This is a genomic window from Clostridiales bacterium, from assembly GCA_025757645.1.
Lineage (GTDB): Bacteria > Bacillota > Clostridia > Oscillospirales > Oscillospiraceae > CAG-103.
Map to the genome: position 1 here is coordinate 403,450 of CP107216.1, position 56,915 is coordinate 460,364.

55 protein-coding genes and 1 pseudogene (2 of these 56 only partly in view) are annotated in these 56,915 nt (G+C 61.7%); 19 read left to right on the top strand and 37 right to left on the bottom strand.

Translation table 11 applies throughout. The features are described from left to right. From nrdD to OGM61_01955, 7 genes are all read right to left on the bottom strand, one after another. Positions 1–582, bottom strand: partial view of an anaerobic ribonucleoside-triphosphate reductase gene (nrdD, locus tag OGM61_01925; protein ID UYI84849.1) — the 5' portion only. 1,593 nt of this gene lie to the left of the window's left edge; only the first 582 of its 2,175 coding nucleotides appear in the window; its start codon is at positions 580–582; the stop codon falls past the left edge of the window. A 235-nt stretch (positions 583–817) separates the two neighbouring features. Continuing rightward, positions 818–1,837 (bottom strand): UDP-glucose 4-epimerase GalE, encoded by a 1,020-nt coding sequence (galE, locus tag OGM61_01930; GenBank protein UYI84850.1) that lies wholly within the window; start codon positions 1,835–1,837, stop codon positions 818–820. A 46-nt stretch (positions 1,838–1,883) separates the two neighbouring features. Next, complete coding sequence (locus OGM61_01935; GenBank protein UYI84851.1) at positions 1,884–2,099, bottom strand: hypothetical protein; 216 nt, start codon at positions 2,097–2,099, stop codon at positions 1,884–1,886. Between the two features lie 242 nt (positions 2,100–2,341). Continuing rightward, positions 2,342–2,878 (bottom strand): AbrB/MazE/SpoVT family DNA-binding domain-containing protein, encoded by a 537-nt coding sequence (locus tag OGM61_01940; GenBank protein UYI84852.1) that lies wholly within the window; start codon positions 2,876–2,878, stop codon positions 2,342–2,344. 190 nt (positions 2,879–3,068) lie between these two features. Beyond that, positions 3,069–4,499 carry a cytosine permease gene (locus tag OGM61_01945; protein UYI84853.1) on the bottom strand — a complete coding sequence of 477 codons (1,431 nt, stop codon included), beginning with the start codon at positions 4,497–4,499 and terminating at the stop codon, positions 3,069–3,071. Between the two features lie 3 nt (positions 4,500–4,502). Next, positions 4,503–4,697, bottom strand: coding sequence for a hypothetical protein (locus OGM61_01950; protein ID UYI84854.1), 195 nt, complete (start codon positions 4,695–4,697; stop codon positions 4,503–4,505). Beyond that, a complete protein-coding gene (locus OGM61_01955) occupies positions 4,694–6,484 on the bottom strand; it encodes a phosphotransferase (protein UYI84855.1) in 1,791 nt (596 codons plus the stop codon). Before OGM61_01955 ends, OGM61_01950 begins: the two co-directional genes overlap by 4 nt. Positions 6,485–6,660: 176 nt before the next feature. On the opposite strand from OGM61_01955, the gene OGM61_01960 reads away from it, so the two are divergent. From OGM61_01960 to OGM61_01970, 3 genes are read left to right on the top strand one after another with little or no spacing between them, the layout of a single operon-like run. After that, the gene (locus OGM61_01960; GenBank protein UYI84856.1) at positions 6,661–7,341 is read left to right on the top strand and encodes a CPBP family intramembrane metalloprotease; all 681 of its coding nucleotides are present in this window, start codon (positions 6,661–6,663) and stop codon (positions 7,339–7,341) included. Then, a complete protein-coding gene (locus OGM61_01965; GenBank protein ID UYI84857.1) occupies positions 7,325–8,569 on the top strand; it encodes a CDP-glycerol glycerophosphotransferase family protein in 1,245 nt (414 codons plus the stop codon). Before OGM61_01960 ends, OGM61_01965 begins: the two co-directional genes overlap by 17 nt. Continuing rightward, on the top strand, positions 8,566–11,337 hold the full coding sequence (locus OGM61_01970) for a YidC/Oxa1 family membrane protein insertase (protein ID UYI84858.1): 2,772 nt from the start codon (positions 8,566–8,568) through the stop codon (positions 11,335–11,337). Before OGM61_01965 ends, OGM61_01970 begins: the two co-directional genes overlap by 4 nt. 406 nt (positions 11,338–11,743) lie before the next feature. Here OGM61_01970 and OGM61_01975 read toward each other — a convergent pair whose 3' ends face one another. From OGM61_01975 to OGM61_01985, 3 genes are all read right to left on the bottom strand, one after another. Continuing rightward, positions 11,744–12,313 carry a TetR/AcrR family transcriptional regulator C-terminal domain-containing protein gene (locus OGM61_01975; GenBank protein ID UYI84859.1) on the bottom strand — a complete coding sequence of 190 codons (570 nt, stop codon included), beginning with the start codon at positions 12,311–12,313 and terminating at the stop codon, positions 11,744–11,746. Positions 12,314–12,439: 126 nt separating this feature from the next. Further along, a complete protein-coding gene (locus OGM61_01980; protein UYI84860.1) occupies positions 12,440–13,729 on the bottom strand; it encodes an aminotransferase class V-fold PLP-dependent enzyme in 1,290 nt (429 codons plus the stop codon). 63 nt (positions 13,730–13,792) lie between these two features. Continuing rightward, a complete protein-coding gene (locus tag OGM61_01985) occupies positions 13,793–15,187 on the bottom strand; it encodes a hypothetical protein (GenBank protein UYI84861.1) in 1,395 nt (464 codons plus the stop codon). Positions 15,188–15,391: 204 nt separating this feature from the next. Between OGM61_01985 and OGM61_01990 the strand changes: the two genes are divergently transcribed. Next, positions 15,392–16,246 (top strand): MurR/RpiR family transcriptional regulator, encoded by an 855-nt coding sequence (locus tag OGM61_01990; GenBank protein UYI84862.1) that lies wholly within the window; start codon positions 15,392–15,394, stop codon positions 16,244–16,246. A gap of 76 nt (positions 16,247–16,322) precedes the next feature. Beyond that, positions 16,323–17,084: a 4Fe-4S binding protein gene (locus OGM61_01995; protein ID UYI84863.1), complete on the top strand. Its 762-nt coding sequence runs from the start codon at positions 16,323–16,325 to the stop codon at positions 17,082–17,084. Positions 17,085–17,131: 47 nt separating this feature from the next. Here the strand turns inward: OGM61_01995 and OGM61_02000 are convergent, their stop codons facing one another. From OGM61_02000 to OGM61_02025, 6 genes and pseudogenes are all read right to left on the bottom strand, one after another. Further along, a complete protein-coding gene (locus OGM61_02000) occupies positions 17,132–17,395 on the bottom strand; it encodes a helix-turn-helix domain-containing protein (GenBank protein ID UYI84864.1) in 264 nt (87 codons plus the stop codon). 117 nt (positions 17,396–17,512) lie between these two features. Further along, positions 17,513–17,797, bottom strand: a complete 285-nt coding sequence (locus OGM61_02005; protein UYI84865.1) for a heavy-metal-associated domain-containing protein — start codon at positions 17,795–17,797, stop codon at positions 17,513–17,515. Next, positions 17,779–20,127: a heavy metal translocating P-type ATPase gene (locus OGM61_02010; protein UYI84866.1), complete on the bottom strand. Its 2,349-nt coding sequence runs from the start codon at positions 20,125–20,127 to the stop codon at positions 17,779–17,781. Before OGM61_02010 ends, OGM61_02005 begins: the two co-directional genes overlap by 19 nt. A 58-nt stretch (positions 20,128–20,185) precedes the next feature. Further along, positions 20,186–20,698: a hypothetical protein gene (locus tag OGM61_02015; protein UYI84867.1), complete on the bottom strand. Its 513-nt coding sequence runs from the start codon at positions 20,696–20,698 to the stop codon at positions 20,186–20,188. A gap of 198 nt (positions 20,699–20,896) precedes the next feature. After that, positions 20,897–21,298 (bottom strand): annotated as a pseudogene (locus OGM61_02020) (DNA-binding protein). A gap of 152 nt (positions 21,299–21,450) precedes the next feature. Beyond that, on the bottom strand, positions 21,451–21,846 hold the full coding sequence (locus OGM61_02025) for a pyridoxamine 5'-phosphate oxidase family protein (GenBank protein ID UYI84868.1): 396 nt from the start codon (positions 21,844–21,846) through the stop codon (positions 21,451–21,453). 195 nt (positions 21,847–22,041) lie between these two features. Between OGM61_02025 and OGM61_02030 the strand changes: the two genes are divergently transcribed. The 5 genes from OGM61_02030 (at position 22,042) to OGM61_02050 (ending at position 26,324) form a co-directional block, all read left to right on the top strand. Continuing rightward, complete coding sequence (locus OGM61_02030) at positions 22,042–22,761, top strand: 5'-methylthioadenosine/adenosylhomocysteine nucleosidase (protein UYI84869.1); 720 nt, start codon at positions 22,042–22,044, stop codon at positions 22,759–22,761. 367 nt (positions 22,762–23,128) lie between these two features. After that, complete coding sequence (locus OGM61_02035; GenBank protein ID UYI84870.1) at positions 23,129–23,398, top strand: hypothetical protein; 270 nt, start codon at positions 23,129–23,131, stop codon at positions 23,396–23,398. Positions 23,399–23,780: 382 nt separating this feature from the next. After that, positions 23,781–24,083 (top strand): hypothetical protein, encoded by a 303-nt coding sequence (locus tag OGM61_02040; GenBank protein UYI84871.1) that lies wholly within the window; start codon positions 23,781–23,783, stop codon positions 24,081–24,083. Between the two features lie 119 nt (positions 24,084–24,202). Beyond that, a complete protein-coding gene (locus tag OGM61_02045) occupies positions 24,203–24,439 on the top strand; it encodes a hydrogenase maturation nickel metallochaperone HypA (GenBank protein UYI85555.1) in 237 nt (78 codons plus the stop codon). 307 nt (positions 24,440–24,746) lie between these two features. After that, positions 24,747–26,324, top strand: coding sequence for an amidohydrolase (locus OGM61_02050; GenBank protein UYI84872.1), 1,578 nt, complete (start codon positions 24,747–24,749; stop codon positions 26,322–26,324). Positions 26,325–26,372: 48 nt separating this feature from the next. Here the strand turns inward: OGM61_02050 and OGM61_02055 are convergent, their stop codons facing one another. From OGM61_02055 to OGM61_02095, 9 genes are all read right to left on the bottom strand, one after another. Beyond that, positions 26,373–27,476, bottom strand: coding sequence for a DUF362 domain-containing protein (locus tag OGM61_02055; protein ID UYI84873.1), 1,104 nt, complete (start codon positions 27,474–27,476; stop codon positions 26,373–26,375). A 315-nt stretch (positions 27,477–27,791) separates the two neighbouring features. Next, positions 27,792–28,781: a C-terminal binding protein gene (locus OGM61_02060; protein UYI84874.1), complete on the bottom strand. Its 990-nt coding sequence runs from the start codon at positions 28,779–28,781 to the stop codon at positions 27,792–27,794. A gap of 25 nt (positions 28,782–28,806) precedes the next feature. Beyond that, the gene (locus OGM61_02065; protein ID UYI84875.1) at positions 28,807–30,033 is read right to left on the bottom strand and encodes a CoA transferase; all 1,227 of its coding nucleotides are present in this window, start codon (positions 30,031–30,033) and stop codon (positions 28,807–28,809) included. Between the two features lie 39 nt (positions 30,034–30,072). Beyond that, positions 30,073–31,515 (bottom strand): sodium:solute symporter family protein, encoded by a 1,443-nt coding sequence (locus tag OGM61_02070; protein ID UYI84876.1) that lies wholly within the window; start codon positions 31,513–31,515, stop codon positions 30,073–30,075. A gap of 96 nt (positions 31,516–31,611) precedes the next feature. Next, on the bottom strand, positions 31,612–32,142 hold the full coding sequence (locus tag OGM61_02075) for a 2-oxoacid:acceptor oxidoreductase family protein (protein UYI84877.1): 531 nt from the start codon (positions 32,140–32,142) through the stop codon (positions 31,612–31,614). Then, entirely contained in the window at positions 32,139–32,876 is a 738-nt protein-coding gene (locus OGM61_02080; protein UYI84878.1) for a thiamine pyrophosphate-dependent enzyme, read from the bottom strand. The genes OGM61_02075 and OGM61_02080 overlap by 4 nt, the downstream gene beginning before the upstream one ends. Continuing rightward, the gene (gene vorB, locus OGM61_02085) at positions 32,877–33,929 is read right to left on the bottom strand and encodes a 3-methyl-2-oxobutanoate dehydrogenase subunit VorB (GenBank protein UYI84879.1); all 1,053 of its coding nucleotides are present in this window, start codon (positions 33,927–33,929) and stop codon (positions 32,877–32,879) included. It abuts the gene before it with no gap. Between the two features lie 11 nt (positions 33,930–33,940). Next, positions 33,941–34,141, bottom strand: coding sequence for a 4Fe-4S binding protein (locus tag OGM61_02090; GenBank protein UYI84880.1), 201 nt, complete (start codon positions 34,139–34,141; stop codon positions 33,941–33,943). Between the two features lie 31 nt (positions 34,142–34,172). Beyond that, positions 34,173–35,471 carry an MFS transporter gene (locus OGM61_02095; GenBank protein ID UYI84881.1) on the bottom strand — a complete coding sequence of 433 codons (1,299 nt, stop codon included), beginning with the start codon at positions 35,469–35,471 and terminating at the stop codon, positions 34,173–34,175. 383 nt (positions 35,472–35,854) lie between these two features. Between OGM61_02095 and OGM61_02100 the strand changes: the two genes are divergently transcribed. The 4 genes from OGM61_02100 to OGM61_02115 all read left to right on the top strand — a co-directional run bounded on the left by OGM61_02100 (position 35,855) and on the right by OGM61_02115 (position 38,851). Further along, positions 35,855–36,595: a GntR family transcriptional regulator gene (locus tag OGM61_02100; GenBank protein UYI84882.1), complete on the top strand. Its 741-nt coding sequence runs from the start codon at positions 35,855–35,857 to the stop codon at positions 36,593–36,595. After that, positions 36,592–37,842: a lactate racemase domain-containing protein gene (locus OGM61_02105; GenBank protein UYI84883.1), complete on the top strand. Its 1,251-nt coding sequence runs from the start codon at positions 36,592–36,594 to the stop codon at positions 37,840–37,842. The genes OGM61_02100 and OGM61_02105 overlap by 4 nt, the downstream gene beginning before the upstream one ends. Positions 37,843–37,933: 91 nt before the next feature. Next, on the top strand, positions 37,934–38,197 hold the full coding sequence (locus OGM61_02110; protein UYI84884.1) for an iron-only hydrogenase system regulator: 264 nt from the start codon (positions 37,934–37,936) through the stop codon (positions 38,195–38,197). 24 nt (positions 38,198–38,221) lie between these two features. Continuing rightward, complete coding sequence (locus OGM61_02115; protein UYI84885.1) at positions 38,222–38,851, top strand: DUF1643 domain-containing protein; 630 nt, start codon at positions 38,222–38,224, stop codon at positions 38,849–38,851. A gap of 94 nt (positions 38,852–38,945) precedes the next feature. Here OGM61_02115 and OGM61_02120 read toward each other — a convergent pair whose 3' ends face one another. From OGM61_02120 to OGM61_02140, 5 genes are all read right to left on the bottom strand, one after another. Continuing rightward, complete coding sequence (locus OGM61_02120; GenBank protein UYI84886.1) at positions 38,946–39,323, bottom strand: SdpI family protein; 378 nt, start codon at positions 39,321–39,323, stop codon at positions 38,946–38,948. A gap of 82 nt (positions 39,324–39,405) precedes the next feature. Continuing rightward, positions 39,406–40,107, bottom strand: coding sequence for a DUF5714 domain-containing protein (locus OGM61_02125; GenBank protein ID UYI84887.1), 702 nt, complete (start codon positions 40,105–40,107; stop codon positions 39,406–39,408). Then, a complete protein-coding gene (gene truA / locus OGM61_02130; protein ID UYI84888.1) occupies positions 40,104–40,880 on the bottom strand; it encodes a tRNA pseudouridine(38-40) synthase TruA in 777 nt (258 codons plus the stop codon). Before truA ends, OGM61_02125 begins: the two co-directional genes overlap by 4 nt. Positions 40,881–40,960: 80 nt before the next feature. Continuing rightward, positions 40,961–41,704, bottom strand: a complete 744-nt coding sequence (locus tag OGM61_02135) for a carbon monoxide dehydrogenase (protein UYI84889.1) — start codon at positions 41,702–41,704, stop codon at positions 40,961–40,963. Positions 41,705–41,716: 12 nt separating this feature from the next. Then, positions 41,717–42,490, bottom strand: coding sequence for an AAA family ATPase (locus OGM61_02140; GenBank protein UYI84890.1), 774 nt, complete (start codon positions 42,488–42,490; stop codon positions 41,717–41,719). Positions 42,491–42,809: 319 nt separating this feature from the next. Between OGM61_02140 and OGM61_02145 the strand changes: the two genes are divergently transcribed. The 4 genes from OGM61_02145 to OGM61_02160 all read left to right on the top strand — a co-directional run bounded on the left by OGM61_02145 (position 42,810) and on the right by OGM61_02160 (position 48,264). Beyond that, on the top strand, positions 42,810–44,348 hold the full coding sequence (locus OGM61_02145; protein UYI84891.1) for a 4Fe-4S dicluster domain-containing protein: 1,539 nt from the start codon (positions 42,810–42,812) through the stop codon (positions 44,346–44,348). Between the two features lie 192 nt (positions 44,349–44,540). Further along, positions 44,541–46,043 (top strand): IMP dehydrogenase, encoded by a 1,503-nt coding sequence (locus tag OGM61_02150; protein ID UYI84892.1) that lies wholly within the window; start codon positions 44,541–44,543, stop codon positions 46,041–46,043. 84 nt (positions 46,044–46,127) lie between these two features. Then, the gene (locus OGM61_02155; protein UYI84893.1) at positions 46,128–46,736 is read left to right on the top strand and encodes a sigma-70 family RNA polymerase sigma factor; all 609 of its coding nucleotides are present in this window, start codon (positions 46,128–46,130) and stop codon (positions 46,734–46,736) included. Beyond that, positions 46,729–48,264, top strand: a complete 1,536-nt coding sequence (locus OGM61_02160) for a hypothetical protein (protein ID UYI84894.1) — start codon at positions 46,729–46,731, stop codon at positions 48,262–48,264. Before OGM61_02155 ends, OGM61_02160 begins: the two co-directional genes overlap by 8 nt. Positions 48,265–48,319: 55 nt before the next feature. On the opposite strand, the gene OGM61_02165 is transcribed toward OGM61_02160, so the two are convergent. Both OGM61_02165 and OGM61_02170 read right to left on the bottom strand, forming a co-directional pair. Next, positions 48,320–49,021, bottom strand: a complete 702-nt coding sequence (locus OGM61_02165; protein ID UYI84895.1) for a hydrolase — start codon at positions 49,019–49,021, stop codon at positions 48,320–48,322. Beyond that, positions 49,003–50,172, bottom strand: a complete 1,170-nt coding sequence (locus tag OGM61_02170; GenBank protein ID UYI84896.1) for a M20 family metallopeptidase — start codon at positions 50,170–50,172, stop codon at positions 49,003–49,005. Before OGM61_02170 ends, OGM61_02165 begins: the two co-directional genes overlap by 19 nt. 218 nt (positions 50,173–50,390) lie before the next feature. Here OGM61_02170 and OGM61_02175 point away from each other — a divergent pair, with 218 nt between their 5' ends. Continuing rightward, positions 50,391–51,200 carry an SDR family oxidoreductase gene (locus OGM61_02175; GenBank protein ID UYI84897.1) on the top strand — a complete coding sequence of 270 codons (810 nt, stop codon included), beginning with the start codon at positions 50,391–50,393 and terminating at the stop codon, positions 51,198–51,200. An 870-nt stretch (positions 51,201–52,070) separates the two neighbouring features. On the opposite strand, the gene OGM61_02180 is transcribed toward OGM61_02175, so the two are convergent. From OGM61_02180 to gyrB, 5 genes are all read right to left on the bottom strand, one after another. Further along, positions 52,071–52,577: a GNAT family N-acetyltransferase gene (locus tag OGM61_02180; GenBank protein ID UYI84898.1), complete on the bottom strand. Its 507-nt coding sequence runs from the start codon at positions 52,575–52,577 to the stop codon at positions 52,071–52,073. A gap of 13 nt (positions 52,578–52,590) precedes the next feature. After that, positions 52,591–53,283, bottom strand: a complete 693-nt coding sequence (locus OGM61_02185) for a hypothetical protein (protein UYI84899.1) — start codon at positions 53,281–53,283, stop codon at positions 52,591–52,593. Beyond that, on the bottom strand, positions 53,280–53,714 hold the full coding sequence (gene rnhA / locus OGM61_02190) for a ribonuclease HI (protein ID UYI84900.1): 435 nt from the start codon (positions 53,712–53,714) through the stop codon (positions 53,280–53,282). The genes OGM61_02185 and rnhA overlap by 4 nt, the downstream gene beginning before the upstream one ends. After that, positions 53,711–56,140 (bottom strand): DNA gyrase subunit A, encoded by a 2,430-nt coding sequence (gene gyrA, locus OGM61_02195; protein ID UYI85556.1) that lies wholly within the window; start codon positions 56,138–56,140, stop codon positions 53,711–53,713. The genes rnhA and gyrA overlap by 4 nt, the downstream gene beginning before the upstream one ends. An 89-nt stretch (positions 56,141–56,229) precedes the next feature. After that, positions 56,230–56,915, bottom strand: partial view of a DNA topoisomerase (ATP-hydrolyzing) subunit B gene (gyrB, locus tag OGM61_02200; protein ID UYI84901.1) — the final stretch only. It continues 1,246 nt past the right edge of the window; the window shows 686 of its 1,932 coding nt (coding positions 1,247–1,932); the start codon falls outside the window, past its right edge; its stop codon occupies positions 56,230–56,232.

A 56,915-nucleotide genomic window follows, 5' to 3' on the forward strand; every position in this document is an offset into this window, starting at 1 on the left:
GAGCGTGCCGGTGATGACCGTGCCGTTTTCGAGCATATCTTCCAGGTTCACGAGGTCGCAGTTGTGCATGTGCTGCGCGTAATAGTCCGCGTCGTGGAAGTGGATGATACCCTCCTCGTGCGCCTCGACAATGTCCTTCGGCAGCAGGAGGCGGCTCGTGATGTCACGGCTGACCTCGCCGGCCATGTAGTCGCGCTGCGTGCTGTTGACGATCGGATTCTTGTTGGAGTTTTCCTGCTTGGCCTCTTCGTTGTTGCACTCGATGAGGCTCAGGATGCGGTCGTCGGTCGTGTTGGCGCGGCGCACCAGGCTGCGGGTGTAGCGGTAAGTAATGTAGGCCTTGGCGACCTCGAACGCACCGTGGGCCATGATCTGCTTTTCGACCATGTCCTGAATTTCCTCCACGGCGGCGCTGCGGCCCAGCTCCTGGCAGGCGAGCTCCACGCTCTCGGCGATGCGCTGGATCTGCCGCGGCGTCATGCGGTCGCACTCTTCGACGGCGGCATTGGCCTTCGTGACGGCCATGATGATCTTGGAGATGTCAAAGTTCTCCTCTGCGCCGTTTCGCTTGATGATCTTCATCTTTCTGTTCCTCCCCCTCGTAATCGAAAACACAATATCTTGTGCGGAAAACCGCTTTATTTTGTATTGAGAGCGGGTATATCGTACAACATCTAGTACAGGCTGTCAATAAGCAATTCGATTTTTGTTGCACATTATGTGAACAGCGCGGCCTCTTCAGGCCGCAAAAAAGCACCGCCCGCAGGCGGCGCAGCGCTGCCCGGGCCGGAAGCTCCGGCCCGGGAACGGTGGTCCGTCAGGCAGTTTCGTAGCCGTTGGGGTTTTGCGTCTGCCAATGCCAGCTGTCGCGGCACATGTCCTCGAGCGAATACTCGGCGTGCCAGCCGAGGATGCGCGCACTCTTGTCCGGGCAGGCGTACACGGTCGGCAGGTCGCCCGCGCGGCGCGGCGCGATCCGGTACGGCACATGCACGTGGTTGGCCGTCTCGAAGGCGTGCACCATCTCGAGCACGCTGTAGCCCTTGCCGGTGCCGAGGTTGAAGATACTCTCGCCCGTGTGCTCCGCCATGTAGGCGATCGCCGCGACGTGACCGCGCGCGAGATCCATGACGTGGATATAGTCGCGCACGCCCGTGCCGTCCGGCGTGTCATAGTCGTCGCCAAAGACGCTCAGGCACTTCAGCCGGCCAATGGCCGTCTGCGAGATATAGGGCATGAGATTGTTCGGCACGCCGCGCGGGTCCTCGCCGATGAGGCCGCTCGGGTGCGCGCCGATGGGGTTGAAGTAGCGCAGCAGCACGACCGACCAGCTCGGGTCGGCCACAACATAGTCGCGCAGGATCTGCTCGCAGACGTACTTCGTCCAGCCATAGGGATTCGTGCAGTTGCCGGTGCGGGACGTCTCGTAGAGCGGCATCTCGTTGTCGCCGGAGTACACCGTCGCCGACGAGGAGAAAATGATCTGCCGGACGCCGTGGTCACGCATCGCCTCGCAGAGCGTGATCGTCGAGCCGAGGTTGTTGTCGTAGTATTCCAGCGGCATCTGCACCGACTCGCCCACGGCCTTGAGGCCCGCGAAATGAATGACGCAGTCGATCTTCTGCTCGGTAAAAATGCGGTCGAGTCCGGCGCGGTCGCGCACGTCCATCTGATAAAATTTCAGCGGCCGGCCCGTGATCTGTTCGACCCGTCTTCCCGCCTCCGCGCTGCTGTTGACGAGATTGTCCACCACGACGACATCCATGCCCTGCTCAAGCAGCTCCACGCACGTGTGGCTGCCGATGTAGCCCATGCCGCCGGTCACCAATACGGTCATGCACCGTACCCCCTTTTGCCTGCTGATGTTCTGCTTTTATTGTACATCACATTCCGACGGAGTTCAACGGTTTTTCCCCTTGCCAGAAATTTACCGGGCGCGTGAATTTCCTGACAATCCCTGAATTTTCAAAAATTCGGTGATTTTGCTTGACTTTCGGGTACTGCTGGGCTAAACTGTTTGTATCATTGGTGATGTCGGGATGTCTGCGTACGCACGGTTTTTTATCCATTTCGCACCCCACCCCATCTCTTTTATCCATTCTTTTCTCTTTTTATCTGATCTCTCTTTACGGATTATCTACCCTTTTTGTTCTCCGCCGCATGGCATATCTCATCCCGTCACAGTGATCGCGACGCGGGCCTGCAGCGTACGGGGCACGTGTCCATATCGGCTGCGCGTGCAGCGAAAGGCCTCCGGGGGCGCCCGGGGGCCTTTTTCATTCCATATCAAAAAAGCGTCAGGGCGCGCATACGCTCTGACGCTTTTTTCTGCTCCGCGCGCTCAGCTCTCCATCTGCTTGCCGAGGAAGCCCGACACAGCCTGCGCGAGCTTGCGCTCCGTCTCGCCGGCGGGGCCGTCGCCGTGCGCGGCCACGAACAGCACGCAGCCGAGCACGTCGCCCTCGGAGAGGATGGGCGCGGCGACGGCGACGGCGTAGCGCTCGTCGGTGTCGACGACCGGCAGCGTGCAGCTGTCGGCCGCATACTGCCCGCGCGTGCTCATGAGCTCTTCAAGCTCGCGGCTGATGCGCCGGTCGAGCAGCTCGCGCTTGCCGCCGCCGGCCACGGCGATGACCGCGTCGCGGTCGCACACGACGGCGATGCTGCCGGTGGTCTTGTGCAGCGCGTCGCAGATCTGCGCGGCGAACTCGGACAGCTCGCCCATGGGGGAATACTTTTTGAAAATGACCTGCCCGTCGGTGTCGGTGTAGATCTCCAACGGGTCGCCCTCGCGGATACGCATGGTGCGGCGGATCTCCTTGGGGATGACCACGCGGCCGAGGTCGTCGATCCGGCGCACGATTCCGGTTGCCTTCATATTCGGAAAACTCCTTTGCTCTGTTTTGCGTTTCGGCAACCCTATTTTCTGCAAAATCCGGTAGTCTATGCAGTCCGTGCCGCTCACGGGCGTTCCAGTTTTTTCTTCAAAAAATGTCTGCCGCGGCGCAAAACGTCCCCGGAGCAGAGCGCATCTGCACCGGGGACGTTTTCGGATCGCTCGGGCCGCCTCAGACGATCTCGAGATCGTCGCGGTCGCGGAGCATGTACTTTTTCAGCGGGGTCAGGCTGGCGAGCCAGTAGAGCAGGCCGCCGCATATGGCATCGAAGCCGCTGCCCGTGAAGATGAGAAACAGCGGGCTCTGGATGCTGCCGGTCAGCGGATTGTACACGAACAGGATCGTGATCAGGCACGAGAGGATGACGCAGCCGATGCCGACCAGGTTGAACCCGCCGGTGAACCGGTACGCATCGTGCCCCTCGATGAAGTAGGCCGCCTTGAGCGACAGCTTCCGCTTTTTCACGACGAGATAGTCCACGACGATCATGCCGATGATCGGCGCCTGAATGAACGCGGCAATGGAGATGAACGCGCCGAAGTGCTCTTCCACGCCGCCCCAGACGGTCAGCGCGCTGACATACACCATGGCGATGAGCACCAGCACCTTATAGCTGACCTTGGGCATGCCGCTCTTGACGATCATGCAGTTGACATAGGAGCCGGTACCCTGCGTGCCGACATTCGCAAACGCGACCAGCAGCAGGCTCAGCAGCGCGAAGCCGGAGCCGCAGAGGTAGGAGAGCATATTCGTAGGATCGCTCTCGTACACGCCGGTGCGCACGAACATCGCCAGCGCCATCACGCCGCCGGCGGCGACGAAAAACGGCGCGACCACGCCGTAGGCCAGCGTTGTGCCCCAGTAGCCGCCGCGCTCGGTCTTGGCCAGACGCGGCAGGACCAGCGCCTGCGTTGACCACGAGAACGCGAACGCCACGTTGCCCTCGGCCGAGATCATGAACGCCTGCAGCGGCGTCATGTCCGCGTCCAGCACCGGCTTGACCGCCACGATCTCACGCAGCGGCACGGCCGTGAAGCACAGCACGACGACGACCACGCCGACCGCCAGCAGCGCCGTGACCAGAAAGCGGTTGGTCCACTTGATGACATTCGGCCCGCCGAGCGCGATGAGCGTGCCGAGCACGACGCACAGGCAGCCCAGTACCGGACTCCAGACGGCCGCGTTGAGCACGAGGCCGAACTTCGCCGCAAGGTTGATCATCGACGAGGAAAACAGGCTCGCCGCGACCGCGTACCAGCCGAAGTTTGCCACGCTGATGATCGTGGACAGCACAGCCACGCCGCGCCGCCCCAGCACCGAGCGCAGCCAGATCCACAGATCAATGCCGTAGCGCGTGGCAAAGATGACGGGCAGGCACTCGATGAACACCCAGACGATGTTGAAGCAGAAAATGTTGATGAGCATTCTGCTGAAGGAGAGGTACTGCGCGACATAGGCGCCCTGCGTATAGCACCACGTAGCGATGGCAAAGCCGCTCGTGGACAAAAACAGATCCAGGAAGGAATACTGCCGGTCGCCCTTGAGCATGGGCACAACGCCCGTAACGGTCTCCTGCCGGATATAGCTTTCTCTGTCTGTCATGGTTCAGCCTCCCAGCATGCAGGTCACGATCAGCACCAGGCTGGCCGCCACGCTGGCGATGATGATGCCGTAATCGACCCGGGTCATTTTCTTGGGGAACTCGTAGGTGTCGGACTGCATGATCTCCAGCCGCCGCTCGGTCTCCTCGTAGATGAGCTGTTCAATCGAGCCCTGCTGGGCCTCTGTCTTCTGTTTCAAGCAAACTCCTCCTCATGGTCATATCGCTCCAGCGTCAGCCGGGCGTATTGCTTTGTGTATTTATACCAGATGTAGAGATACTCGCCGACGTGCTTGGCGCACGCCTCCTGATACAGCCCCCACAAAAACCAGAAGTAGGACGCCATGGCCACATAGCCGATGTAGTGGCGCAGCTCCGCCCCCGTGGGCGCGTGGCCGAGATAGCGTGCGATCACCTGCTCCGCCTCCTCGGGCGTGTAGTCCGAGCAGGCGATAAATGTGCCGATGTCGCAGCCAGGGTCGGCCATGCCGGCATATTCCCAGTCGATCAGGTACATCTTCCCCTGCTTGTCGATCAGGAAGTTTGGGTTATAGCTGTCGCAGTGGCAGGCGCACAGGGGGACCGCGTCGCCCTTCAGGCGCTCGTGCAGCGCGCACATCGTCTCGTGCAGCTCCTGCATGCCGGTAAAGTCGGAGACGTCCGTCCCCTGCAGCCGGTCGAGAAAGCCGTTGATCTTCTCCCAGATGTCAAACCGGCCGTCGAGCTGTATGCCGCTCGTGTGCAGGCGGCGCAGCATACGCAGCGCCGTGTCGACCTGCTCGGTGTTGTGATAGTCCAGAATGGCCGCGTCCTCGATATAGTGCGAGATCTTCCAGCCCTTGGCCGCGTCGATGTAGAGAAACGTGTCGTCGAGCCCCAGCGCCTTGGCCACCTCCAGCGCCCGCGCCTCGGCCGGGCGGTCGATGTAAGCCTCCGTGCCCGCACCGGGGTGGCGGTACACGTAGTCCCGGCCGTTGCACGTGAACTTGAACGACAGGTTCGTCAGCCCCGTCTTGATCGGGATGATGCCGTGGATGCTGTCCGGTGTGCAGTGGAGCACGGCGCAGATGTTGTCGAAAATGTACGAGTCGGTATTGGTGACATAGGCGCTGTCAAACGCCCGCAGCTCATCGAGCGAGTCGAACTCATGGATGCCGCCGGGATATTTGCGGATGTACATCTCCAGCTCGCGGATGTGCCGGGCGTACAGATCCTCCCAGAGCCCCGCCCGGGTGACCGGGCTGTCATACTCCCGCTCGAGGATCTGCGTAAATTTCTCGCTGAAGCTGCGGTCGAAATAGGCGTGTCCGATCATGTACCACGCGTCGCTCCCGCCGACCTGCACGCCTGTGATGCGGCCCTTGCGGTTCGTGACCATGCAGTACTCGTCCGTTTTGCCTGCGCTGTAGAGCGACGCGTAATACGCCTGATACACATAGGGCTCAAACGGGTTTTGCTCAAAGTAGTTGTCCGAGGAGCAGATGAAGGTGTTTTTCAGCCGGTCGCGGACGAGCATGAGCGTGGAGGGGTTGTTGTAGCGGTGGTAATCCTCGTTGATGACGATCTTCACATGGAAGCGGTCCTCGAGGTAAAACAGCTTTTCCTTCATATAGCCGACCACGACCGTGATGTCGTCGATGCCCGCCGCCTGCAGCTGGCGGATCTCGCGCTCGATGAGCACCTCGCCCTTCACCTTCAGCAGGGCCTTCGGCTTTTCATACGACAGGGGGGCAAAGCGCGAGCTCATGCCCGCCGCCATGATAACGGCGTTGTCCACCCGGTACGGCGCAAGCGCTGCACGGCCCGCATCCGTGATGCGGTTCGTCCCGTCGAGATAGCCCATGGCGTCCAGCTGCTTGACCAGCCCGTTCACGGTGCCGAGTGCTTTGCCGGTGCCCTGCGCGATGGCGCGCTGCGAAAGCGCCGGCTCGTCCGCGGGACGGACCGCAATGTAGCTGAGCAGCGCAAACTGATTTTTTGTCAACAAGATCGTCAGGCTCCCTTGCGTTCATTTTTTTGATATGCGATGCATATTGTGAACTTATTTTGTCGTTTTGTCAAGTGCACGTAAAAACAATGTCGGAAACATATGCAGATTCCCTTGTGTTTCCGATTTCGACATTATATAATGAAAAAATGCTGTAAAGGATGCGTTTGCTTTTTATGGTCTATCTGGTGCTGATATATGCCCTGGTCTATGCACTGGGCGAGTTTGTTTCCGGCAGGATCGGCCTGCCGCACAGCGTCACCTTCGCGGGGCTGGCGGTCTTTCTCGCGGCGGCGCTGATCCTTTACCGACGCAGATACGGTCTCGGCGCCTGCCGCCGGGGGCGGAAGCGGTGGCCGGGGCTGCTGTTGCTGCTGCTCTGGCCGGCCGGCGATCTGGTGCTGGCCGCCTGCGGCCGCAGCGCCGCCGCGGACGGGTTTTTCGCCTGCGGGATGTACGTCGTGTGCGGCATGGCGGAGGAGCTGGCTTTCCGCGGGTATCTGTGGGAACATACGCAGCGGCTGCGGCCGCTGACGGCGGCCGTGCTCAACGCGGCCGTGTTCGGCGTGTTCCACGCCGTCAATCTCATCGGAGGCGCACCGGGCGCCGTCGGCATACAGGCGGTGTGCGCCGCCTGCACGGGCTTCGCCCTGTGCGGGACGGTCGCCTATTACCGCTCCATCGTGCCGGCGCTGGGCATCCATGCGCTCATCAATCTCTTCGGCGGACTTTTCCCCGCCGATGACCTTCGCGGCGCCGGGCTGCTCGTGTCCGGGTTCTGTGCCGCCTGCAGCGTGCTCGCCGGGCTGTGGATGCTACGGGCAGAGGAGAACGGAAAACATGAAACTGTACATTGATCCCGGCACGGGCAGCATGCTCTTTGCCATTCTGATCGGCATCATCGGCGCACTGAACTTTGCGCTGCGGGGCTGGATCATCAAGCTGCGCTTTCTCCTGAGCGGCGGGGAAAAGACCGCCGTCGACCAGGAAAAGCACCCGCTGGCCGTCTTCGTGGACGACAAGCGCTACTGGAACGTGATGGAGCCCGTGTGCCGCGAGCTGGACCGGCGCGGGCTGGACGTCGCGTATCTGACGGCCTCGCCCGACGATCCGGCGCTGCAAAACCCCTACGCGCACGTGCACGCGGAGTTTCTCGGCGAGGGCAACAAGGCCTTTGCCAAGCTCAACTTCCTGCGCGCGAACGTGCTGCTGTCCACCACGCCGGGGCTGGACGTCTACCAGTGGAAGCGCTCGCCGGGCGTGGACTACTATGTGCACATCCTGCACGCGGCCAACGAGGTCGCCGGCTACCGGATGTTCGGCATCGACTATTACGATACGGTCTTCGTCTCCGGCGACTATCAGATCCGCGACCTGCGCGCGCTCGAGGCGCTGCGCGGCCTGCCCGCCAAGGAGGTCGTGAAGATCGGCATCCCCTACATGGACGAGATGAAGCGGCGGCTGGACGCCGCCGGCCCCATCGCACCGCACAGGACGACGGTGCTCATCGCGCCGTCCTGGGGGCCGAGCGCGATCTTCAGCAAATACGGCGGCAAGATCATCGACAAGCTGCTCGCCGGCGGCTACCATGTCATCATCCGCCCGCACCCCCAGTCGTACAAGTCGGAAAAGGACATGATCGACAAGCTCATGGCCGCCTACCCGGACTCGGAGGATCTGGAGTGGAACCGCGACAACGATAACTTCGACGTGCTCCGGCGCGCCGATCTGCTCGTCTCCGATTTCTCCGGCGTCATCTTCGATTTCACGCTGGTCTTTGACAAGCCCGTCATCTACGCGGACACGAAGTTTGACAAGAGCCCCTACGACTGCTGGTGGCTCGACACGCCGTACTGGACGTTCGAGATCCTGCCGCAGATCGGCCAGCAGCTCACCGAGGACAACTTCGACACGCTCGGCGACATGGTGCAGCAGTGCCTGACCGACCCGAAATACGCCCAGGGCCGCGACACGGCAAGAGCGCAGACCTGGGTCTATCCGGGCAAGGGCGCCGTGCGCGCTGCGGACTATCTCGAGCAGAAGATGAAGGAACTTACCGCAACGCATGAGGAGAAAGAACCGTGACATTTTTTCAGATACTGGATTCCCTGCTGCTGCAGCCGCTGCAGCTTTTGTTTGAGGTCGTCTATGTCAACGCCAACCGCGTGATCGGCAACCCCGGCCTGTCCATCATCGTGCTGAGCCTGGTCATGAACTTTCTGGTGCTGCCGCTCTACATGCGGGCCGACGCGCTGCAGGAAGAGGAGCGCGACATGGAGGCCCGCCTGCACCGCGGCGTGACGCACATCAAAAAGACGTTCCGCGGCGACGAGAAGATGATGATCCTGCAGACCTACTACCGCCAGAACCACTATAAGCCCACGTATGTTCTGCGCAGTGCGGTGTCGCTGTTTCTGGAGATCCCGTTTTTCATCGCCGCCTACCGCTTCCTGTCCGGGCTGGAGCTCATCAAGGGCGTGTCCTTCGGGCCGATCGCCGACCTCGGCGCCGCCGACGGGCTGATCGCCATCGCCGGCGTGCACATCAACCTCCTGCCCATCATCATGACGGCGGTCAACCTCGTCTCGTGCATCATCTTCACGAAGGGCGCAACGCCCAAGACGAAGATCCAGCTGTACGTGATGGCGGTGTTCTTCCTGTTTTTCCTGTACACCTCCCCCGCCGGTCTGGTGTTTTACTGGACGCTCAACAACATCTTCTCCCTCATCAAGACCATCTTCTACAAGCTCAAGCATCCGGGGCGGGTGCTCAAGATCCTGGCCGCCGTCTCCGGTGCGGCGCTGCTGGCGCTCGGTCTCGTGCGCTATTCCTTCTCCGAGCGGCCGGTCGTCAAGGCCGCGCTGCTGCTTCTGGGCGCGGCGCTGATGCTGCCCCTGATCGTGGGGCTGATCCGCACGAAGAAGCCCGCCGCCGGCAAGCCCGCCGCCAAGCCGAACGCAAAGATCTTCTTTGGCTGCGCCGCGTTCCTGGCGCTGTTCATCGGCGGATACATTCCGGCGTCCGTCATCTCGTCGTCCGCGCAGGAATTCGTGAACGTGCAGATGTACTACAGCCCGATCTGGTTTGTCATCAACAGCCTGTGCCTCGCCATCGGCACCTTTGTCATCTGGTTCGGCATCTTCTACTGGCTGGCCAGCCCGAAGGGCAAGGTCGCCTTTGAGAAGGTTTTGTGGATGCTCGTCGGCGTCGCCATCGTGGATTTCATGTTCTTCGGCAAGTACCTCGGTGTGCTCTCGTCCACGCTCAGCTTTGAGGGCGGCATGCAGTTTGCGCCGGCCGAGCTCTGGGGCAACCTGCTCGCAATCGCGGCCACCGCCGGTGTCATGTATCTGGTCTATCGACGGTGGAGCAAGCATGTATTCAAGGCAGCGCTCGCGTTCGTTCTGGCCATTGCCATCATGCTGCCGATCAATATCGGCAGCATCCACTCGCAGATCAAGAGCATCCGCCAGACGATGGAAGAGAGCGGCGGTGTGCCGGAATACACCATGAGCAAGACCGGCAAAAACGTCATCGTGCTCATGCTCGACCGCGCCGTGGGCGCATTCCTGCCGTATATTTTCAACGAAAAACCGGAGCTCCAGGCACAGTTCGACGGCTTCACCGCTTATACGAACGTCGTCTCCACCGGCGCTTTCACGAACATGGGCACGCCCGCGCTCATGGGTGGATACGAATACACGGTCGACCAGATCAACCTGCGCAAAGATGAAAAGCTGGTCGACAAGCACAACGAGGCGCTCAAGATGATGCCGGTCCTGTTTGACCAGAACGACTTTGACGTCACGGTCTTCGACCCCATCTACGCCAACTACCAGTGGGTGCCCGACCTGTCCGTCTTCTCCGATTACCCGGACATTCACCGCTATATCACCTTCGGCGCCTTTGAATCGGACATGAGCCCGAAAAACTGGGTCAGCGCGAATATGCGCAATTTCTTCGGTTACAGTCTCATGAAGGTGTGCCCCGTCGCTGCGCAGTCCATCCTCTATGACAACGGCAACTATAACCGCAGCAGCGTGCAGACGGAGGAGGAGGAAAATTTCGTCGAGCAGACGATCACCAGCCCCCACACCGCCACCGGTATGGACGCCACGTTCCTCAAGGGCTACCATGCACTGACCCATCTCCCGACGATCACGCAGACCACCAAGAGCGGGGACAACACGTTCCTGTTCATGACCAACGACACCACGCACTCCCCCGTGCTGCTGCAGGAGCCGGATTATTCCGTTGCCGGCACCATTGATAACACGGAGTATGACAAAACGCACGCGGACCGTTTCACCGTTGACGGCAAGTCGATCACCATGGAGGAGGATGTCCAGTTTGCGCACTATGACCCCAACGTGGCCTCGCTGATGCAGCTCGGCAAATGGTTTGACTATATGCGCGAAAACGGCGTGTACGATAACACGCGCATCATCCTCGTCGCAGATCACGGACGCGGCCTGTACCTCAATTGGGATCGCGTTATCGACAACGGCCCCGATACGGACTTTTTCTTCCCCCTGCTGATGGTCAAGGACTTCAATGCCAAGGGCTTCTCGTTCTCGGACACGTTCATGACCACGGCCGACGTGCCGACACTGGCGACAAGCGGGCTGATCGACAACCCGACGAACCCCTTCACCGGCAACGCCATCAATGCAAACGCCAAATATGACCGGCCGTTTTATGCATTCATGTCCTACGATTGGGACACTTCCAAAAACAACGGCAACCAGTTCTTCCCCGGCACATGGTACCGGGTTGACAATCAGAATGCGCGCGACAAGCGCAACTGGGTCATGGTCGGTGAGAACACCGTCCTGCCGGACGCCCTGCGCTGACCCCGCCGCGCCCATGCGGCGCGTGGATTGGAATTCGGACATAAAGCCTTTCTTGGTCGCTGCGGCCTGGTCGCACCCCGCACGGGGTGCGCGGATTGAAATTCGATCATCGTGCAGGGCTTCTCTTTCCAAATCATCGCGCCCCGCGCAGAACGCCCCCAACGGCAGACGCCCCGGACTGCAAATGCAGTCCGGGGCGTTCATATAAAAGGAAGGCATGCTCTGCCGAAAGAACGAGATCGGAAGCGCGCGGACACCGTCGCGCAACGGGAGAAGAGGTACCGTGAAAGATCGAAAAGAGACCTCTGGGCCTGCACGCTTCCAAATGAGGGGGTATGTTCAGCATAGAACAAATTACGCCACAAGGAAAGCCACGGAACCGCAGTTTCGTGGCTTTTTGCCTCACTTATGCGTTTTTGTGGTCTAATGTGTGCTCCCACGCATCGCCGAGCTCCTTCCACCGGCCCATGATATCCTTCCACAGGTGCAGCGCCCAGGGCGCAAACACCTCCGGCGGCGGGCAATCCGGCCGGCTGAGCCAGTTTTGAATAATATCCATGACCACATCCGACATCTTCCCGGACATGAACGCCTCGTTCTGCGGATCGGAAAAGAGGTCGGAAAAGTCCGCCTGCAGGTACGGCCGCAGCCGGGCGCAGAGAAAGTCGTGGAACGAATTCTGCCCCGTGAACGTGAGCGCGCGGGCATAAAACGCGCGGTCGGCATACAGATACGTGCACACGCGCCCGAAGAGGTCGAACAGGCCCGGCTCATCGTCGCCGATGGCCTTCTGAAAGCCCTTGTCGTAGATCCACGTCACGAGCTGGTACTTGTCCGTAAAGTGCCGGTAGAACGTGCGGCGGTTGATCTCCGCGGCCGCGCACAGATCGGTCACGGTGATGTCCGCGAAGTCGCGCCGGAGCATGAGCTCCTTGAGACTCTCGGCGAGCACTTTTTTCGTTGCGGATTCGCGCATGGCGGCCGCCCCCTTCCGATATTGCTGCCGCCAGTATAGCGCACACATGGCAAAACTGCAACAGACCCTGCCGCGGATGCGGCAGGGTCTGTGCATAAGGGAAAAAGAAGGGAGGGGAAAGAATGATCACTTTGCAAATGCCTGCGCGAGCTCCTGAGTGACGCGCAGATACGTCTCGATGTCCGCGACGGTGTGGCAGTGCAGCGGCGAGACGCGGATCGCACCCGTGAGGCCGACAGCCTCGACGATGCGCTTGGAATACACGCTGGTGTTGACGCGCTCAAAGGTCGTGACGCCGCGCTTCTGGTACTCCTCGACGCAGCGGGTCATGTCCAGCCCGTCGATGCCCATGGCAACGATCAGGTCGCGGTGCGTGAGATCCTCGGTGTCAACATACACGTGTACGCCGGGGATGTGGCGCAGACCGGGCACGTTCTGCGTGCCCTCGAGCATGGTGTGCAGCAGCGCGCGCTCCTGCAGGTGGATGTGCTCCATGCCGGTCACGAACAGCGTGCGACGGTCGTCCGACTGGATGAAGTGGCCGCCGAGCCAGCAGACATAGTCCACCACGGCGCTCATGGCCGCGAAGTTGCCGGGCGTGGGCGAGCCGAGCTCCCAGACGTCGGCCGGGCGCTGCAAGACCTTGCGGTGCGGCAGCTTGGCCACGCGATCGGACACGTAGCCGTAGCCCATACCGCGGGTGCCGAAGAATTTATAGGGTGCAAACGTCGCGCCGTCGACGCCGAGGGCGTCCACGTCGAGCACGGCGTGCGGCGCGTGCTGCACGGCGTCGGTGACGATGTAGATATCGGGGTTGATCTCGCGCGCAGCCTTGACGATACCGGCCATGTCCATAATGCTGCCGGTGATGTTCGAGGCATACATGATGCTCAGCAGGCAGGTATCCGGCGAGACGACGCGGCGGATTTCCTCGACGTCGATGCCGCCGGTCTTCGGGTTCGCCTGCGCGACGCGAAATTCCTTGCCGGTCTTGTCGCAGTAGTATTTCACCGCGTCATATGCCGACGGGTGCTCGAGCACGGACGTGACCGCGCTCTTGCCGGGGCAGTTTTCCAGGATGGCGCCGACGATCTGGAACATCGCCTGCGAGGCAGTCATCTCCGAGATGAGCGCGCCGCCCGATGCGCCGAAAACGATGTGCATAATGTCGTCGATGCCGTGCAGCTGCACTTTTTTGAGCGCGCGGGAACGATCGTGCAGCCGCTCCGGGCAGTCCGGGAACGCCTGGTACTTTGCCTGCGCCTCGACGGACGCCTTCAGGCGCAGCGAACCGCCGGAATTTTCAAAGAACAGGCGCTGGCCGAATTCCGGATCCGCATCCACATAGTAAAAGCGATCCTTGATCTCCGCCGACAGTGCAGGATCAAACAGCAGACCTTCGTTGAGATTTTGCATGGTTTTCTCCTTCCAAATGTAACAATCTGAGCGGGGGCGGCGCGGCGGCCGCACCCGAAATCGTCATTTCTCTTCCGCAGCCGGGGTCTCGGGCGCGGCGGCGGTGCCCTTTTCAAAGTGGCGGCCGATGCCGGTGATCGCACTGAGCAGGAACAGCAGGATCAGCAGCCAGCTGTGGAAGTTATATGGCACGCAATCCAAAAACGAGAACGACTCCGAGACGACACCGCTCGCGATCGCGAGGCTGACGGCGTTGAGGCCGACGGGGTTGTACGGCACGATGCCGGCAAGGCCGGTCGCAATGCCGTCCATGAGGTTCGAGCCGCGGGTGCGCTCGATGTTGTGCGTCTGCAGGAGCTTGCGCACGACCGGGCCGACGAACAGGATCGAGATGGACGCAGCGCCGATGGCCACGCTGCCGATGACGCTCAGCAGGATGGTGACGAGCTCGGCCTGACGCGGGGTCTTGCTGGCGTTGTTGAGCTTTTCGAGCAGCATGTCAAACACGCCGCTGCGCTTGAGCATCTCGAGCAGCGCGAACATGAAGAAGCTGAAGCAGATGACATTGAGCATGCCGGTCAGGCCGGCGCCGATGGGGCCGGTGGCCGAAAACAGCGTCGGCACGTCGAGGAAACCGAACACCAGGCACAGCACAAAGCCGACCAGATCGCAGACGATGAGCGTGCTGATGAGGTTCCAGCCACGGAGCATCAGGATGATCATGATGACCGGGATGACGAGCATGACGAGCGTCTTGGCATAGGCGGGGTCGATGACGTCCGGCAGCGTGACGGACGTGGACGTCTTGATACCGACGATGATGAACAGCACGGCGGAAATGACGCCGGCGATCAGCGAATACGGCAGACGGGTGCGCACGACGTCGCGCACTTCCGCGTCCTGCGTGAGCGCGGAGGCGATGGTCGTGTCGGAAATGGGGGCGAGGTTATCGCCGAAGATCGCGCCGCTGACGATGGCGCCGACCACGACGGAGGGATTCGCACCGACGGTCGCCGCGACGGGCAGCAGCACCGGCAGCACGGCGACGATGGCACCGTTGGACGTGCCGCAGGCCGTCGAGATCAGCAGGCAGACGAGAAACGCCACCAGCGGCAGGAAGCCCGCGCTCAGGCCGAGCTTCATCACAAGCCAGGTCAGGCCCTGAATGAGGCCGCTCTGGCGCAGCTCCTGCGACAGGATGCCGGCCAGCAGGAACGCGAAGATAATGACACACAGCGTGTCGTTTTTCAGGCCGTCCACGACCGCCTGTTCAAATTCCTTTTTGTTTTTTGCCAGCAGGAATGCCACACACAGTCCGGCGAAACCTGCCATGCAGAACAACACCAGGGACACTTTCTTCATCGCGGCGATCACGATCATGAGGCACATGAAGACCAGCAGCGGCGCACACGCGCCGAGCGTGCCCCCGTAAAATTGCATACGTTTGTTTTTCTCCATTGTGAGGTCCTCCTCTCAAATAATCCAACACCGGTATTGTTGTATGCGGTATTTTTAGCTCTTTTATGCGTAAAAGTCAATTGAATTTTCAATGTTTTTCATGCACTATTGCATTTTCTACAATTTATACAGTATAATGTTGTTGCTACTGCAACATTCGTTGCGGCACTGCTCACAATCCCCAGAAAAAAGGATGGTGTTCCCATGAGCGGTAAACTGGAACAGCGCATTCAAAGCGCGCATTTGACGCGGACGGAAAAAGTCATCGCGGATTATTTTCTCGAGCACAGCGGCTCGCTATATTTTTTAACGGCCAAGGACATCGCGCTTGCGCTCAGCGTGAGCGACACCTCGGTCATCCGCCTGTGCCGCACGCTGGGCTACCGCGGCTTCCGTGAGCTGCAGGAGAGCCTGCGCAGCGAGCTCTCACAGGTCATCGAGCGTGAAAAATACGTCATCCCGCAGCATCAGGTGCCGGACAAATTGCAAAAGTATCAGGACCTGAGCTCGTTTCAGTGCCTGCAGTTCGCCGTAGACTGTCTGCAGGAGACTTACCGCAAGAACGACCCGGAAAAATACGGGCAGATCGTACGCATCCTGCTCGAGAGTGAGCACATCTTTGTCTCCGGCTTCCGCGGTCTGGCAGGGCCGGCGCGGCACCTGGGGACGCTGCTGTCGCAGTATACCCGGCACGTGGAGTATTTCTGCGACGCAGACACCCGCTGCGTAGAAAAGCTGCTCGACTACGGCCCGCACGACTGTGTGATCCTGCTCGGTGCCGAGCGCTACTCGCGCATGACGTGCGTACTGGCCGAGATGGCGCACGACGCCGGCTGCCGACTGATCGTCATCACCGACAAGCTCACCGCGCCCTTCGCCGGCGATGCGGACATCGTGCTTCTCGCCGATCTGTCCAGCCCCTCGCCCACAAACTCCTATATCGGCGTGAACTTTCTCATCGAGGCCATCGCCTTCGAGTTCAGCCGCACGCTCGGCGTATATCCGCAGCAGCGGCTGTCCCGGCTGGACGCTTACCTGTCCGAGCTGCAGCTGTACTGACCGGTGGCCAAAAAGCATTGCAATCGCAGGCATTTTTCGTTACAATAAAGGCAATCTGAAATTGGGAGGCCATGCCATGCATCCGCGCAACCTGCACCTGTATTTCTTCAGCCCCACGGGCGGCACGCAGCGCGTCGCCGGGCTCTTCGCGGAAAATCTGAACGCGGCCGACGCCTGCACCGACATCACCGTGCACGCCGAGGCGAAGACGTTTTCTGCCGACGACTGCCTGCTCGTGTTCTTCCCGGTCTATGGCGGGCGCGTGCCCGGGCCGTGTCTCGCGCGCATGCGCGCCCTGCGCGGGACGGACACTCCGGCCGTGCTCGTGGCCGTGTTCGGCAACCGCGCCGTGGACGACGCTCTGCTCGAAATGCGCGATACGCTCACCCCGCTGGGCTTTCGCGTGATCGCGGCGGCGGAGGTCATCGCGCCGCACTCGGTCAACACGGACATCGCCGCCGGCCGGCCGGACACGTCCGACCGCAGCAAGATCAAAGATTTTTGCACCCGGCTCGCGGCCCGCATCGCCGCCGACGCCCCGGCCGAGATCGCCGTGCCCGGCGATCCGGACTACCGCGCCTACAACGGCCTGCCGCTCAAGCCAACCGGCGGCCTGCGCTGCATCCGCTGCGGCCTGTGCGCGGACAACTGCCCCGCCGGCGCGATCCCGAAGGCCGCGCCGCAGAAGGTGGACAAGCATAAGTGCATCTCCTGTCTGCGCTGCATCCAGATCTGCCCGCAGTCGGCCCGCGGCGTGCCGCTGCCGCTGCGGCTGGCCGCGGCCGCCACGGTGAAAAAATACTGCACCGGGCGCAAGGAGCCGAAATTCTACCTGTAACGGAAAACACCGCCCCGGAAGCGATCTGCTTCCGGGGCGGCGCTTTGTTATCGGGCTTCGGCATCGTCCGCCGTATCCAGCCCCGCGAAGAAGGCGTCATACGGACAGCCGTAGAGCCATTTGAGCGCGAGCAGCACGCGCACGCGCACATTGAGCTCACCCGCCTCGTATTTGGCGTAGGTCGTGCGGCCGATGTCGCAGCCGCGGCGCTGCAGCTCGGCGCACAGCTTCCCCTGCGAGAGGCCGCTGGCGTTGCGCAGGCGGCGCAAATTGTCGCCAAGATCGCGATCCCGCCGTAATTTCTGCTCCATCTTCTCACCACCGCACAGCATTTTCTGACCAATATTGGTTGCAAGCGCTTTTATTTTATGCGGAAGCAGCCGCAAAAGCTGTCCGCAATACTGGTCAAGCGCAAAAAGGTGTGCCCCTCACCCCTCCGGCCTGCGGCCGAGGGCACTTTTGAGCGCGTTGCGCAGCGGGTTCGACCCCGGCGCGCCTTTTTCGCAGGCGGGGTAGCCGCAGTCAGAGAGCACGCGGCGCAGCTCCGCCTCGGTGACGATCTGCGGGTCATAGCGCACGGTCAGCTCCGCGCGCCAGAACGACACCGCCGCGTCGAGCACGCCGCGCGTGTGCAGCAGGTCATCCACAATCCACTCCGGGCACTGGCGGCAGTAGATGCCGCGCACATACGTCGTCAGGACTTTTTCTTCCATGGGAAACGTCTCTCCTTTTTGTCGCTGTCCTTGAGCCGCAGCGAGTGCATGAGCACGCCGATCGAGCTGGCCGACATGGCCGTGGCGCAGATGGACGGATGCAGCACGCCGAGCGCCGCGACCGGGATGCTGACGAGGTTATAAAACAGCGCCCACGTCAGGTTCTGGCGGATGGTGCGGATGGTCGCGCGGGAAATGTCAAACAGCTCCGGCAGCTTTTCCAGATTGCCGGACGGCAGCAGGATGCCCGCCGACTCGATGGCGATGTCCGACCCGCCGCCCATGGCGACCGCGCAGTCCGCCACGGCGAGCGCCGGCGTGTCGTTGATGCCGTCGCCGACCATGCAGACCGTTTTCCCCTGCGCGCGCAGGCGCTCGATGGCGGCGGCCTTCTCGTCGGGCCGCACCTCGGAAAGCACGTGGCCGATGCCGACTTCGGCCGCGATGGCCTCGGCCGTGCGGGCATGATCGCCCGTCATCATCCAGACCTCCTTGCCCGCCGCGCGCAGCTGCGCGACGACGGCGGCCGCCTCGCTCTTGCGCGTGTCGGCGATGCCGAGCGCGCCGAGCACGACGCCGCAGCGCGTGACGCACAGCTCCGTCTTGGCCTGCGCGTGCAGATCCGGCAGCGCGGCAAGCGCAGCCGTGTCGATGCCCAGCTCATGGAGCCACGTCCGGCTGCCGCAGACGACGGCCGCACCTGCGACCGTGCCGCGCACGCCGCGGCCGAGCGCGTAGGAAAAGTCCTCCACCGGCGGCAGCGGCGCGTCGGACTGCTGCTGCGCATACGCCGTGACGGCACGCGCCAGCGGGTGATCCGAGCACTGCTCGAGCGCGGCGGCGAGCCGCACGCCGCTGCACGGGCAGACGTCCGTGAGCGCGGGCGCGCCGTTCGTGAGCGTGCCGGTCTTGTCAAAGACGACACAGTCGGCCTTGTAAGCGTTTTCAAGCTCCGCGCCGCTCTTGAAGAGGATGCCGTGCTCCGCCGCGCGGCCCGAGCCGACCATGAGCCCCGTCGGCGTGGCGAGGCCGAGCGCGCACGGGCACGCGACCGACAGCACGTCGCAGCAGGTGAGCAGCGCGCGCTCAAGGTTGCGCGGCGCAATGCGCCGGTACCAGATGAGGAACGTCAGCGCCGCCGCGCCGATGACGCCCGGCACGAACCAGTGCGCGACCTTGTCGGCAAAGCGCTGCACGGGTGCTTTTTCGCACTGGGCCTGGCGCACGATCTGGATGATCTGCTCGAGCACGGACGCCTTGCCCAGCGCCTCGGCCGAGACGATGGCCGAGCCGGAGCGGTTGAGGCTGCCGCCGATGACCTTGTCGCCGGGCGCTTTGTCCACCGGCATGCTCTCGCCGGTGAGCATGGACTCGTCGACCGCGCACTGACCGCTGACGACCGTGCCGTCGACCGGTACGCGCTCGCCGGGACGGATGCGCACCAGGTCGTGTTCCGCGATCTGGTCGACCGGCAGCTCGACAAACGTGTCCCCGCGCTGCACCATGGCCGTGCGCGGCTGCAGGTGCATGAGCTTGCGGATGGCGGAGTTGGCCTCCCCGGCCGCGACCTGCTCCATATATTTGCCGAAGAGGATGAGCGAGAGCAGCACCCCGTCGGACGCAAAGTAGAGCTTGTAGCTGCGGCGCGGCGTGAACGTCACGTAAGCGCTGTAGAGATAGATGAGCGTGGACGAGAGCGAGACGAGAAAGTCCATGCCGAACGTGCGATTGCGCAGCCCGCGCCACGCGCTCTTGTAAAAATACCGCCCGGGGCCGAACTGCAGCGCCGTCCCGGCCAGAAACTGCAGCTTCGGGTGCATCTCGAGCATGAGCGGCGCCGTGCAGCAGGCCGAGGTCACGAGCGTCTTGAGCAGATCCATGCGCTTTTCCAGCTCCTGATCCGCGTCGCCGCCGCGCAGCTCGCCGGGCGTGACGGCGCAGCCCGCGACCGCGCAGGCCGCGGCGAGATCGCGCCCGTCCACGCCGATGGGCCACAGGTACGCCGTGAGCGTGCCGTCCGCCTGCACGGCCACGCCCTTGACGCCGAACACCGCGCGCAGCGCGGCCGCGGCGGCGGCTGCCGTTTCCGCGTCCGCTTCCGCCGGGAGCAGATCCTGCTCCGCGACCGGCACGCGAAAGCCCGCGCGTTTGACCCGCGCCGCGATCGCGGCGAGATCGGTCACGCGCTCGTCATAGGTGATGAGCGCCGACGCGGCGGTGTAGTTCACCGCCGCGCGCTGCACGCCCGGCAGCTTTTCCAGCGCGCGGTCCAGCCGCGCCACGCACGCGGCGCACTCCATGTCCAGAATCCTCAGCGAGATGTCTTTCATTTGCTTCGCCCCCAAGCCAAAAGGGGAACGCGCAGCCGGCGCTCCCCCTCAAAAATCATCAGGCCTCTTCGCCCGCTTCCAGCAGGTTCTGCTTGAATTCCCTGCGCTTTTTGATCGCCGTCATGCACGCCGGGATGGCCACGGCGGGCAGGTCGAGCAGCAGCGCCCAGTCGATCCAGTCGATGCCCTTGATGAACTGGCCCTCGTGCCACACGCCCCTGGCGAGCTTGAAGTAGTTGTAGTTCCAGGCGCCCCAGATGTCCGTCGTGGGCTTGAACAGGTGCACCTTCAAAAACGCCGCGCTCGTGACGATGCCGTTGGCGGCAACGGTCAGGAACGAGGACGTGCGCTTGTTTTTCAGCAGAAACTCCGCCACGGTAGGCAGAACGTACACGGCCAGGTTGATGATCCAGAGCTGCATCGGGATCTTATAGCGCCAGCGGATGGCCTGACGGATGTGGTCGGCATCGTGCAGCAGGGCTGCGCCGAGGATGACCAGGTTCCACTTTTCCAGTACGGCGGCGGTCTCGTCGTCGAGGCGGGTATCCAGGAATTTTGCTTCGTCTTTCACAGACTGTGTCATGGTATTTCCTCCCCCTGATCGAATCAATATGTACCCAGATTTTTATTTACCATCTGGTCAACAAAAAGTAGCATATTCCGCCCGGAATGTCAAGGCGCTGACAGGGGAAATTGGAAATTTTCTTTGTGCCGCCAAAAACGACAAAGGCTCCGGTTTCCCGGAGCCCTTGCTTTTTTGCCGTTGTCGTCAGCTGTGGCAGCTGTGTTCGCCGCAGCCGTGCTCGCCGCAGGTGTGGCCTGCGCCGTGCGCGTGGTCGTGATGGTCGCAGCGCGCCTCGGGGTCATAGCCGAGCGAGCCGTCGAGCAGCGCCTGCACCGCCGCGTCCGCGCTGCCGCTCACGCCGCCGTAAAACCGGATGCCGGCCTCGGTGAGCGCCGACTGCGCGCCGCCGCCAATGCCGCCGCAGATGACCACATCGGCGTGATTCGCCACGAGAAAGCCCGCCAGCGCGCCGTGGCCGCTGCCGTTCGTGGACACGACGGCCGCCGCCGTGACGGCACCGTCGGCCACGTCGTAGAACTTGAATGCCTCCGAGCGGCCAAAGTGCTGAAAAATGTTTCCGTTTTCATAAGGAACTGCAATGCGCATAAAAATGGCTCCTTTCCGCCGTTTGTTGCCTACAGCATACCGCAGTTTCGCCCCGAATGCAAGTGTGCAGAAACGGGCGCGAAACGCGCACCGCGTCCCGCGTCCCGCCCCGGGCAAAAAGAGAAGAATCAAAAAGCGATGGAAAATTGCCGTTACAAGACCTTTTTGTTCTCCGCGCCCGGCATCGTGACAACGACGGTCTCCGGTGTGATGATGAGCGCGCCCTTCGCCGTAGCCGCACCCTGGAACATCTGCTCGACCATGGCCTTGAACGTGGCCACGACCGGCCCGTCCGCAACGTGCTCGGCCGTGCCGCGGATCTGATAGCCTTCGAGCGTCTTGGCGTCGTAGACGAAGATGGCGATGCGGCCGTCATTCGCGGCGAGGTTGCGCAGCGTCGTGTCCAGGAACACGTCACCGACGACGAGCTTGCCGTCGTCCGTCACGTCCTTGAACGCGACCGGCACCGCATTCGGCACACCGGCGCTGCAGGTGGCCAGGTCCCACATGTTTTCCTTGAGCAGTTTTTTGACGTTTTCGTTGAGCATGATGCATTCCTCCTGCTGTGATTTTTGAAGCTTCCTTCATGATAGCAGGTCACACGGCAGAAACAAGATATCCGCAAATTTATGAGCAACTCATAAATTTCATAGCGGCGGCTTGACACTGGCGGGCAGAAGGATTAAGGTAGACGAAAAAACCGCAGTGCGGCGCGGCCGCGCTGCCGAAAAGGAGCGTTTCTCTTGGCTTATGGCCGGATCGGCGTCATCGGCGCCATGGATTCGGAGCTCGCCGCGCTCATCGCGGCGCTCACGCAGCCCGCGCAGGAGACCGTACAGGGGCTGGTCTTTCGCACGGGCCGCCTGGGCGCGCGGGAGGTCGTGCTCGTCCGGTGCGGCATCGGCAAAGTCAGCGCGGCGCGCTGCACGCAGGTGCTCATCGACCGGTTCGCGCCCGGCGCGGTCATCAACACCGGCATCGCAGGCGGGCTGGCAAGCGGCCTCGCCGTCGGCGACATCGTGGTGGCTGACGGGCTGGTGCAGCACGATTTTGATGCCGCGCCCATCGGCTTCGTGCGCGGCTGCGTGTGCATGGGCGACCCCGGCGCGCCGACGGTGTTCGCGCCCGACGCGGTGCTGTCCGCGCTGCTGGCGCAGACGGCCGGCAACGCGATCGGCGCGCAGCGGGTGCACCGCGGCCTGGTCGCCACGGGCGACCAGTTCATCTCCGGCGCGGCGGCAAAGGCCGCCATCCGCCGCGCGTTCCCGGCCGCCATGGCGGCGGAGATGGAGGGCGGCGCGGTCGCGCAGGCGGCGAGCATGAGCGGCGTGCCGTTTGCCGTGGTGCGTGCGATCTCGGATCTGGCCGACGGCACGGCCGCCGCGTCGTTCGAGCAGTTCGAGCAGCACGCGGCCGATGCGTCGGCCGCGGCCGTTTTGCAGGCGCTCGCGCTGCTGGACTGAAAGCCCGCGAGGCAGCAAAAGGCTCCCCCATCAGAAGGTGCTAATTAGGGATATGCAAAAAACATATTTTTAACTGGCATTCTTCAAGCGGGTTGCAAAAGAATAATGACCATATCGGGCTTCGTGCCTGGTATGGTCGTTTTCTCTATTGTTGAATATCCAATTTATACTCGTTGTTAAGCGACTTCAAGTATAAAAAGTCTCCGTAACGGCGATATACGGCGGCAAGGCGGCAACGAGCGCACATATAAAAACCGCCGACGCGATATTCTCGTCGGTCGGCAAGGCGTACAAGGTGTACCATATAGATGAAGACCTGTTTCCGGCATTCGGAGCTCTCGGCGGGGCATCGGGCGCGTTTGTTTTGATGTACATTGACGCTCTGGCGGAGGCGGGTGTCCGCGCGGAATTTGCAAGACCGATCGCCGAGGAGATCGCCACCGCGACGGTTATGGGCAGCGGCGCGCTTGCTATGAACAGCTCCGAGCACCCAATCGCACTCATGAACGCGGTGTGCTCCCCCGGCGGCACGACCATCGAGGGCGTGTGCAAGCTGCGTGAGCTCGGCTTCGACACCGCCGTGCAGCAGGCGCTCCAGGCGATAATCGACAAGGACTTCTTTTTGGAGACGAACTGACGCGCCTGCCAGTACGGTTGTTGCGGCATCCCGACCGGTGATTGCCGACGAAACAATAAAAAACGGGCGACCATTGGTCGCCCGCATATTCGCGGTTTGTTATTGTCGAGATGACGCAGCTAAACCCACTACCAGTGTTGGTAACGCAATGCCCGCCACGGCGAGTGGCACAATCCCTCCGGCTTACCGCCATGCGGCAACCCACCTCCCTTTACACAAGGGAGCCAATGGGTGCGTCAATGTGCCTCTGAAAAAATAGCTGAACAGTTACTTAATGCCAATGCTAAATAATTGACAAAGCGTATAGTTTCATGATATAAATTATTGATAGACCTAAACTGCAAAATATATTTATAGGGGGGAAATTATACGGGGAAAAACAATGGCGAACAGACGCTATGTACATCCCGGTCAGTCGCAGGTCATCGGCCGTGACAGACGCGATTATAAGGCGATGAACACCGCCACCGCAGGCATTTCCGTTGCGGGCTTCGACACTGCTCCCAGACAGCATGCCGCCGACGGCTCTGCCAAGGAAGCAAAGAAAACCTTCAAGGATTTGCGTGGTACCTTCACCGAGGAGCAGATGAAGATAGAGACCTCCCGCTGCCTCGGCTGCGGCGCAGCCGGCAATGCTCCGGCGGCAGTCGCAAAGCTCGTCACCAAGAAGATCGCAAGAAAGTAAGCAGCCGCTATGCACGAGATCGGAGTTGTCCGCTCAATGGTCAAAACCGTCACCGATTTTGCGAGCGAAACGACATTAAGGAGGTCGCGGAGATCGTCCTCGATATAGGCGAGCTGTCGCTGGTCATCCCCAAGTATGTTGAGGATATATATCCCGTCGTCGTTGGGGATACATGGCTCAAGGACACAAAGCTTGTGATAAATGTCATTCCCGGCATGGCTGAATGCGACGAATGCAACGAGCTGTTCCATGTCATTGAGCACGAGGGCTATTGCCCCAACTGCGGCAGCTTTGAAAAAATCATACTTTCGGGCAAGGATTTTCTCATCCGCGAGATACACATACCCGAAGGCTGAAAACATTTGGGCTCCATGTTTACCATGGAGCCCCTCAGCGTACCAAAAGTCAGAGACTTTTTTATACGTTTCAAAAACGCCACATTTTTTGTAAAAATAAATTTTCACAAAAAATCTCGCTGCGCTCGTCAAAAAGCCTGATAAAACTGATCAATCAGTTTTTCAGTCGTTTTTGATGGCTATGATCCAATTGCGAGCGGGGGCTTACCCCCCTCGCGCTCCCCCGCTGTACACTTGTCTTTACGAAACAGGCTGTAGTGCTCCATGTCTACATGGAGCCCATTTTAGAAGTGAAAGGAATGAGGTTATGGAGCTTTATACGAACGCCAGATTCATCTCCTGCGAAAAGGAAAACCGCATTTACACCGCGATGGCGGTAAAGGGCGGTCACATCGTGTGGCTCGGCGATGAAAGCAGCATCCCTCCGCGCTACGGCAAGGCAAAACGGGTCGATCTCGGCGGCGCGACGGTAACGCCTGCGTTCGGCGACACGCATATGCATTTCGGCTCGCTGTGCGTTTTCGAGAACACATTCTATCTCATGGATGTCAAAAATTTTGCCGAAGCAAAGGCGGCGGTCAGGCGCTATGCCGACAGTCACCGGAAAAACAAGGTGCTCATGGGCTACGGCTGCACCGCGAACACCGTTGCCGAGCATCGGCTGCCCGAAAAGCGCGATCTTGACGACTGGACGGAGCGTCCGCTCATGGTCATGAAGTACGACGGTCATGCTGCCGTGTGCAACAGCGCAATGCTAGCACTGCTGTCGGATAAGGTGAAATCCGATCCCGGCTGCAATACCGAGACCGGATGGCTGTACCAGTCGGCGTTTTATAACGGCGTGAACGAGGCAACGGCGTATATCCCCACGATGGATATTATACGCGGTCTCTCCGGAGGCGCGGAGTACCTTGCGTCGGTCGGCATCGGGCTCGTGCACACCGTTGAGGGCGTGGGCTTTGCAAACGATCTGGATATAGACATGATAAAAATACTCGCGCCCGGCCTGCCGCAGGCGTTCCGCATATTCTTCCAGACCATGGACCTCAAGGCCGTGAAAAAGCACGGCTTCAAGCGCGTCGGCGGCTGCTTCAAGCTTGCCCTCGACGGCTGCTTCGGCTCAGAGGACGCGGCGCTCAAGGAGCCGTACGCGAACAATCCGAACAACTACGGCGTTTTGAATTATCCGCAGGAGCGCGTGAACGAGTTCGCCATCGGCGCAAACCGCGAGGGCTGGCAGATAACCATGCACGCCATAGGCGATGCGGCGGTGGAGCAGTGCATAACGGCATATGAGGCGGCTTATGCCGATAAGCCGTGGGACGATGCGCGCCATGTGATGATCCATGTCTGCCTTGCAAGCGAGGAGCAGCTAAAGCGCGCGGCAAAGATAAAGCTGTGCATAGCCGCGCAGTCGCCGTTTATATATTGGAAGCAGGAGCCGGACGAGTATCTGTGCTCGGTGCTCGGCAGAGAGCGCACTGACAGACTAAACGCGCTGGGAACGATGCACCGCCTCGGGCTTATCGTAGGCGACGGCTCCGACGGACCGTGCACGCGTCCAAAGCCCCTGTACGGTATGGCGTGCTCCGTAAATCATCCCAATCCGGACGAGCGCATATCGCGTCTCGACGCGCTGCGCATGATAACGGCAAATCCCGCGTATATGAGCCATGAGGAGAATAAACGCGGCACGCTTGCACCCGGTATGATTGCCGATTTCGTCGTTCTCGGCGATGATCCGCTCACCGCGGAGGATATAGCGGGCATCGAGGTCAAGGCACTCTATCTGCACGGCAAGAAGCATGTTGCAAAAAAGATAGGCGTCGCCGGACTTCTGGCTCGGGCGATCATAAAACGGATCACCCAAAGAGAATACATATAACAAAAAAGGCTCCCCCATCCGGGGGAGCCTTTTGCATGAAAGCGGATATCACACCGTCACGAGCTCGTAGTGCGTCGTGCCGAGGCCGATGGCCTCGCCGTGCTCGACGGCGGCGCGCCAGTCGGTGTCCGGGTGCGCGGCCGTGAAGTGGTCGTGCGGATGGTCATGCTCACGCGCGATGACGCTGTTCGGGTTGACCGGCTGGGCGTTGATCATATCGGCGCAGGCGGTGTCGAGCGCCACGGGGTCGAAGGACGCGAACATGCCCACATTCGGCACGATCGGCACGTCGCTGAAATTGTGGCAGTCGCAGCAGGGCGACACGTCGAGCGCGAGCGCGATGTGGAACGACGGGCGGCCGTCGACGACCGCCTTGGCATACTCGGCGATCTTGCAGTTGAGCAGCTCGTTTGCGATCGCATAGTCCGCATGGATGGCGTGCATCGGGCAGACGTTGATGCAGCGGCCGCAGCCGGTGCACTTATATTTCAGGATGGTGCACTTGCCGTTTTCGATGTGCGGGCCGTTGTGGGCGCAGTTTTCCACGCACTTGCCGCAGCCGATGCACTTATCCTGATCGACGATGGGCTTGCCGGAGCTGTGCATCTCCTCCTTGCCGGCGCGCGAGCCGCAGCCCATGCCGATGTTCTTGAGCGCGCCGCCGAAGCCGGCGGACACGTGGCCCTTGGCATGCGAGAGAGAGATGAAGATATCGGCATCCATGATGGCGCGGCCGATCTTCGCCGCGCGCAGATATTTGCCGCCGCGGATGGGCACGAGGTCGTAGTCCTCGCCCTTGAGCCCGTCGGCAATGATGCACTGCGCGCCGGTGGTCATGGGCGAGTAGCCGTTGCGCATGGCGCTGTCGAGATGGTCGAGCGCGTTGGCGCGGCCGCCGACATAGAGCGTGTTGCAGTCGGTGAGAAACGGCTTGCCGCCGAGCTCGCGCACATAGTCGCACACGACGCGCGCCCAGTTCGGGCGCAGATAGGCCATGTTGCCCGGCTCGCCGAAGTGGAGCTTGATGGCGACATACTTGTCCTTGAAATCGATCTGCTCAAAGCCGGCCGCCTTCATGAGCCGGTGCAGCTTCTCGAGCGTGCTGATCTCATCCGCGCGCAGATCGGAAAAATATACTTTTGCAGGTTCCATAGGAAACACCTCCGCGATCTAAAAAAACGTTCCCTTTCTCTGGCGGGCCCCCGCCCGTCCTTTTCATTTTACTGTTCCCGTCGGGCAGTGTCAACCGCAAAAAAGCACCGGGCACCTGACACGGCGCCCGGTACATACGGGTTTTCAGGCCCGTGTCCGTGCCGGAGACCGGACGCGGACACGGATATTTGGAATCCACTGGACGGCTGGTAGGAGAGAAGATATATCCGTTGAAATCGCAAAAACAGAACAGAAAGAAGGGTAGAAAAAAGAAAATGGAAATTGGCTGCCCAGCGGAAACAAGCGGGAGAGTGCTCAGGCGTTGACGCCGTTGCGGATGGACTTGACCTTGTCGTACTCGCCGTTGACGTAGTACAGGGCGTTGTCCATGGACAGCTTTGCGACGAGATAGTTGGACGTGTCGGAGTAGTAGCCGCTGTGCGGGGTGAGCAGCACGTCGTCGCGGCCGACGAGCGGGCAGGTGTCCAGATCCGGATCCTCGCTCTCGACCATGTCGAGCGCGGCGCCGCGGATGTAGCCGTTGTCGAGCGCCCAGACGAGATCCTCGTCACAGATCAGCGGGCCGCGGCCTTCGTTGACGATGATGGGGTGCTTTTTGCACTTCATGAACGCTTCCTTGTTGAACATGTGGTAGTTCTCCTCGGTGAGGTTCATGTGCAGGCTCAGCACGTCGGACTCGGCCAGCAGCGTGTCGAAATCGACGAGCTTGACGCCGAGGTTCTCGGCAATGGCAGGCGGCAGGAACGGGTCGTAGGCAATGACCTCCATGTCGAACGCCTGCGCCTTGCGCGCGACGGACTGGCCGATGCGGCCGAGACCGGCGATGCCCATGACCTGACCGGCGATGCGCTTGAGGTGCGGCACGACCTGGTAATCCCAGACGTGATCCTGCTGGACGCTGCGGTCATACTGGCGGATGCCGCGCTGGAGGTTGAGCATGAGGGCCATGGCGCTCTCGGCGGTCTCCTGCGTGCAGTAGTCGAGGATGGAGCAGACGGCGATGCCCTTTTCCTTCGCGTAGTCGAGGTCGGCCTCGTTGTAGCCGGTGGACTGGAAGGAGATGACCTTGCAGTGATCCATGGCGTCGATCTCCTTCTTGCCGAAGTGGACGTAGCCGTCGATGATGATGTCGGCGTCCTTGATCGCGGCGTAGAACGCATCGTTATTCTCAGCGTGCTCGTCGAACACGGCCATGGTCAGCTCCGCGCCTTCCGGCACGCAGGACTTTTCCACGCTGATGTCTCTGTCTTTGGTGTAGGGCACTTCTGCCAGAACGATTTTCATATGCGCTTTCTCCTTTTATATTGTGTTACTGGATCGCGCCGCTGTCTTTCATGGCGGCAATTTCCGAATCGGTATACCCAAGATCGTGGAAAATGCTGTCCGTATCGGCGCCGAGGCGGCCGGCGGACGTGTAGGGGCGCGTGGCGTACTCCGTCAGCTGCATGGGCGGGCACGGCATCATGACCTCGAGATCGTCCTTGAAGGTGACCTTCTGGATATAGCCGTTGGCAATGGCCTGCTCATCGGTGCTCACGTCGCGGATGGTGCGCATGCGCTCGCAGGAGACGTTGTTTTCCGAGAGGAAGGCTTCCCACTCGGCGACCGTCTTGGTCTTGAAAATGGCGTTGAGCCGCGTGACGATCTCGACGACGAAGTCGGTCTCGTGCAGCGCCTCGAGGCTGGCGGCGCGGGGATCGTCGGCGATCTCCGGCATGCCGAACAGGTTTGCAAACTTCGGCAGCTCGCGGCGGTACTCATTGTCGAACACGCCGATCCACTTGCCGTCGCTGCACTCGTAGAAGTGGCAGAACGGGTCGGCCGGGCGCAGGGGGTCGTTCGGGCGCTCGCCGCCGAACTGCGGCTGGTGCGACACGACGCCGATGGCGTTGCACCAGATGCCGCTGGCAAACAGCGACGTGCTCACGAACGTGCCCATACCGGTGCTCTTCTTGCCGATGAGCGCCATGAGGATGCCGGACAGGAACGCCGAGCTCGTGGCCATATCGCCGAAGGCGTAGGTGGGCGTGAACGGGAACGAGCCGGGCACTTGCCAGTCGGCCATCGGGCCGCTGCGCAGCCAGAACGCCGTGCTGTCAAAGCCGGGCTTGGCGGCGTCGGGCCCCTTCGGGCCGAAGCCGGAAAAGTGCGCGTACACGAGGCCGGGGTAGGCCTTGTGCAGCGTCTCGTAATCGAGACCGAGGCGGCCCAGCGACGGCAGACGGACGTTCGTGAGGAACACGTCGGCCGTCTCGAGCAGCTTGAGGAAGGCGGCCTTGCCGTCCGGATTTTTCAGATCGATGCTCGTCAGGCGCTTGCCGCTGTTCTGGATGGTGAACAGCGGGTTTTTATCGTCCTCGCACACGACCATCTCGAACTCACCGGCGCGGCGCATCTCGTCGCCGATCTTGGTTTCCACTTTGATGACTTCTGCGCCGAACGCGCACAGCACGCGCGACGCGGTCGGGGCGGCAACGACCGTCGCCAGCTCCACGACACGAATCCCCTCGAGGGGCATCTTCTTCATTTGCTCCATTGTGACAATACTCCTATCTTGGGATGGGGGCTTTGCGGCTCACTTCGCCGCGTAGAATTTCTCCGCCGTTTCCTGCTCCGCCGGGGTCTGGTGGTGCGTCAGGCAGATAACGACGTACAGGATGGCCGACACGCCGAAGCTGGGCCAGAGCGCGTCGATGGAAAACAGCGGCAGCGAGCTGACCTTGCCACCGATGAACCAAACGACGGCGATGACCGTCGCCGAGAGCATGGACGCGAATGCGCCCGCCGAGCACGACTTCTTCCAGAAGAACGCGCCGAGCGTCGGCAGAAACAGGCCGGCCGAGTTGATGGTGAACGTGATGAGCAGGATGTTCATGATGTCCTGCGTGAACCAGCCGAAGATCGCGCCGAGCACGCCCACGAACAGGGACGCGCCGAAGCCCACACGCAGCAGCGTCTTGTCCGATGCGTTGGGGTTGATGTAGCGCTGGTAGATATCCTTCGTCAGGCTGGCCGAACCGGTCAGGACGGAAATGTCCGCCGTGGACATGATGGCGCTGAGCACGCCGATGAGCACGAGGCCCTTGAGCCCGTGCGGGAAGAGCTCGACCACGAGCGCCGCAATGACGTTGTTGGACGACGACAGGTCGGGCAGGATGAGTTTGCCGGCCATGCCGAGGAACGTGCTGGTGCCGGCGATGATGAGCACGAGCACAGCCGCATAGATCGTGCCGGTGCGGGCGGTCCTGGCGTCCCGGGCCGCGATGCAGCGGGTGTAGCTGTCCATGCTCGTGAAAAACGACATGATGGTCGACAGGCCGAGCGCGAGGATCGTCGGCCAGCCCCACGCGCCGAGGTCGAAGAAGCTCGCCGGCAGGTCGGTGACGAGGTTTGCGCCCATCTTGTGCAGCTGCGAGCCGACCAGCGGCACCGCCAGAACGACAATGCCGAGCAGCAGCAGCGCCATCTGCACGATGTCGGTATACGTCACGGCGAGCAGGCCGCCCGTCGAGACATAGAACACGATGACCACGGCCGCGAGGATGTAGCACACGCCGAGATTCCAGCCCGTGAGCACGTTCAGGATCGACGCGCCGGCAACAAACTGCGCCGCCGTGTAGCCGATCATCGCAAGGATGGTCGTGATGCTGGCCATGGTGCTGTTTTTCTGGTCATAGCGCGCGTGGATCAGCTCGGGGAACGTGACATTCCTCAGCTCGTCACTCACGCGCTTGATGGGCTTGGCCATGACGAGCGCGAAGAGCACGCAGCCGATGGCGATCTCACCCACATACCAGACGCCGGTGATGCCCATGGAATAACTGTTTGAGGATGTACCGATGACGGACGAACCGCCGATCCAGCCGGCCATCCAGAGCGCGCCGATCTTCAGAGCGCCCATCGAGCGGCCGCCCAGATAATAGTCATCCACGCCGGTCTGTTTTTTGTTTGCGATCAGACCGAGCACGATCATGCCGACAAAGTATGCCAGGATGATGATGACGTCTAGGACATTCAAAAAATTTACACCTCCAGAGCGGGATTTTCCCGGGGCGCTGCCGGGCAGCGCCCCGGGTGCTGATTTCATGAGCAAAGCCCCGTGGAGTTCGCCGGTTTAGTGGATCTGCGTGCCGGCGCGGAAGCAGAGGCTGTTTTTCGGGTTGATCTTGCCCTTCTTCTCGAAGAACTCGTTGGTCAGGCGCTCCAGATCGTCCTCGGTGAACAGATCGGAGTTGGCCGCCATGGCGCCCATCATGACGATGTTGGCGCCCTTCGGGTTTTCATGCTCCGCGGCGATCTCGGTCATGGGGACCTTGACGACCTTGATGTCGTCGCGGTATTCGCGCTCGTGCACGAGCGAGCTGTTGACCAGCAGCAGGCCGCCCGGGCGCAGGCTGCTCTCGAACTTGTCGATCGCCGGCGCGTTCATGGCCATGAGGATGTCGATCTTCTTGGCGCAGGGGCTGGCGATCTCCTTGTCGGAGAACTTTATGGTGCAGTTGGCCGTGCCGCCGCGCATCTCGGAGCCGTAGGACGGATACCACAGCACGTTCATGCCGAGCTTCATGCCGGCCTCTGCCAGGATCAGACCGGTGGTCAGGACACCCTGGCCGCCGAATCCGGCGCAAATCATTTCTACCATCATGCCTGATTACCACCCTTCTTGTCAATGTATTCGCCGATCGGGAAATACTTGGTCATTTCCGTGTGCACATGCTCGCGGGCCTTCACCGGCGGCATGTTCAGGTTGGTCGGGCAGGGGCTGAGCAGCTCGACGAGGCTGAAGCCGTCGCCGTTGAGCTGGTGCTCGAACGCCTTGCGGATGAGCTTCTTGCAGTTGTTCATGCCGGCAGGTCCGACCAGTTCACCGCGTGCCAGATAGGCAATGTCCATCTTGCCGAGCACGTCGACGACGTTGAGCGTGCCGTACTTGGCCGGATCCTTGCCCTTCGGGGAGGTCGCGGTCTTCTGGTGCGGCAGGGTAGTCGGGGCCATCTGGCCGCCGGTCATGCCGAAGACGCTGTTGTTGACGACGAACACGCAGATGTTGTCGTTGCGCAGCGCGGCGTGAATGGTCTCCGCCATGCCGATGGAGTAGGCAGCGCCGTCGCCCAGGTAAGCAAAGACCGGGTTCTCGGGGCGGATGTGCTTGACGCCGACGGCCGTCGGGATGTCGCGGCCGTGCGCCGCCATGATGGTATCGTAGCGCCAGTAGTCAATGTTGAACGAGCAGCAGGCAACGTCCACGACTGCCAGCATTTTTTCCTGAATGCCGAGTTCCTCGGAGACCTCGCCGATCAGTCGGGTGGCCAGGCCGTGGCCGCAGCCGGGGCAGAAGCCGGCGGAGGAAAAGACAGTTTCGGGTGCTTTGAGTTTCATTTATTTCCCCTCCTTTTCCAGCATGGCCTTGGCCTGCGCGACGATCTCTTCCGGTTCCGGCAGACCAAAGAACGTGCCATAGAAGCCGACCGGATACTTGTTTTCCACAGCCAGCTTCACATCGTCGACCATCTGGCCGAGGATGTTGATCTCGACCGTCATGAACGCCTTGGCGTTCTTGCAGGTCTCAAACGCCTTGACCGGGTACGGCCAGAGCGTGATCGGGCGGATCAGGCCGAGTTTGAAGCCCTCGGCGCGGGCCATGTTCACCGCTTCCTTCGAGATGCGGGAGCTGATGCCGTAAGCCACGAGCACCACGTCGGCGTCCTCCGCCTGGTAGGACTCCCAGCGCTGCTCGTTGTCCTCGATCGCCTGATACTTGCTGCGCAGGAACTCGGGGTACTGCGGGTTGGTGTAGTAGACGTTCTGGACCTTGCGGGGCGCCTGGCCGGCCTTGCAGCCGCGGATCGCCCAGTCATACTGGTCAATGTCGTGCTCGACGAAATCCTTGAGCTCAACGCCTTCGACCATCTGGCCGATGGCGGCGTCGGACGCGACCAACACGGGGTGGCGGTACTTCTCCGCCAGATCAAAGGCAGTGGTCATCATGTCGCAGTTTTCCTGCACGGAGGCCGGAGCCAGCACGATGGTGCGGTAGTCGCCGTGGCCGCCGCCGCGGGTCATCTGCCAGTAGTCGCCCTGGCCCTGCGCGATGTCGCCGAGGCCGGTGCCGATACGCATGACGTTGATGATGACAGCCGGAAGATCCGCCGCGACGAGATAGGAGATGCCCTCCTGATTCAGGGAGAAGCCGGGGCCGGCGGAGCTGGTCAGCGCACGCGCGCCGGCCGCTGCCGCGCCGAGGAGCATGTTGATGCCCGCGAGTTCGGATTCGGTCTGCACGAACGTGCCGCCCACTTCGTCCATACGCTTGGCCAGGTACTCCAGGATCTCGGTCTGCGGGGTGATGGGATAACCGCTGTAAAAACGGCAGCCGGCGAGCAGCGCCGCTTCTGCCAGGGCCTCATTGCCCTTCATAAGTTGTTTGCTCATGTTCTTACCTCTTATTCCAGGATTTCAAAAACACTGTCGGGGCACACGCGGTAGCACGTGCCGCAGGCGACGCACAGCGCGTCGTCGACCTGAACGGTGTCATAGCCCTTGTCGTTGATGTTGCCGGAGAACGACAGCGCCTTGCGCGGGCAGTCGTTCACGCAGTAACCACAGCCTTTGCAGCGGGCCGTGTTGATCTTGATTTTGCTCATGGATAAGCCTCCTTGTTATTTGCGGGGAATGTTACGCTGCGTTGGCAGCGGCCGCATTCCGCTTTGCAACCTTTTTCGCCTGCGCGATGGCCCAGACGGCCGCGATCACGCCCAGCACCGCCGTGCCGACGCCGTAGAAGAGGATCTTCGTGTAGCCCGCGTCGCCGTAGGCGTCGATCCAGTTGCCGAACATCGTGTGCACGAACATATCCGGAATGTAGCCGACAAACGTCGCGATGGCAACGGCCGTCGCGGAGATGTGCGTCGGAATGCCCATTTCCGGCTGGATGGAGAAATATGTGCCCTTGCACAGGAACATGGCGATGCCGACCAGCAGCAGCAAAACCACGAGCAGACCGCCGCTCGTGCCGCCGGGCAGAACCAGGAAGATGCCGATCGTCACCAGGCAGGCAAGCTGGCCGAGCAGCTGCTCCTTGGCGACAGACTTGAACGCCTTATCGGCCAGATAGCCGCCGAGTGGGCCGCCGATCAGGCGGCAGCCGTAAGTGCGGAACGTGCCGATGGTGGCCGCCAGCGTTGCGGACATGCCGAGCACGCCCGTGCTGTACGGCGTCAGGTAGCTGGCCACGGCGGAGATGGTCACATAGCACCAGACCAGGATGGCCATGATCCACACGCCGGGGATCTTAAAGGCGGACACATAGTCCTTGAAGGTGATCTTTTTCTGATTTTCTTTTTCTTCTTCGCTCACGCCGTAAGCCGCGTCTTTCGGCATCAGGATCGCAACCAGGATGCCGGACACGATGGACAGACCGCCCATGAATGCCAGCGCGCTCTTGAAGCCGGTGATGAGGTCGCTGCCGCCGACGACGGCCATGACGCCGATCATGATGAAGCTCAGCAGCAGGGAAGCCAGACCGTTGAGGGCCTCGAAGATGCCGTACATACGGCCCTGCTCTTCGTCGGTGCCCGTCATGCGGATGCCCTTCATGATGGCCGGCCAGAAAGCGAAGCCGCCGGTCAGGCCCATGAGCAGCCAGATGATGACGGCCATGGTGTAGCTCTTATACGTGAACATGAACAGGAAGCTCAGCGCTGCCTGACCAAAGATGGAGATCAGCAGAACCGGCTTCGGGTTGAACTTGTCTCCGATCCAGCCGCCGGGCAGGTAGGAGACGGTGCAGCAGATGCAGTAAGCGGTCATCAGAGAGCCGAGCTGGGCATTCGTGCAGCCCATGGCGGCAATCATCTGATCGTAGAAGCTGGACTTCATGTACGGCATGACGTACATAAAGCCGTAAGCGATCCCGAGTGCGAACAGCAGCAGGAAACGCTTGACATTTTTCGATGCGTTGCTCGTGTTTGACATGTTTCTTCTTCTCCTCTAAGTTACATTTTCATTCCAAATTCTCTGCTTTTGCGATACAGGGGGAATGCTCTCCATTTCTCTCGATGGCTCACCTCACTCGGTCCGTATTGGTTTTTCCAACTCCGTGTCCCATTTCTCATCATTTGTCTGACAAATCATTGACTTAAAAAAAAGAATGTGCTAATGTAGACACAGATGGAAAACCTCCCGATAATTGTCAGACAACTTTCCGGCGAATAAGGAAAGGACCTGATGTAGGCCCTCAAATTTGTCTGACACATTTGATTATTTCAATCATACCATCGCTTTTTTTCTTTGTAAATAATCATAATGTTCAAAAAATCGACGCAATTTTTGTGAATATCGCTTAGCGAGGTGACAGCATGAAACCGAAGTCCAGCACAAACTATAAAAAAATCGTGGACGCCGTCCTCGACCAGATCAACCACGGCCAGCTCCAGAAAGGCGACAAATTGCCGACGGAGCTGTCCCTGGCGACGAAGTTTGACGTCAGCCGCACGTGCGTGCGCGAGGCGATCAAGAGTCTGGAGGCCATGGGCATCGTACAGAGCATCCAGGGCAGCGGCTCGTACATCACGAACACGCCGGAGCTGTCGATCAACCGGCCGATCTGCGCGCTGTTCGCGCTGAGCAACAGCACGCTGGAAAATGTGCTGGATCTGCGCATCGTGCTCGAGACGGACGTGTGCCGGGACATCATCCGCAGCGCGACCGACGACGAGATCGAGCGCCTGTGCGCTCTGGCCGATTACGACTATATCGGCACGCCGATCGACCGGCAGTCCGTGCTGGACTCGCAGTTTCACAATTCGCTCATGCGCATGTCGCACAACGCCCTCATCAAATACATCTACACCACGCTGTCCTCGCTCATGGACATCTACCGCGCGCGTGTGCTCGAGGAGACCTGGCGGCTGGACGAAAACGCGCTGACGCGCGCCGGACACCAGGCCATCTGTCAGGCCCTGCGTGACCGCGACGAAGCCGCCGTGGCCGCCGCCATCTACGACCACCTGACGCTGACCGGCCCGTACCGCGAGTGCCTGATCGAGCAGGATGCGGAAGATGAGAAAGCGCGTCGATCCCAGGAGGATTCTCTATGAAAACATTTGACCTGCCTTCCAACAGCAACTACGGCGACCAGCCGATCCCGATCGCGTTCCCCGACAACTGGGACGTGCATATCTCCAAGATCCACGGCTATGACACCCCGGCCCTGACCGAGGCGCAGATTGTGGAGAAGATCCACGCCGCCATCGGCGCCAAGCCCATCTCCGAGGGCGCCGCCGGCAAGAAGAGTGCCGTCATCATCATCGACGACATCACCCGTCCGACGCCGTGCGAGCCGATCGCCAAGGCCGTCATCGCGGAGCTGCGCGCCGCCGGCGTGCCGAAGGAGAACATCTGGTTCATCATCGCGCTCGGCACCCACGGTGTCATGTACCGCACGGAGTTCGTGCGCAAGCTCGGCGAGGAGATCGTCGAAAACTACGAGGTGCACAACCACAACCTGTTCTTTAACCACGTGTTCGTCGGCAACACGACCAACAACGTGCCCGTCGAGATCAATGCCGACGTCATGTCCGCCGACTACAAGATCGCCATCGGCACGACCATGGCCCACAGCTACTACGGCTTCAGCGGCGGCGCCAAGTGCATCCTGCCGGGCGTGAGCTCGCTGCGCACGATCATACGCAACCACAGCTTCACGACGACGACGGAGTTCAACATGGGCAACCCCCACACGCTCATGCGCAGCGACGCCGAGCAGGCCGCGCGCATGATGGGGCTCGACTTCAAGATCGACGCCATCCTCAACGGCCACGCGCAGATCTGCAACCTGTTCGCCGGCGACTTTGAGGCCGAGATCCAGCACGCGGCCGCCTACGCCGCCGAGCACTACGCGGCAAAGTTCGTGCCCGACTGCGATGTGGTCATCGCCAACAACTACTTCAAGCCCGCCGAGGCCAACTGCGCCTACACGCCCGAGGTCATTGCCTCGCTCAAGGACGGCGGCTCGTTCGTGCTCGCGGCCAACTCCCCGTTCGGCCCGTGTGTGCACTTTTTGTACGACAAGTGGGGCCACTCCGCCCCCGGCGGCATGATGTGGTCCGGCTGCTACACGAAGGGCAAAAACATGGCCCACGCTGTCGTATTTGCCGAGCACACCGTCAAGGGCATGCGCGATCCGTGGTACATCGACGAGCACTCCGGCGCTGAATACGTCAAGACGTGGTCGGACGCCCTGCGCATCCTCGACGACGGCACGCCGAAAAAGGTCGTGCTCTACCCGAACGCCGAGTGCCAGGTGCTCGATAACTCCAAGCAGTTTTACAAGCAGGGCAAATAAGCAGGATTTTCCGTGTGAAACGGGCGGGAACGCATTGCGTTCCCGCCCATTTTCGCGTACAATAGACAAAACGAAAGCGAGGTGAGCGCGCATGGAAACGCGCGTGGCGCTGATCGGCATCATCGTGGAAAACAGCGAGAGCACAGCGCAGCTCAACGCCCTGCTGCACGACGCGGGGCAGTACATCATCGGCCGCATGGGCCTGCCCTACCGCGCTAAGGGCGTCAGCATCATCAGCGTCGTGCTCGACGCGCCGCAGGACGTGATCTCCGCGCTCGCGGGGCGCATCGGCCGCCTGCCGGGCGTGAGCGCCAAGACCGCCTATTCCAAACCGTTCCCGCCCGCCGGGGACTGACCGCACCGATCGGAGGGACCACCCATGCACATTCCCAAGGGCGCGAGCCAGACGTGCGCGCTGCTGACCTTTGACGACGCGCTGCACTATACCCGGCACGACGACTATGACGCCGCGCGCTGGCTGTACGTGCCGCCGTACTACACCGAATACCGTTACATCCTCGGCACGCGGGGCGAAAACCCGCTCATCTGCATCGGCATCAACCCGTCGACCGCGCAGCCGGGCGATCTCGACAACACGCTCAAGAGCGTCGAGCGCATCGCCCTCGGCAACGGGTATGACAGCTTCACGATGTTCAACGTTTACCCCCAGCGTGCGACCGACCCGAACGCCATGGACACGACCTTCAACCGCGCGCTGCACGAGCAGAACATGGCAGCCTTCCGCTACGTGCTCGGGCAGTACGCGCCCGGCAACCGGCCGGCTGTGTGGGCCGCGTGGGGCACGCTGATCGAAAAGCGGCCGTACCTGTTCGACGCGCTCGAGGAAATGCTCGCCATCGGCGAGGAGTTTCATGCGCAGTGGCTGACGTTCGGCCCCCGGTCGAAGGCCGGACACCCGCACCACCCGCTCTATCTCCGGCGCGACAGCGTGCCGGAGCCGTTTGACGTGCGCGCCTACTGCGCGGTGCAGCGCGCGCGCCTGAAATGACGCAGCATAAGCAGCATAAGCAGATAACAGGAACGCCCCCGGCGTGACCAGCAGGTCACGCCGGGGGCGGTTTCACGGTTCGGCAAACTGGAATTTATCGTCTTGTTCCATTCTTATCAAAATTCTTTTTTAATGCTATTTCTGTTGGGAGAATAGACCCAATTAAAGGAACAAGTTGAACACCACAGATAATTCCTCCTATACTCCCAACACAATCTTCATTTTTTCCAATCACTAAAATCATGAATATTACTGTTATCGGCAACATAACCATTCCGCAGACATACCAGACTTTACCACAATATTTATGAGCAAATTCCCATGTGTCTTTGTTCTTCATAGACATCGAAGTCCGATATCCAAATACTGAATTTATTTCCTTTGGAGCCTTTTTCATAAAATATCTTCCAAAACCAATCATCGTAAATGGAAGAAGCAAATCCATAATTAACATAAAAATCCAAAACCCCATTGTAAACCTCCTTTACTACAACTTCCGATTTTGCGCGCTCCCGGCGGGTCGTCAAGCCGGAGTCCCTAATCCCGCCGCCATATCATTTCGCAGTCCGGTTTGCCGCGCTGAAGGGGCAGCGCTTTCCGATGCACTGATTGTTCTGCGCGGCGTAACGGCACACGACCTCCGGCTTTTGCAGTGCGATGCCGAAATGCTCCTTCACAAAATCGATCGCCGTGAGAATGGACAGAAAAGAGTCTCGCTTGCAGCAGCGCGGGCCGCCGATCTCACCGATCTGCCCGAGCGCGGCCGCCGTCATTTTGTGCGACAGCGCAAACGGCTCGTCGGTCAGCGGTGTTGACCCGGAGATGATCGAGACGAACATCCCCGTGCTGATCCCCGCGCCGCACGCGCCCCAGAAGCCGCACGCGCCGCCGGGCACGCTTTTGCCGCGGCGCAGCATCTCCATGAGCGCGTCGGAAAGGTCAATGTCTCCGCCGGCGTTGTGATACGCCGTCAGCAGCGCCGCTCCGACCATCACATGGTGCTCCGGCCCGTGCATATGGCAGCTCGGCAGCGCCATCATCCGCTCGACAATGGCGATCGGATCGCACGCGGTCTCCCGCAGGCACAGCTCCACGATGCTGTCAAGCCCCTGCATATGGCAGTCGCTGCACACGTAGTGCCCGTTTACGCAGCGCGTCTTGGCGAGCTCCTTTTTGCGGCAGATCTCGCACTGCATCTGCACATCCGTCTCCAGATATTCCAGCGGCGCGCCGCAGATCAGGCATTCCTCTTTCATTCGCGTTTCTCCTTTCCGGTTTTGGGGTGTGTGTGCGCATAGCGCGTCTCCCACAGGATCAGCCCGCGGGCAGGCGCCGTGGCGCCAGCGGCGCTGCGGTCGTGCGCGGCGAGAATGTCCGGCATCGTGTCCGCGTCCCGCTGCCCGAGCCCGACCTCCAGCAGCGTGCCGGTGAGGATGCGCACCATGTGGTACAAAAAGCCATCGCCCGAGAACGTCAGGCGCACTTCCTCGCCCCGCCGCTCGACGGTGATGGTATCGACCGTGCGCACGGCAGATTTTTTCATGCGCCGGTTGGCGCAGAACGACGTGTAGTCGTGCCGGCCGCACAGCGGAGCGGCCGCGCGCTGCATGGCCGCCGTGTCGAGCGGCTGCGGCAGGGTGCAGACATAGCGCCGCTCGAACACATTCGGCGTCTCGCTGTTCCAGACGCGGTAGACATACGTCTTGCCGCGGCAGGACAATCGCGCGTGAAAGCGCGGCGCGGTTTCCTCGAGCGTGAGCACGCCGATGTCCCCCGGCAGGCGCGCACGCAGCTGCCGCAGCAGCTCTGGCGCGGGCAGGTCGGTCTTCGCGCGGAACGACGCCGTCTGCATCCGGGCGTGCACGCCCGCGTCCGTGCGGCCGGAGCCCGCGACCTCGACCGGCTGCGCCAGCAGGTCGCTGAGTGCGGCCTCGAGCCGCCCCTGAATGGTGTCCGGCGTGTTGCCCTGCCGCTGCCAGCCGTTGTAGCGCGTGCCGTCATAGCTGAGCGTCATGCGAAAATTCGGCATGGCGCACCTCCTTTGGATGAAAGATGAAAACACGGCCCCGCAGGTTGCTTGCGGGGCCGTGCGTGTATGTTCTGCGGAAATTACGCCTTCGGCGCTTTCTTGCCGGCCTTGCCGAAGTGCAGCTCCTTGAGGCCCTCGACCTCGTCGCACACGGGCTTGAAGCTGCAGCTCGCGCAGTCGAGATCCTCGGGCATGCCCTCGAGGATGGTGTTCATGGTCTTGGTCACGTCGTCGATCTTCTTGGCTGTGTCGTGCAGGGTCTTGAAGTCGACGTTCTTCGTGATGAAGATCACGCGCACATTCGTGATGTTCGGGTTTTTCTTATACTGCCGGATAAAGTCGCAGCCGACCTTGTAAAACGAGATGCCCTTCTTGATGGCCTTCTTGCTCACGCGGATCTGCTCGCGGCTGCTCTCGGGCGAGACGCGCATCATGTATCCGTCCGGGAAGACATGGTACTTCACGAACTCGATGTTGCGGATGGCGGTGTAAGTCGCGTCTTTGTTCTCGACGTCGATGTCCTTGACGCCGAGTATCACGAGGCGGGCAAATGGCACGTCGCCCTTGATTTCCTTCATATCCGGGCCGTAGAGCAGCACCTCGTCCGCCGGGACGAGACTGCTGTCGGACGTGACGCAGGTGAAGTTCACGGCGTCGTTCGCGCCGCCGCCGAGCTCATACGCAGCGTCGCGCAGGAGCACGAGCTCGCTCTCGCCGTTATCTTTCCACGCATCGCGCTCTTTATAGGCCCACTTCTGCGTCGGCGCGCCGAGCAGGTCGGTCGTTTCGCGAATAAAGCTGTCGTACAGTTCCATATCCTTCATGTTGTTCCCTCCTCAAAAAATGCCCAGGTTGTGCAGCGCCTGGTGGACACCGACCATGATGTTGGAGTCCTCCGGCAGCTCGAACACGCTCTTGCCATGGATGTCGTTGGCAGCGTGGATCGGATCGGTGGGGATGTAGGCGAGCACGTCCACCCCGTCGAGCTTGACGAGATCGTTCATGCTCGGGTCGACCACGCGGTTGACGATCATGCCGATGCGCTCGTAGGTGATGAGGTCATCGGCCGCCTCCTTGATCTCACGGCAAACGTTCACGCCCTTGGCGCTCTGGTCGGTGACGAGGACCAGGTGCGAGACCTGCTCCATGACGCGGCGGCTGATCTGCTCGATGCCGGCCTCGCCGTCGATGACCACATAATCGAAATCATTGGCGAGCATGCTGATGACTTCCTTGAGGTAGGAGTTGACCGAGCAGTAGCACCCGGCGGCCTCCGGACGGCCGATGGCCAGGAAGGCGAAGCCGTCGCACTCGACCATGGTGTCAAAGATGCGGAAGCGCGCCTCGTTGAGCACCTCGATGGCCTGGCGGTACTCGCCGCGCTCCGAGGTCTCGATCACTTCGTTGCGGATGTCGTCGATCGTGTGCTCGACGTGCACGCCCAGCGCCGTGGACAGGCCCACGGCCGGGTCTGCGTCGATGGCGAGGATGCGCTTGCCGGGGAAGGCCTCCACCAGCTCGCGGACGATCGCCGAGCACAGAGAGGTCTTGCCGACGCCGCCCTTGCCGGCGACTGCGATGATCTTGGCTTTCGTTTTGTTTTCTTCCATAGTGCGTTCCCTCCTGACGGCTGAAAAATTTGCGGAAGCTGCGGCTTCGATTGCATCCATCCTACCACAGATCCGGCAGATCTTTCTGTGTCCAGGTCACAAACCTGCCCCAACACAGGATGTCATTCCCAGACACATGCGCCGTTTTCTTTGATTTTTCGACAAAAATGGAGATAATCGTTATTTTTTGTCCAGATTGCAAAAAAAGAATTGCGAAATTTATCACGTATTAGTATAATGTTTTGCATGACCTCGCGTCAAGTGCTTGTTGCAAATTTCACGAGCAAGAATTCACTTTTTATTCTCAAAGGAGAACCCTATGCGCGGCATTGAAACCGGAAAAGTACGTATCCGTCACGAAGTATTCACGGAGATCGCCCGAATGGCCTATGAGGGCGGCGATTACGCAAAGCGGCTCGAAGAGCTGCCGTTCAAGATCATCCCCGGTGAGATCGGTTCCTACCGGGACAGTCTGTTTCTCGAGCGCGCCGTCGTCGGCGAGCGGCTGCGGCTGGCCATGGGGCTGCCGCTGCGCAAGTTTTCGGAGTTTTCCCTGCTCTCGGACGGCGTGGAAAAGGCGCTCGACCCGGAGATCTACTACGAAAAACCGCTCATCAACGTCATCAAGTTCGCGTGCAACCGCTGCCCGGACAACGTTGTGAAGATCACGAATGTGTGCCAGGGCTGTCTGGAGCATCCGTGCATGTCGGTCTGCCCGCGGCAGGCCATCTCGCGGCAGAACGGCCAGGCCCACATCGACCCGGATAAGTGCATCCGCTGCGGACGCTGCCTGAAAGAGTGCAAGTTCAACGCCATCGTGCGTCTCGAGCGGCCGTGCCGCAAGGCCTGCGGCATGGACTGCATCCATTCCGACGGGCTCGGCCGCGCCGACATTGATTATTCCAAGTGCACGTCCTGCGGCCAGTGCATGGTCAGCTGCCCGTTCGGCGCCATCTCGGACAAGAGCCAGATCTTTCAGACTATTCAGGCCGTCAAGAGCGATACGCCTGTTTACGTGGCGCTCGCGCCGGCGTTCGTGGGGCAGTTCGGCCCCGAGGGCGTGCCCGAGCGGATGCGCAGGGCGTTCCAGCGCCTCGGCTTCGCGGACGTGTATGAGGTCGCCATCGGCGCGGACCTGTGCGTGATCGAAGAGGCGGCGGACTTTCTGGAGGAAGTGCCCGAAAAGCACAAATTCATGGTCACGTCCTGCTGCCCGTCGTGGAGCGACATGGTCAAAAAGCTCTTCCCCCAGTTTGAGAAGAACATCTCCGTGGCCTTCACGCCGATGGTACTCACCGCGCGCATGATCAAGCGCGACCACCCGGACTGCAAGGTCGTGTTCATCGGTCCGTGCGATTCGAAAAAGCTCGAGGCGCGCCGCCAGAGCGTGCGCAGCGACGTGGACTTCGTGCTCACGTTCGAGGAGGCGCTCGGCATTTTCGCCGCCAAGGGCATGGATAAGGCGTTCCTGCCCGAGGACGAGGAGGAGCTGCCCGCCTACTCCAGCCGCGACGCGCGCCGCTTTGCCTATTCCGGCGGCGTGGCGCAGGCGGTCGTCAACGCCATCCACGACATGGACCCCGAGCGGGAGGTCAAGGTCGCCGCGGCGACCGGTCTGGCCGACTGCCGCAAGCTGCTGATGATGGCCAAGGCCGGAAAGTACGACGGCTACCTGCTCGAGGGCATGGCCTGCCCGGGCGGCTGCATCGCCGGTGCGGGCACGCTGCGCCCGATCGAGCAGGCGCACAAAGAGGTCGAGGCGTTCAGCTCCGAGGCGAAGTTCACCTGCGCCAATGACACGCCGTACATGGACTACCTGCCCCTCATCGAGGAGAAGGACAAGATCCGCAAACTGTGATTCCCTGCGCACCGCCGGCGGCGGTGCGCAGTTTTTATCATATGCCCAAAAACAGGCGGTCACGCCCCTGATTTTTTTCCGTGCTGCGGGCTGGACAAGCGCGCCCGTTCGCGGTACAATAGCAAAAATCATCACCGGGGCGCGACCCGCTCCGCTTTCCACACTGTATATTGTTATAAGGAGGTCTTTCCCATGGCTTACTTCTTTTCCGGCCAGTCGCACACGTTCAATGAGTATCTGTTGGTGCCCGGCTACTCGTCGAGCGAGTGCATCCCGGACAACGTTTCTCTGCGCACGCCGCTGACGCGCTTTCGCGCGGGCGAGGAACCGGCCCTGTCGCTGAACGTGCCGATGGTCTCGGCCGTGATGCAGTCCGTGTCCGGCGACCGGCTGGCCGTCGCGCTGGCGCAGGAGGGCGGCGTGTCGTTCCTGTACGGCTCGCAGTCGATCGAGGACGAGGCCGCGATGGTCGCCCGCGTCAAGAGCTACAAGGCGGGCTTTGTGCGCAGCGACTCGAACATCAGCCCCGACGCGACGCTTTCGGACATTCTGGCCCTGCGCGAGCAGACCGGCCACTCCACCGTCGCCGTCACCGAGGACGGCACGGCCGACGGCCGCCTGGTCGGCATCGTCACGAGCCGCGACTACCGTGTGAGCCGCATGGCGCCCGAGACGCCGGTGCGCGCATTCATGACGCCGCGCGAGAAGATGATCACCGCGCCCGACGGCACGTCCCTGAAGGAAGCCAACAACATCATCTGGGAGCACAAGCTCAACTCTCTGCCCATCGTCAACGACGAGGGCCGCCTGTGTGCGTTCGTGTTCCGCAAGGACTATGACCTCCACAAGCAGAAACCGAACGAACTGCTCGACAGTCAGAAGCGCTACCTCGTCGGCGCGGGCATCAACACCCGCGACTATGCCGAGCGCGTGCCCGCGCTGGTCGACGCCGGTGTGGACGTGCTCGTGATCGACTCGTCCGAGGGCTACTCCGAGTGGCAGAAGCGCACCATCGAGTGGATCCGCGAGCGCTACGGCGACAGCGTCAAGGTCGGCGCCGGCAACGTCGTGGACGCGGACGGCTTCCGCTTCCTGGCCGACTGCGGCGCGGACTTCGTGAAGGTCGGCATCGGCGGCGGCTCGATCTGCATCACGCGCGAGACCAAGGGCATCGGCCGCGGCCAGGCGACCGCCGTCATCGAGGTCTGCCGCGCACGCGACGAGTACTTCCGCGAGACCGGCATCTACGTGCCCGTCTGCTCCGACGGCGGCATCGTGCATGATCACCACATCACGCTCGCGCTGGCCATGGGCGCGGACTTCGTGATGCTCGGCCGCTACTTCGCCCGCTTCGACGAGAGCCCGTCGAACAAGGTCAATGTCAACGGCACGCTCATGAAAGAGTACTGGGGCGAGGGCTCCAACCGCGCGCGCAACTGGCAGCGCTATGACCTCGGCGGCAGCAAGAAGCTGTCCTTCGAGGAGGGCGTGGACTCCTACGTGCCCTACGCCGGCAAGCTCTCCGATAACGTCCAGCAGACGCTGGCAAAGGTCCGCTCGACCATGTGCAACTGCGGTGCACTGACCATCCGCGAGCTGCAGGAAAAGGCGCGGCTGACGCTCGTGTCCTCGGTGAGCATCGTCGAGGGCGGCGCGCACGACGTCGTGCTCAAGACCTCGAACAAGCCCGTGTGAGAACACAGATACAGATAAAAAACAGACGGTGCCCGGCATCACAGCCGGGCACTGTTTTTTCTTCCCGCGCGAAGGCAGAAAAATATGCGTGGGTTTTTCGGTCGCGGCGTGTATAATGGAGTAGAAACACAGCCGGGAGGAGGCGAGGACGTGCAGGAGCAGGAGATGATCGCACAGCTGCTGCAGCAGGATGAGCGCGGCATGGAGGCCCTGCTGCTGCACTACGGGCCGCTGATGCGCTACATCATTGCGCCGATCCTGCCGGACCCGCAGGATCGGGAGGAGTGCCTGTCGGAGGTGTCCATGCGCGTCTGGAGCCGCATCGCGCAGTTCGACCCGGCGCGCGGGAGCTGGAATGCGTGGCTGACGGCGGTCACGCGCAGCACAGCGCTGAACTATCAGCGCAGCGCCGCCCGGCACGGCGGCACGCAGACTCTGCCGGAGGGCGCACCGTCGCCGGAGGCATCCCCGGAGGAGGCGCTGATACAAGCCGAGCGCCGCGCCGCGCTGCACGATGCGCTCGCACGGTTCGGTCAGAACGACCGGGCGCTGTTTTACCGAAAGTATTATTACTTACAGTCCACCGCACAGATCGCGTCCGAGCTGGGCATGACGGCCCGGGCCGTCGAGGGCAGGCTCTATCGCCTGAAAAAGCAGCTGCGCAGAATGTTGGGAGGTGAGGGCCATGTGTGACCGCCCGTGGGAGACCATGACGGACGCGGACTTTGAGGCCATGCTGGCCCGGAGCGTCCCCGATGTTCCGCCGGAGGAGATCGTCGCCGAGGTGACACCGTGGCGGCGCGCCATGAACCGCATCCTCTTTGGCATGGCGCTGTGCGCGATCACCCTGAACTTCCTGTGCCTGAACTACATCCTCCCCGCCGTCGGCACGGTGCTGCTGCTGCTCGGCTTTCGCGCGCTGCGGCGGGAAAACCGCTGGCTCGGCGGCTGCTTTGCCGTCACCGTGATCCGCGCGGCCTGCTTTTTCGCCACGCTGATCCTGAATACGACGATTTTGCAAAGTGCCGTGTTCACGCCCGCCGTCACGACCACGCTCACCGTCATAAACGCAGTGCTGCTCCTCGCCCTGTACTTCTGCTTCTGGCGGGGGCTGCTGGCGGTGCAGAAAAAGGCGGGCCTGCCCGCGCAGGCCGGCGGCGCGCTCGCGCTGATCGTGTGGTACGCGCTCGTGTGCGTCCTCGCCGCCGTCCACTACACGGGCTGGATCGTGCCGATCGCCATGCTCGTGGGCTACGGGTGCATCCTCCGCAGCCTTTACCGGCTGTCCGGCGCACTGGACGAGGCCGGATACGCCATCGCGCCGGGGCCGGTGCGGGTGACGGACCGGTGCCTCGTGCTCGTGATTGCTGCGGTGCTGGGCATCGGCTGCACGCTCGGGTATCTCTTCGGCAGCAGCTACCGGATGGACTGGCAGCCCGCGGACACGTCCAAGCAGACACAGACGGAAGCGATCCGGCAGCAGCTGCTGGATCTCGGCTTTCCGGAGGCTGTGCTCAACGACCTCACGCCGGAGGACATCGCCGCCTGCGACGGCGCGCTGCGCGTCGTGGTCGAAACGGAAGACTATCCCGTCAACGACGGCAGAAACGTGCTGTGGGAAACATACAACGAGAAACATGAGCGCTATTACGTGCAGGACACGGTCTACGACGTCAGGGAGCTGCGCCTGACCAGTGTGGGCGTGCAGCTGCCCGGCGCGCAGGAGACGTGGCGGGTGTACCACCACTTCCTGTGGACGACCGACCCCGGCTTCTGCGGCACGGAGGTGCTCCAGATCTGGCCTGCCGATGAAAACATGCAGGATGGATGGCGCTTCGCCGGAGACGTGACCGGCCGCGTGCTGTATGACCGGGACGGGCAGACGTTCACCGCGTCCTACCACACGCTCGGACGCCAGACCTACACCGCCGACTCCGTGTTCTTTGGGCAGCGGACGAACAGCGACCTGTTCGCGCCCTTTTCCATGCCGCGGCACGCAGAGCACGCGCGCGGCTATGTCGCCTACACCGCCGCGGCGGTGCAAAGCGGCTATCTGCTCAACAGCTGGTGCAACTACACCCACCAGCAGAGCCTGCTGCAATATCCCGCCGTGACGGCGATGGAAAAGCGGATGACGTCCGCCTTCGGGAATACCGGTGCGTTTTACACCGTACAGCACGCGCTGCAGTTTTTCCCCGAGGACGCACAGACGCTGCGATGAGCGCAAAAAAAACCGACCCGAACGCTTGTTCGGGTCGGTTTTTCTATGCACCGGGTCAGGGGTGCGGTTTGTTCTCGCGGTAGGCGGCCATGATGTCGCGGAAGATCTCGCCGTTGGACGGCGGCGTCCACGTGATAGCGTTGGCGCCTGCTTTGATGGTCTCGAGGATGCTCTCATCCGTCGGGCCGCCGGTCGCAATGATGGGCACGTCGGGGTGCTGCTCGCGGATGCGGCGCACGACGGCAGGCGTCTCCGCTGCGGCGGAAACGTTGAAGATGTCCGCGCCGGCGCGGATGCGCTCGTCAAAGTCGGTGTCCGCGCGCGCGACCGTGAGCACGACGGGGATGTCGATCGTCTCGGCCACGTGCGAGACGACGGTGCTGGCCGTCGGCGCGTTGAGCACGACGCCGGTCGCACCCTGCATCTCGGCGAACATGGCGAGGTTGACCACGCGCTGGCCCTGCGTGAGGCCGCCACCGACGCCGGCAAACACCGGGATATCGGCCGCGAGCAGCAGCGCCTGCGTGATGATCGGCTGCGGCGTGAACGGGTAGACCGCGATGATGGCGTCCGCGTTCACGTTTTTGATGATGGACAGGTCGGTCGAGAACACGAGCGACTTGATACGCTTGCCAAAAATCATGATGCCGCTGCACTGATAGATGACCTCCGGCACGCGCAGGGCAAACTTGCGCAGCGTGCCGTCCACGGCCTGCGGCATGGACTTTTTCGGTGGGATTATTTTTTCTTCGTACATTTTGACTCACACTCCAGTATCCGTTTGAACGTCTCGACGCCGGTCAGCAAAACGCGCTCGTCGAAATTGAAATGACTGCTGTGCAGCGGGGCGGTACCGGTCGGCTCCTGCACGCCGAGGAAGAAAAACAGGCCCGGGATCTCCTGCTGGTATTCGGCGAAATCCTCCGCCGCCATGACGGGCTCGACCAGGACCGCGTCGTCCATGGAGTCGAGCACGGTGTAAAACTGCTCCACCAGCTCGCGCGGGTTGCGCACGCTGGGGTAACGGACCTTGCGGTCCATGTCGATCTGCGCGCCGGTGGCCGTCTCGAGCCCCTGCATGAGCGCGGCGATCTTGTGGCTGAGGGTGCGGTAGAGGTCGTTGCTGAACACGCGCAGCGTGCCGCTGATCGTGACCTCCTCGGCGATAACGTTGTGCGATGTGCCGCCCTGGATCTTGCCGAGCGTGAGCAGCGCGTCCTGGTGCGGATCGACGTCGCGCGTGATGACGGTCTGCACCATCGTGATGAGCTCCGCCGCAACGACGATGGCGTCGATGCCCATCTGCGGCGTGGAGGCGTGGGCGCTCTTGCCGTGGACGGTGATCTCGAAATCGCTCGTCTGCGCCATGAGATAGTCCCAGCGCACGCCGATCTTGCCCTTCGGCACGGTCGGCCACAGGTGCAGGCCGTAGATGCGGTCGACCTTCGGGTTTTCGAGCGCGCCGTCGTCGATCATGCGCCGCGCGCCGGCCCAGCCCTCTTCGCCGGGCTGGAACAGCAGGACAATATTACAATGAATGTGCGCGCGATTTTTGGCGATCCAGCGCGCAAAGAGCAAAAGGATCGTCATATGCCCGTCGTGGCCGCAGCCGTGCATGTTGCCGGGGTGCTGCGAGCAGTAGGGCACGTCATTGGCCTCGTCATTGTGGATGCCGTCCATATCGGCGCGGAAGGCGATGGTCGTCTCGGCGTCCTTAGCGAAAAACACAGCCTTCACACCGCAGACGGCCGGCGTCTCGATGCGGTCCGGGCCGCACTGCTTCAGCTCGCGCAGGACATAGGCCTGCGTATCGCGCAGCTGAAAGCCGATCTCGGGAATGCGGTGCAGGTCCTGGCGGATGCGCACCGCGTCGTCATACATGGATTCGATTTGTTTACTCAGATGCATACTTTCTCCCATGGCGCCGGGTAAGCCCGCGCCGCCCGATCTGTCTATATTTTTCTGCACACAGTATACCCAAAATCCGGCCATGCGTCAATGGGCACGGGGGCGGGCCGTGACCGGTGTCAAGAAAAGTTCACAACTTGTCCCTTGCATTTTTCCATACGGTCTGCTAGTATTTTAGAAAATACTTAAAAAATTCGAAGAAAACGAAGGCGATCTCCATGTCATCCACCACCGAAGCGCGCGTGGCCGTCATCACCGGCGGCAGTTCGGGCATCGGCCTGCACGCCGCGCGTGCCCTGCGCGGCCGCGGTCTCAACGTGTATGAGCTCAGCCGCCGCGCCGAAAACGCGGAGCCGGGCGTAACGCACCTGCAGGCAGACGTGACGGACGAAGCGCAGGTGAACGCCGCCGTGGCGGAGATTCTGCGCCGCGAGGGGCGCATCGACATTCTCATCAACAATGCGGGCTTCGGCATCTCCGGCGCGATCGAGTTCACGCCGGCGCAGGAGGCCCGGCGGCAGTTTGATGTGAACTTTTTCGGCATGGTGAACATGAACCATGCAGTCCTGCCCATCATGCGGCAGCAGGGCGGCGGCCGCATCGTGAACATGAGCTCCGTTGCCGCGCCGATCGCCATTCCGTTTCAGGCGTACTACTCGGCCTCCAAGGCCGCCGTGCGCACGTATTCGCTCGCGCTCGCAAGCGAGGTGCGTCCCTTCGGCATCGAGGTCTGCGTCATCATGCCGGGTGACATTGCCACCGGCTTCACCGCCGCGCGGCGCAAGAGCTGCGACGGCGACGATGTCTATCACGGCCGCATCGCGCGCTCCGTCGCCGTGATGGAGCACGACGAGCAGACCGGTATGAGCGCCGAATACGCCGGGCAGTTCGTGGCCCGGCGCGCCACGCAAAAGCGCGCGAAGCTCATCTGCACGATGGGACACAAGTACGCCCTGTTCGTGTTTCTCATGCGCATCCTGCCGACCGGGCTTGCGACCCGGATCGTCGGCAAGATCTACGCATCCTGATCCAACTGCTTTCTTCCCTGCGGCGCAAAATCCCATTGCCACCATCCAGGCAACTTCCTTCCATCCTTCTCCACCCTGTGCGCCGCGTTTCCCCCCTTCCCGCAGCAGCGGGTCTGCCTCTGGTCCCATCTCAGCCAGAGGCAGTATTTTTATGCTCTGCATAAAAATACTGCCCGATCCCATCCGAGGCGGGCCTTGCCCCCTCGGGCTCCCCTGCGGCTCTGTAACCATAAGATTCAGCGCGTCTGTCGCGCCTCGGTGGTCTATTTTTTTATTTATTTTCTTCGAAAATAAATACCGCCCGATCCCATCCGAGGCGGGCCTTGCCCCCTCGGGCTCCTCTGCGGCTCTGGTGCCATGAGACGCAGTGCATCTGTCGCGCCTCGGTGGTCTATTTTTTTATTTATTTTCTTCGAAAATAAATACTGCCCGATCCCATCCGAGGCGGGCCTTGCCCCCTCGGGCTCCCCTGCGGCTCTGTAACCATAAGATTCAGCGCGTCTGTCGCGCCTCGGTGGTCTATTTTTTTATTTATTTTCTTCGAAAATAAATACCGCCCGATCCCATCCGAGGCGGGCCTTGCCCCCTCGGGCTCCTCTGCGGCTCTGGTGCCATGAGACGCAGTGCATCTGTCGCGCCTCGGTGGTCTATTTTTTTATTTATTTTCTTCGAAAATAAATACTGCCCGATCCCATCCGAGGCGGGCCTTGCCCCCTCGGGCTCCCCTGCGGCTCTGGTACCATGAGACTCAGTGCATCTGTCGCGCCCCGGTGGTCCGTTCTTTTATCTATTTTCTCCGAAAATAAATACTGCCCGACCTTATAAAAAACCTCCACACTGCGCAAACAGTGCGGAGGTTTTTTTATAACATTACGCCAGAAACGGCGAGCGCATATACCGCTTGCGCAGAAAGATGTTGCCGCCCTTCGGCGGGCCGATCTGCGTGAAGCCAGCCGACTCGAACATGGCCAGCGCGATGCGGTTGGTGTGATACACGTGCGTGACGATCTGCTCGAACGACTGCGCGGCCGCCAGTTCCTCCACGGCGCGGAGCATCGCATTGCCCCAGCCGTGGCCGCGGCAGGCCGGATAGACGAAAAAGTCGTTGATGAACACCGTCTCCGGCTCGGTCGTGTCGCACCAGAGCTCGCCGACGGTCTCACCGCCGGACTCGGCCGCGAGCAGGTAGTTGCGCGGCGTTTCCGCGCCCTGCGGCAGCATCTCGTCGAGCGCGCCCTGCGCCTCGGTGAGCGCGTGCTCCTCTGTGTCCGTGGCGCGGGCGAAGAGCAGCTCCTGCGCGTAGCGCGCGATATTGCGCTGCCGGAACGGCTCGAATTCCTCCGCCGTGAGCACGCGGAGATCTACACTTTGTCCCATATTGTCCTCCTGTTTACGCCTCCGGCTGGATCATGCGCCGCGCGTTGACAGGCGGCAGCAGATCGCCGTACAGATCCCGCAGCAGCAGCTGCGCCACGGGCGTGATGTCCTCCGTGCTCTGGCATGGGCGCAGATACAGCGCCGCCGGCTGCCCGCCCCAGCGGAAGCGGAAGCCCGTGTCGCGGTAGCCGTTTTTCGTGAGCAGCCGCTCGCGCTCCGGCAGCGCCACGCACGTGCGGCTCTGGCAATAGAGAATGCCCTTCTTACCGGCGTAGCAGCGCGCGATGAGTTCCATGGCCACGCGGCCGAGCAGCTGCCCGCGCAGATACGGATAGATCGTGAGCGCGTGCACGAGCACGTAGCCATACGGCGAGCAGACCGTCACGAGCGCATAGCCCGCCTCGCGCCTGTCGTCCGCGCGGAAGAGCAGCAGCTCCATGCGCCGGCGCACCATGGCGCTGGCGATGACGGCTTCCGGCAGCAGCTCGGGCGCGTCAAACGTGCGCTTCATGTCCGGATACAGGCGCACGAGGTCCGTGAGCCTGCCCTTTTCCAGATGCAGCTTGCGGATCGGCGGCAGCTGCTGCAGCAGCTCCTCGAGACCAAACAGCTGCTCGTCCGGCTCCCAGTTGCCGGCCGTGTCCTGCACCGGAGCCTGTGCCCGCGGTGAAAAATGGACGATCTTCGGTTCGTTCGGCTCTGTCATGCAAACTTCTCCCTTTCCGCGACGGCCAGCGCGTCGCAGCGGTTGTTGTACACATTGTCGGCGTGACCCTTGACCCAGAAAAACTGCACCTTGTGCGTCTGGAGCAGCCCGTCGAGCGTCTGCCAGAGGTCGACGTTTTTCAGCTCGCCGTCCTTGCGGCGCCAGCCCTTCTGCTTCCAGCCGCGCAGCCAGCCGAGGTTAATGGCGTTGGCGAGATACTGGCTGTCCGTATACAGCGACACCTGACACGGCTCGTGCAGGCTCTGCAGCGCCGTGATCGCGCCGAGCAGCTCCATGCGGTTGTTCGTCGTGGACGGCTCGCCGCCGGAGAGCTCCTTTTCATGCGCGCCGTATTTCAGGATGGCGCCCCAGCCGCCGGGGCCGGGGTTGCCGGAGCAGGCCCCGTCGGTATAGATCGTGACCTGCTTCATGCCTCGGGCTCCTCGGCGGGGGCAGCGTCGCCGCTCTCGGCGCGGTCGGTGAGCGCGACAGAGATGACGCGCGCGCCCTCGGACAGGCGCATGATGCGCACGCCCTGCGTCGCGCGGCCAAGCTCGGAGATGCCGGCAGCCTCCATGCGGATGATGACGCCGTCGTCCGAGACGACGAGCACGTCGTCGCTCTCCTGCACGACCTTGACGGCCGCGACCGGGCCGGTCTTGTCGGTGATGTTGTAGTTTTTCATGCCGGAGCCGCCGCGGTGCTGCGGTTCCTCGCCGCCGCGGATATAGTCGGCGGCCGGGGTGCGCTTGCCGTAACCGTTTTCGGTGATGGACAGCACGTCCGCGTCCGGCTGCGCGATCTCAGCGCCGACGACCCAGTCGCCGTCCTTGAGGCGGATACCGCGCACGCCGACGGCCTCGCGGCCCATGGGGCGCACGTCCGTCTCGGCAAAGCAGATGGCCTGACCGTTGTGGGTCGCCAGGAGGATGTTCCGGCTGCCGTCGGTGCGCATGACGTTGATGAGCTCGTCGCCCTCGTCGAGCGTGAGTGCGCGGATGCCGCTCGTGCGGATGTTGCGCAGGGCCGAGAGCGGCATGCGCTTGACCGTACCGCTGCGCGTGGCAAAGACGAGGAACGAATCGTCGTCCATCTCGCGCACGTGCAGCATGGCGTTGACATGCTCGTCCTTCTCCACCTGGATGAAGTTGACGATGTTCACGCCGCGCGCGGTGCGCCCGGCCTCCGGGATGAGGTAGCCCTTCTTGCGGTAGCACCGGCCGCGGTTGGTAAAGAAGAGGATGTAGTCATGCGTCGAGGCGGTGAACACGGTGTCCACATAGTCCTCGTCGCGCAGCGTCGCCGCGCGCACGCCCTTGCCGCCGCGCTTTTGCGCGGTGTACTCGTCGACGGGCACGCGCTTGATGTTGCCGCCGTGCGAGAGCGTGAATACGCACTGCTCCTCCTCGATGAGGTCTTCGATATCAATGTCGTCCTCGATGTCCTGGATCTCCGTTTTGCGCTCGTCGCCGTACTTGTCGCGGATGGCAATGAGCTCGTCGCGCAGCACGGCCTTGACCTTTTCGGGGTCGGCCAGCAGCTCGCGGAAGTAGGCGATACGCTTTTCCAGCTCATCATACTCGTTTTGCAGCTTCTCGCGCTCGAGCCCCTGCAGGGCCTTGAGGCGCATATCGAGAATGGCCTGCGCCTGCACATCGGACAGGCTGAAGCGCTGCATAAGGTTTTCCTTCGCGTCGTCATAGCTCTCGCGGATGATGCGGATGACCTCGTCGATGTTCTCCTCGGCGATGAGCAGACCCTCGAGCAGATGCGCGCGCTCAAGCGCTTTTTTGAGGTCGAACTTCGTGCGGCGCACGATGATCTCTTCCTGGAAGGTGAGATACTCGTCGAGAATGTGCCGCAGGGACAGGATCTTCGGCTGCGACTGGTTATCGACCAGCGCGAGCATGTTCACGGCGAACGTGGTCTGCATCTGCGTCTGGGCGAAGAGCCGGTTGAGCACGACCTGGGTGTTGGCGTCCTTTTTGAGCTCGATGACGATGCGCATGCCGTTGCGGTCGGACTCGTCGCGCAGGCCGGAGATGCCGTCGAGCTTTTTATCGCGCACCTGCTCGGAAATGTTCTGGATGAGCTGGCGCTTGTTGACCTGATAGGGCAGCTCCGTCACGATGATGCGGATGCGGTCGTGACCCCAGGTCTCGGTCTCGGTGCGGGCGCGCACGACGATGCGGCCGCGGCCGGTGGCGTAGGCCGCGCGGATGCCGCTGCGGCCGACGATGATGCCCCGGGTCGGAAAGTCCGGGCCCGTGACGTGCTGCATGAGGTCCGAGAGCGTGGCGTCCGGGTTTTCAAGCACGCAGACGCAGGCGTTGATGACCTCGGTCAGGTTGTGCGGCGGGATATTCGTCGCCATGCCGACGGCGATGCCGGAGCTGCCGTTAACGAGCAGGTTCGGGAACCGGCACGGGAGCACGCGCGGCTCGCGGCGCGTCTCGTCAAAGTTCGGGTCCCAGTCGACGGTGTCCTTGTCGATGTCGCGCAGCATTTCGTTGGCGATCTTCGACAGGCGCGCCTCGGTGTATCGGTAGGCGGCCGGGGGATCGCCGTCCACGGAGCCGAAGTTGCCGTGGCCGTCGACGAGCATGTAGCGCATGGAAAAGTCCTGCGCCAGACGCACCATCGCGTCGTACACGGACGCATCACCGTGGGGATGATACCGGCCGAGCACGTCGCCGACGCAGGTGGCGGATTTTTTGAACGGCTTATCCGAGGTCAGATTGTCCTCATACATGGCGTAGAGGATGCGGCGGTGCACGGGCTTGAGACCGTCGCGCACATCCGGCAGCGCACGCCCGACGATGACGGACATGGCGTACTCGATGTAAGAGGTCTGCATCTCATGGACGAGCTCGCTCTGAATGATCTTCTGGTCGGGATAGAGAATGTCCTCCCGTTTATAATCCTTGGCCATGGCTGCACACCTCCTTAAATATCAATATTGACCGCGTACTTGGCGTTTTGCTCGATGAACGCCTTGCGCGGCTCGACCTTTTCGCCCATGAGCACGGTGAACACCTCGTCGGCGTGCACGGCGTCCTCGAGCGTGATCTGCTTGAGCGTGCGGGTCTCGGGGTTCATGGTCGTCTCCCAGAGCTCGTGCGGGTCCATCTCGCCGAGGCCCTTGAAGCGGTTGATGTCGATCTTCGCGTTCGGGTTGTCGCCGCGCATCTCGGCGGAAATTTTATCGCGCTCCTCGTCGGAGAAGGCCACGCGCGTGGTCTTACCGCGGTTGAGCTTATACAGCGGCGGGATGGCGGAGTAGACATAGCCGCCGTCGATGAGCGGACGCATGAAGCGGAAGAAGAACGTCAGCAGCAGCGTGCGGATGTGGCTGCCATCGACATCGGCATCGGCCATGATGATGACCTTGTGATAGCGGAGCTTATTGATGTCAAACTCATCGCCCAGTCCGGCGCCGAGCGCCGTGATGACGGGCGTGAGCTTGTCGTTGCCGTATACCTTGTCGGCGCGGGCCTTTTCGACGTTGAGCATCTTGCCCCAGAGCGGCAGAATGGCCTGGAAGCGCGAGTCGCGCCCCTGCGTGGCCGAGCCGCCTGCGCTGTCGCCCTCGACGATGTAGAGTTCGGTGAGCGACGGGTCGCGGTCGTTGC

What these genes read in the sequence shown, in the direction of transcription:
- galE (UYI84850.1), bottom strand. Translation starts at nt 1,837, where the DNA reads ATGACCGTATTGGTGACCGGCGGCATGGGCTACATCGGCAGCCACACG.
- OGM61_01935 (UYI84851.1), bottom strand. Translation starts at nt 2,099, where the DNA reads ATGGATAAAAGAGATGGGGTGGGGTGCGAAATGGATAAAAAACCGTGC.
- OGM61_01940 (UYI84852.1), bottom strand. Translation starts at nt 2,878, where the DNA reads ATGAAGGCAACCGGAATCGTGCGCCGGATCGACGACCTCGGCCGCGTG.
- OGM61_01945 (UYI84853.1), bottom strand. Translation starts at nt 4,499, where the DNA reads ATGACAGACAGAGAAAGCTATATCCGGCAGGAGACCGTTACGGGCGTT.
- OGM61_01960 (UYI84856.1), top strand. Translation starts at nt 6,661, where the DNA reads ATGGTCTATCTGGTGCTGATATATGCCCTGGTCTATGCACTGGGCGAG.
- OGM61_01965 (UYI84857.1), top strand. Translation starts at nt 7,325, where the DNA reads ATGAAACTGTACATTGATCCCGGCACGGGCAGCATGCTCTTTGCCATT.
- OGM61_01975 (UYI84859.1), bottom strand. Translation starts at nt 12,313, where the DNA reads ATGCGCGAATCCGCAACGAAAAAAGTGCTCGCCGAGAGTCTCAAGGAG.
- OGM61_01980 (UYI84860.1), bottom strand. Translation starts at nt 13,729, where the DNA reads ATGCAAAATCTCAACGAAGGTCTGCTGTTTGATCCTGCACTGTCGGCG.
- OGM61_01985 (UYI84861.1), bottom strand. Translation starts at nt 15,187, where the DNA reads ATGGAGAAAAACAAACGTATGCAATTTTACGGGGGCACGCTCGGCGCG.
- OGM61_01990 (UYI84862.1), top strand. Translation starts at nt 15,392, where the DNA reads ATGAGCGGTAAACTGGAACAGCGCATTCAAAGCGCGCATTTGACGCGG.
- OGM61_01995 (UYI84863.1), top strand. Translation starts at nt 16,323, where the DNA reads ATGCATCCGCGCAACCTGCACCTGTATTTCTTCAGCCCCACGGGCGGC.
- OGM61_02000 (UYI84864.1), bottom strand. Translation starts at nt 17,395, where the DNA reads ATGGAGCAGAAATTACGGCGGGATCGCGATCTTGGCGACAATTTGCGC.
- OGM61_02005 (UYI84865.1), bottom strand. Translation starts at nt 17,797, where the DNA reads ATGGAAGAAAAAGTCCTGACGACGTATGTGCGCGGCATCTACTGCCGC.
- OGM61_02010 (UYI84866.1), bottom strand. Translation starts at nt 20,127, where the DNA reads ATGAAAGACATCTCGCTGAGGATTCTGGACATGGAGTGCGCCGCGTGC.
- OGM61_02025 (UYI84868.1), bottom strand. Translation starts at nt 21,846, where the DNA reads ATGCTCAACGAAAACGTCAAAAAACTGCTCAAGGAAAACATGTGGGAC.
- OGM61_02035 (UYI84870.1), top strand. Translation starts at nt 23,129, where the DNA reads ATGTACATTGACGCTCTGGCGGAGGCGGGTGTCCGCGCGGAATTTGCA.
- OGM61_02040 (UYI84871.1), top strand. Translation starts at nt 23,781, where the DNA reads ATGGCGAACAGACGCTATGTACATCCCGGTCAGTCGCAGGTCATCGGC.
- OGM61_02050 (UYI84872.1), top strand. Translation starts at nt 24,747, where the DNA reads ATGGAGCTTTATACGAACGCCAGATTCATCTCCTGCGAAAAGGAAAAC.
- OGM61_02055 (UYI84873.1), bottom strand. Translation starts at nt 27,476, where the DNA reads ATGGAACCTGCAAAAGTATATTTTTCCGATCTGCGCGCGGATGAGATC.
- OGM61_02060 (UYI84874.1), bottom strand. Translation starts at nt 28,781, where the DNA reads ATGAAAATCGTTCTGGCAGAAGTGCCCTACACCAAAGACAGAGACATC.
- OGM61_02065 (UYI84875.1), bottom strand. Translation starts at nt 30,033, where the DNA reads ATGGAGCAAATGAAGAAGATGCCCCTCGAGGGGATTCGTGTCGTGGAG.
- OGM61_02075 (UYI84877.1), bottom strand. Translation starts at nt 32,142, where the DNA reads ATGATGGTAGAAATGATTTGCGCCGGATTCGGCGGCCAGGGTGTCCTG.
- OGM61_02080 (UYI84878.1), bottom strand. Translation starts at nt 32,876, where the DNA reads ATGAAACTCAAAGCACCCGAAACTGTCTTTTCCTCCGCCGGCTTCTGC.
- vorB (UYI84879.1), bottom strand. Translation starts at nt 33,929, where the DNA reads ATGAGCAAACAACTTATGAAGGGCAATGAGGCCCTGGCAGAAGCGGCG.
- OGM61_02090 (UYI84880.1), bottom strand. Translation starts at nt 34,141, where the DNA reads ATGAGCAAAATCAAGATCAACACGGCCCGCTGCAAAGGCTGTGGTTAC.
- OGM61_02095 (UYI84881.1), bottom strand. Translation starts at nt 35,471, where the DNA reads ATGTCAAACACGAGCAACGCATCGAAAAATGTCAAGCGTTTCCTGCTG.
- OGM61_02100 (UYI84882.1), top strand. Translation starts at nt 35,855, where the DNA reads ATGAAACCGAAGTCCAGCACAAACTATAAAAAAATCGTGGACGCCGTC.
- OGM61_02105 (UYI84883.1), top strand. Translation starts at nt 36,592, where the DNA reads ATGAAAACATTTGACCTGCCTTCCAACAGCAACTACGGCGACCAGCCG.
- OGM61_02110 (UYI84884.1), top strand. Translation starts at nt 37,934, where the DNA reads ATGGAAACGCGCGTGGCGCTGATCGGCATCATCGTGGAAAACAGCGAG.
- OGM61_02115 (UYI84885.1), top strand. Translation starts at nt 38,222, where the DNA reads ATGCACATTCCCAAGGGCGCGAGCCAGACGTGCGCGCTGCTGACCTTT.
- OGM61_02120 (UYI84886.1), bottom strand. Translation starts at nt 39,323, where the DNA reads ATGGGGTTTTGGATTTTTATGTTAATTATGGATTTGCTTCTTCCATTT.
- OGM61_02125 (UYI84887.1), bottom strand. Translation starts at nt 40,107, where the DNA reads ATGAAAGAGGAATGCCTGATCTGCGGCGCGCCGCTGGAATATCTGGAG.
- truA (UYI84888.1), bottom strand. Translation starts at nt 40,880, where the DNA reads ATGCCGAATTTTCGCATGACGCTCAGCTATGACGGCACGCGCTACAAC.
- OGM61_02135 (UYI84889.1), bottom strand. Translation starts at nt 41,704, where the DNA reads ATGAAGGATATGGAACTGTACGACAGCTTTATTCGCGAAACGACCGAC.
- OGM61_02140 (UYI84890.1), bottom strand. Translation starts at nt 42,490, where the DNA reads ATGGAAGAAAACAAAACGAAAGCCAAGATCATCGCAGTCGCCGGCAAG.
- OGM61_02145 (UYI84891.1), top strand. Translation starts at nt 42,810, where the DNA reads ATGCGCGGCATTGAAACCGGAAAAGTACGTATCCGTCACGAAGTATTC.
- OGM61_02150 (UYI84892.1), top strand. Translation starts at nt 44,541, where the DNA reads ATGGCTTACTTCTTTTCCGGCCAGTCGCACACGTTCAATGAGTATCTG.
- OGM61_02155 (UYI84893.1), top strand. Translation starts at nt 46,128, where the DNA reads ATGCGTGGGTTTTTCGGTCGCGGCGTGTATAATGGAGTAGAAACACAG.
- OGM61_02160 (UYI84894.1), top strand. Translation starts at nt 46,729, where the DNA reads ATGTGTGACCGCCCGTGGGAGACCATGACGGACGCGGACTTTGAGGCC.
- OGM61_02165 (UYI84895.1), bottom strand. Translation starts at nt 49,021, where the DNA reads ATGTACGAAGAAAAAATAATCCCACCGAAAAAGTCCATGCCGCAGGCC.
- OGM61_02170 (UYI84896.1), bottom strand. Translation starts at nt 50,172, where the DNA reads ATGCATCTGAGTAAACAAATCGAATCCATGTATGACGACGCGGTGCGC.
- OGM61_02175 (UYI84897.1), top strand. Translation starts at nt 50,391, where the DNA reads ATGTCATCCACCACCGAAGCGCGCGTGGCCGTCATCACCGGCGGCAGT.
- OGM61_02180 (UYI84898.1), bottom strand. Translation starts at nt 52,577, where the DNA reads ATGGGACAAAGTGTAGATCTCCGCGTGCTCACGGCGGAGGAATTCGAG.
- OGM61_02185 (UYI84899.1), bottom strand. Translation starts at nt 53,283, where the DNA reads ATGACAGAGCCGAACGAACCGAAGATCGTCCATTTTTCACCGCGGGCA.
- rnhA (UYI84900.1), bottom strand. Translation starts at nt 53,714, where the DNA reads ATGAAGCAGGTCACGATCTATACCGACGGGGCCTGCTCCGGCAACCCC.
- gyrA (UYI85556.1), bottom strand. Translation starts at nt 56,140, where the DNA reads ATGCAGACCTCTTACATCGAGTACGCCATGTCCGTCATCGTCGGGCGT.